The 56182-nt window shown below is 69.4% G+C and carries 53 protein-coding genes and 4 pseudogenes (1 of these 57 cut by a window edge); 34 read left to right on the top strand and 23 right to left on the bottom strand.

All coding sequences use genetic code 11. The features are described 5' to 3' along the window. On the top strand, positions 1 to 153 hold the final stretch of the coding sequence (locus ACFV2S_RS30350) for a MerR family transcriptional regulator (RefSeq protein WP_385565995.1). The gene continues 270 nt to the left of window position 1, outside the view; 153 of the gene's 423 nt are visible here — the last part of the coding sequence; its start codon lies off the left edge, out of view; its stop codon occupies positions 151 to 153. A 727-nt stretch (positions 154 to 880) separates the two neighbouring features. On the opposite strand, the gene ACFV2S_RS30345 is transcribed toward ACFV2S_RS30350, so the two are convergent. Then, a complete protein-coding gene (locus tag ACFV2S_RS30345) occupies positions 881 to 1405 on the bottom strand; it encodes a hypothetical protein (protein ID WP_385565992.1) in 525 nt (174 codons plus the stop codon). 236 nt (positions 1406 to 1641) lie between these two features. On the opposite strand from ACFV2S_RS30345, the gene ACFV2S_RS30340 reads away from it, so the two are divergent. Then, entirely contained in the window at positions 1642 to 2409 is a 768-nt protein-coding gene (locus ACFV2S_RS30340) for a hypothetical protein (protein WP_385565988.1), read from the top strand. Between the two features lie 359 nt (positions 2410 to 2768). On the opposite strand, the gene ACFV2S_RS30335 is transcribed toward ACFV2S_RS30340, so the two are convergent. Next, positions 2769 to 4571 (bottom strand): protein kinase, encoded by a 1803-nt coding sequence (locus ACFV2S_RS30335; RefSeq protein WP_385565984.1) that lies wholly within the window; start codon positions 4569 to 4571, stop codon positions 2769 to 2771. Positions 4572 to 5188: 617 nt separating this feature from the next. Here ACFV2S_RS30335 and ACFV2S_RS30330 point away from each other — a divergent pair. The 5 genes from ACFV2S_RS30330 to ACFV2S_RS30310 all read left to right on the top strand — a co-directional run bounded on the left by ACFV2S_RS30330 (position 5189) and on the right by ACFV2S_RS30310 (position 9768). Then, positions 5189 to 5836 (top strand): DUF6461 domain-containing protein, encoded by a 648-nt coding sequence (locus tag ACFV2S_RS30330; protein ID WP_385565980.1) that lies wholly within the window; start codon positions 5189 to 5191, stop codon positions 5834 to 5836. A gap of 399 nt (positions 5837 to 6235) precedes the next feature. After that, positions 6236 to 6673: a hypothetical protein gene (locus ACFV2S_RS30325; RefSeq protein ID WP_385565976.1), complete on the top strand. Its 438-nt coding sequence runs from the start codon at positions 6236 to 6238 to the stop codon at positions 6671 to 6673. A gap of 365 nt (positions 6674 to 7038) precedes the next feature. Beyond that, positions 7039 to 7908, top strand: coding sequence for an aminoglycoside phosphotransferase family protein (locus ACFV2S_RS30320; RefSeq protein WP_385565973.1), 870 nt, complete (start codon positions 7039 to 7041; stop codon positions 7906 to 7908). A 216-nt stretch (positions 7909 to 8124) separates the two neighbouring features. Beyond that, positions 8125 to 8622, top strand: coding sequence for a hypothetical protein (locus tag ACFV2S_RS30315; protein ID WP_385565970.1), 498 nt, complete (start codon positions 8125 to 8127; stop codon positions 8620 to 8622). A gap of 261 nt (positions 8623 to 8883) precedes the next feature. Then, entirely contained in the window at positions 8884 to 9768 is an 885-nt protein-coding gene (locus ACFV2S_RS30310) for an SMI1/KNR4 family protein (RefSeq protein ID WP_385565967.1), read from the top strand. Positions 9769 to 10629: 861 nt separating this feature from the next. On the opposite strand, the gene ACFV2S_RS30305 is transcribed toward ACFV2S_RS30310, so the two are convergent. From ACFV2S_RS30305 to ACFV2S_RS30295, 3 genes are all read right to left on the bottom strand, one after another. Next, positions 10630 to 11208, bottom strand: coding sequence for a hypothetical protein (locus tag ACFV2S_RS30305; protein WP_385565963.1), 579 nt, complete (start codon positions 11206 to 11208; stop codon positions 10630 to 10632). Between the two features lie 147 nt (positions 11209 to 11355). Then, a complete protein-coding gene (locus ACFV2S_RS30300) occupies positions 11356 to 12660 on the bottom strand; it encodes a hypothetical protein (protein WP_385565960.1) in 1305 nt (434 codons plus the stop codon). A 311-nt stretch (positions 12661 to 12971) separates the two neighbouring features. Further along, positions 12972 to 13292, bottom strand: coding sequence for a hypothetical protein (locus ACFV2S_RS30295; protein ID WP_385565956.1), 321 nt, complete (start codon positions 13290 to 13292; stop codon positions 12972 to 12974). A 510-nt stretch (positions 13293 to 13802) separates the two neighbouring features. Here ACFV2S_RS30295 and ACFV2S_RS30290 point away from each other — a divergent pair. Both ACFV2S_RS30290 and ACFV2S_RS30285 read left to right on the top strand, forming a co-directional pair. After that, entirely contained in the window at positions 13803 to 14507 is a 705-nt protein-coding gene (locus ACFV2S_RS30290) for an alpha/beta fold hydrolase (RefSeq protein WP_385565953.1), read from the top strand. 16 nt (positions 14508 to 14523) lie between these two features. Continuing rightward, entirely contained in the window at positions 14524 to 15198 is a 675-nt protein-coding gene (locus ACFV2S_RS30285) for a winged helix-turn-helix transcriptional regulator (RefSeq protein ID WP_385565949.1), read from the top strand. 951 nt (positions 15199 to 16149) lie between these two features. Here ACFV2S_RS30285 and ACFV2S_RS30280 read toward each other — a convergent pair. The 3 genes from ACFV2S_RS30280 to ACFV2S_RS30270 form a co-directional block, all read right to left on the bottom strand. Continuing rightward, positions 16150 to 16764, bottom strand: coding sequence for a YdeI family protein (locus ACFV2S_RS30280; protein ID WP_385565944.1), 615 nt, complete (start codon positions 16762 to 16764; stop codon positions 16150 to 16152). Positions 16765 to 16901: 137 nt separating this feature from the next. Next, positions 16902 to 17036 carry a hypothetical protein gene (locus ACFV2S_RS30275; RefSeq protein ID WP_385565940.1) on the bottom strand — a complete coding sequence of 45 codons (135 nt, stop codon included), beginning with the start codon at positions 17034 to 17036 and terminating at the stop codon, positions 16902 to 16904. A 318-nt stretch (positions 17037 to 17354) separates the two neighbouring features. Next, entirely contained in the window at positions 17355 to 17798 is a 444-nt protein-coding gene (locus tag ACFV2S_RS30270) for an NUDIX domain-containing protein (protein WP_385565936.1), read from the bottom strand. A 112-nt stretch (positions 17799 to 17910) separates the two neighbouring features. Between ACFV2S_RS30270 and ACFV2S_RS30265 the strand changes: the two genes are divergently transcribed. The 4 genes from ACFV2S_RS30265 (at position 17911) to ACFV2S_RS30250 (ending at position 20394) form a co-directional block, all read left to right on the top strand. Continuing rightward, positions 17911 to 18730 (top strand): IS5 family transposase gene (locus tag ACFV2S_RS30265; RefSeq protein WP_385565934.1). Its coding sequence is split into 2 segments (ribosomal slippage): positions 17911 to 18258 and positions 18260 to 18730, totalling 819 coding nucleotides; the frame shifts between segments, so codons are not numbered across the junction. 314 nt (positions 18731 to 19044) lie between these two features. After that, positions 19045 to 19284 carry a hypothetical protein gene (locus ACFV2S_RS30260; RefSeq protein WP_385565930.1) on the top strand — a complete coding sequence of 80 codons (240 nt, stop codon included), beginning with the start codon at positions 19045 to 19047 and terminating at the stop codon, positions 19282 to 19284. Then, positions 19284 to 19661, top strand: coding sequence for a fic family toxin-antitoxin system, toxin component (locus ACFV2S_RS30255; protein WP_385566064.1), 378 nt, complete (start codon positions 19284 to 19286; stop codon positions 19659 to 19661). The genes ACFV2S_RS30260 and ACFV2S_RS30255 overlap by 1 nt, the downstream gene beginning before the upstream one ends. Before the next feature lie 460 nt (positions 19662 to 20121). After that, entirely contained in the window at positions 20122 to 20394 is a 273-nt protein-coding gene (locus tag ACFV2S_RS30250) for a hypothetical protein (RefSeq protein ID WP_385565926.1), read from the top strand. Between the two features lie 6 nt (positions 20395 to 20400). Here the strand turns inward: ACFV2S_RS30250 and ACFV2S_RS30245 are convergent, their stop codons facing one another. Continuing rightward, entirely contained in the window at positions 20401 to 21795 is a 1395-nt protein-coding gene (locus ACFV2S_RS30245; RefSeq protein WP_385565922.1) for an MFS transporter, read from the bottom strand. Further along, positions 21792 to 23162 (bottom strand): NAD(P)-binding domain-containing protein, encoded by a 1371-nt coding sequence (locus ACFV2S_RS30240; RefSeq protein WP_385565918.1) that lies wholly within the window; start codon positions 23160 to 23162, stop codon positions 21792 to 21794. Before ACFV2S_RS30240 ends, ACFV2S_RS30245 begins: the two co-directional genes overlap by 4 nt. A 175-nt stretch (positions 23163 to 23337) precedes the next feature. Here ACFV2S_RS30240 and ACFV2S_RS30235 point away from each other — a divergent pair, with 175 nt between their 5' ends. From ACFV2S_RS30235 to ACFV2S_RS30225, 3 genes are all read left to right on the top strand, one after another. Beyond that, entirely contained in the window at positions 23338 to 23700 is a 363-nt protein-coding gene (locus ACFV2S_RS30235; protein ID WP_385565914.1) for an ArsR/SmtB family transcription factor, read from the top strand. Continuing rightward, a complete protein-coding gene (locus ACFV2S_RS30230; RefSeq protein ID WP_385565909.1) occupies positions 23697 to 24197 on the top strand; it encodes a GNAT family N-acetyltransferase in 501 nt (166 codons plus the stop codon). Before ACFV2S_RS30235 ends, ACFV2S_RS30230 begins: the two co-directional genes overlap by 4 nt. A gap of 174 nt (positions 24198 to 24371) precedes the next feature. Continuing rightward, on the top strand, positions 24372 to 25187 hold the full coding sequence (locus ACFV2S_RS30225; protein ID WP_385565905.1) for a sulfite exporter TauE/SafE family protein: 816 nt from the start codon (positions 24372 to 24374) through the stop codon (positions 25185 to 25187). An 814-nt stretch (positions 25188 to 26001) separates the two neighbouring features. On the opposite strand, the gene ACFV2S_RS30220 is transcribed toward ACFV2S_RS30225, so the two are convergent. The 4 genes from ACFV2S_RS30220 to ACFV2S_RS30205 all read right to left on the bottom strand — a co-directional run bounded on the left by ACFV2S_RS30220 (position 26002) and on the right by ACFV2S_RS30205 (position 29263). Then, positions 26002 to 26685, bottom strand: a complete 684-nt coding sequence (locus ACFV2S_RS30220; protein ID WP_385565901.1) for a hypothetical protein — start codon at positions 26683 to 26685, stop codon at positions 26002 to 26004. Between the two features lie 50 nt (positions 26686 to 26735). Next, entirely contained in the window at positions 26736 to 27794 is a 1059-nt protein-coding gene (locus ACFV2S_RS30215; protein WP_385565897.1) for an ArsO family NAD(P)H-dependent flavin-containing monooxygenase, read from the bottom strand. Between the two features lie 84 nt (positions 27795 to 27878). Further along, positions 27879 to 28964, bottom strand: coding sequence for an ACR3 family arsenite efflux transporter (arsB, locus tag ACFV2S_RS30210; RefSeq protein WP_385566059.1), 1086 nt, complete (start codon positions 28962 to 28964; stop codon positions 27879 to 27881). Then, entirely contained in the window at positions 28958 to 29263 is a 306-nt protein-coding gene (locus ACFV2S_RS30205; protein ID WP_385565892.1) for an ArsR/SmtB family transcription factor, read from the bottom strand. Before ACFV2S_RS30205 ends, arsB begins: the two co-directional genes overlap by 7 nt. Positions 29264 to 29346: 83 nt before the next feature. Here ACFV2S_RS30205 and ACFV2S_RS30200 point away from each other — a divergent pair, with 83 nt between their 5' ends. The 3 genes and pseudogenes from ACFV2S_RS30200 to ACFV2S_RS30190 form a co-directional block, all read left to right on the top strand. Beyond that, positions 29347 to 30009, top strand: coding sequence for a low molecular weight phosphatase family protein (locus ACFV2S_RS30200; RefSeq protein ID WP_385565888.1), 663 nt, complete (start codon positions 29347 to 29349; stop codon positions 30007 to 30009). 16 nt (positions 30010 to 30025) lie between these two features. After that, positions 30026 to 30445, top strand: coding sequence for an arsenate reductase ArsC (locus tag ACFV2S_RS30195; RefSeq protein WP_385565885.1), 420 nt, complete (start codon positions 30026 to 30028; stop codon positions 30443 to 30445). Positions 30446 to 30478: 33 nt separating this feature from the next. Then, positions 30479 to 30898: pseudogene (locus ACFV2S_RS30190) on the top strand (NAD(P)/FAD-dependent oxidoreductase); the annotation flags it as partial. Between the two features lie 113 nt (positions 30899 to 31011). Here ACFV2S_RS30190 and ACFV2S_RS30185 read toward each other — a convergent pair. The 3 genes from ACFV2S_RS30185 to ACFV2S_RS30175 all read right to left on the bottom strand — a co-directional run bounded on the left by ACFV2S_RS30185 (position 31012) and on the right by ACFV2S_RS30175 (position 32830). Next, on the bottom strand, positions 31012 to 31659 hold the full coding sequence (locus ACFV2S_RS30185) for a hypothetical protein (protein WP_385566074.1): 648 nt from the start codon (positions 31657 to 31659) through the stop codon (positions 31012 to 31014). Between the two features lie 50 nt (positions 31660 to 31709). Beyond that, the gene (locus ACFV2S_RS30180; RefSeq protein ID WP_385566055.1) at positions 31710 to 31814 is read right to left on the bottom strand and encodes a DUF6221 family protein; all 105 of its coding nucleotides are present in this window, start codon (positions 31812 to 31814) and stop codon (positions 31710 to 31712) included. A 186-nt stretch (positions 31815 to 32000) separates the two neighbouring features. Beyond that, a protein-coding gene (locus tag ACFV2S_RS30175) for an IS5 family transposase (RefSeq protein WP_385566052.1) occupies positions 32001 to 32830 on the bottom strand; the annotation gives its coding sequence in 2 pieces (ribosomal slippage) (positions 32001 to 32518 and positions 32518 to 32830; 831 coding nt in all). 899 nt (positions 32831 to 33729) lie between these two features. Here ACFV2S_RS30175 and ACFV2S_RS30170 point away from each other — a divergent pair. Then, positions 33730 to 34851, top strand: coding sequence for an IS630 family transposase (locus ACFV2S_RS30170; RefSeq protein ID WP_385565881.1), 1122 nt, complete (start codon positions 33730 to 33732; stop codon positions 34849 to 34851). A 2-nt stretch (positions 34852 to 34853) separates the two neighbouring features. Here the strand turns inward: ACFV2S_RS30170 and ACFV2S_RS30165 are convergent, their stop codons facing one another. Then, entirely contained in the window at positions 34854 to 35090 is a 237-nt protein-coding gene (locus ACFV2S_RS30165; RefSeq protein ID WP_385565878.1) for a hypothetical protein, read from the bottom strand. A gap of 544 nt (positions 35091 to 35634) precedes the next feature. Between ACFV2S_RS30165 and ACFV2S_RS30160 the strand changes: the two genes are divergently transcribed. From ACFV2S_RS30160 to tpg (ACFV2S_RS30135), 6 genes are all read left to right on the top strand, one after another. Then, complete coding sequence (locus ACFV2S_RS30160; protein WP_385565874.1) at positions 35635 to 35919, top strand: helix-turn-helix domain-containing protein; 285 nt, start codon at positions 35635 to 35637, stop codon at positions 35917 to 35919. Between the two features lie 313 nt (positions 35920 to 36232). After that, positions 36233 to 36433, top strand: coding sequence for a transposase (locus tag ACFV2S_RS30155; protein WP_385565871.1), 201 nt, complete (start codon positions 36233 to 36235; stop codon positions 36431 to 36433). 385 nt (positions 36434 to 36818) lie between these two features. Continuing rightward, a complete protein-coding gene (locus ACFV2S_RS30150) occupies positions 36819 to 37022 on the top strand; it encodes a hypothetical protein (RefSeq protein WP_385566071.1) in 204 nt (67 codons plus the stop codon). After that, the gene (locus ACFV2S_RS30145; RefSeq protein WP_385566047.1) at positions 36946 to 37734 is read left to right on the top strand and encodes a DUF6368 family protein; all 789 of its coding nucleotides are present in this window, start codon (positions 36946 to 36948) and stop codon (positions 37732 to 37734) included. Before ACFV2S_RS30150 ends, ACFV2S_RS30145 begins: the two co-directional genes overlap by 77 nt. A gap of 427 nt (positions 37735 to 38161) precedes the next feature. Beyond that, complete coding sequence (gene tap, locus ACFV2S_RS30140; protein ID WP_385565868.1) at positions 38162 to 40288, top strand: telomere-associated protein Tap; 2127 nt, start codon at positions 38162 to 38164, stop codon at positions 40286 to 40288. A 4-nt stretch (positions 40289 to 40292) separates the two neighbouring features. Continuing rightward, positions 40293 to 40850, top strand: a complete 558-nt coding sequence (gene tpg / locus ACFV2S_RS30135; RefSeq protein ID WP_385565864.1) for a telomere-protecting terminal protein Tpg — start codon at positions 40293 to 40295, stop codon at positions 40848 to 40850. Positions 40851 to 40905: 55 nt separating this feature from the next. Here the strand turns inward: tpg (ACFV2S_RS30135) and ACFV2S_RS30130 are convergent. Further along, positions 40906 to 41103, bottom strand: a pseudogene (locus tag ACFV2S_RS30130) (Helicase associated domain protein); the annotation flags it as partial. Positions 41104 to 41238: 135 nt separating this feature from the next. Continuing rightward, positions 41239 to 41820, bottom strand: a pseudogene (locus ACFV2S_RS30125) (helicase associated domain-containing protein); the annotation flags it as partial. A 311-nt stretch (positions 41821 to 42131) separates the two neighbouring features. Here ACFV2S_RS30125 and ACFV2S_RS30120 point away from each other — a divergent pair. From ACFV2S_RS30120 to ACFV2S_RS30105, 4 genes and pseudogenes are all read left to right on the top strand, one after another. Beyond that, positions 42132 to 43358 carry an AAA family ATPase gene (locus tag ACFV2S_RS30120; protein WP_385565860.1) on the top strand — a complete coding sequence of 409 codons (1227 nt, stop codon included), beginning with the start codon at positions 42132 to 42134 and terminating at the stop codon, positions 43356 to 43358. Positions 43359 to 43519: 161 nt separating this feature from the next. Further along, positions 43520 to 45026: pseudogene (locus ACFV2S_RS30115) on the top strand (Mu transposase C-terminal domain-containing protein); the annotation flags it as partial. A gap of 85 nt (positions 45027 to 45111) precedes the next feature. Further along, positions 45112 to 45855, top strand: a complete 744-nt coding sequence (locus ACFV2S_RS30110; RefSeq protein ID WP_359252775.1) for an ATP-binding protein — start codon at positions 45112 to 45114, stop codon at positions 45853 to 45855. A gap of 13 nt (positions 45856 to 45868) precedes the next feature. After that, on the top strand, positions 45869 to 46978 hold the full coding sequence (locus tag ACFV2S_RS30105) for a hypothetical protein (protein WP_385565854.1): 1110 nt from the start codon (positions 45869 to 45871) through the stop codon (positions 46976 to 46978). Positions 46979 to 47011: 33 nt separating this feature from the next. On the opposite strand, the gene tpg (ACFV2S_RS30100) is transcribed toward ACFV2S_RS30105, so the two are convergent. Next, positions 47012 to 47569 (bottom strand): telomere-protecting terminal protein Tpg, encoded by a 558-nt coding sequence (gene tpg / locus ACFV2S_RS30100; protein WP_027761667.1) that lies wholly within the window; start codon positions 47567 to 47569, stop codon positions 47012 to 47014. A gap of 488 nt (positions 47570 to 48057) precedes the next feature. Between tpg (ACFV2S_RS30100) and ACFV2S_RS30095 the strand changes: the two genes are divergently transcribed. The 4 genes from ACFV2S_RS30095 (at position 48058) to ACFV2S_RS30080 (ending at position 52521) form a co-directional block, all read left to right on the top strand. Next, the gene (locus ACFV2S_RS30095; RefSeq protein WP_385565847.1) at positions 48058 to 48651 is read left to right on the top strand and encodes a hypothetical protein; all 594 of its coding nucleotides are present in this window, start codon (positions 48058 to 48060) and stop codon (positions 48649 to 48651) included. 521 nt (positions 48652 to 49172) lie between these two features. Further along, positions 49173 to 50207, top strand: coding sequence for an ABC-three component system protein (locus ACFV2S_RS30090; protein WP_385565843.1), 1035 nt, complete (start codon positions 49173 to 49175; stop codon positions 50205 to 50207). Beyond that, positions 50204 to 50683, top strand: a complete 480-nt coding sequence (locus ACFV2S_RS30085) for an ABC-three component system middle component 2 (RefSeq protein WP_381677314.1) — start codon at positions 50204 to 50206, stop codon at positions 50681 to 50683. Before ACFV2S_RS30090 ends, ACFV2S_RS30085 begins: the two co-directional genes overlap by 4 nt. Continuing rightward, positions 50680 to 52521: a hypothetical protein gene (locus tag ACFV2S_RS30080; RefSeq protein WP_381677312.1), complete on the top strand. Its 1842-nt coding sequence runs from the start codon at positions 50680 to 50682 to the stop codon at positions 52519 to 52521. Before ACFV2S_RS30085 ends, ACFV2S_RS30080 begins: the two co-directional genes overlap by 4 nt. A gap of 39 nt (positions 52522 to 52560) precedes the next feature. Here ACFV2S_RS30080 and ACFV2S_RS30075 read toward each other — a convergent pair whose 3' ends face one another. Then, positions 52561 to 55224 carry a Helicase associated domain protein gene (locus ACFV2S_RS30075; protein ID WP_385565836.1) on the bottom strand — a complete coding sequence of 888 codons (2664 nt, stop codon included), beginning with the start codon at positions 55222 to 55224 and terminating at the stop codon, positions 52561 to 52563. 14 nt (positions 55225 to 55238) lie between these two features. Continuing rightward, positions 55239 to 55838, bottom strand: coding sequence for a hypothetical protein (locus ACFV2S_RS30070; RefSeq protein WP_385565832.1), 600 nt, complete (start codon positions 55836 to 55838; stop codon positions 55239 to 55241). Positions 55839 to 56182 lie beyond the last annotated feature (344 nt).

Here is a 56182-nt window from a genome sequence, read left to right as displayed (position 1 = left end):
CGGTTGCAGCTCCTCGATGCCCATCGGCAGCGCGTCGACGCGCAGATCGAGACGCTGCAGGAGTGCCGGTCCGTCATCACCTGGAAGGTCGCGGTCTACGCCGAACACCTCGCCCGCGGCGAGGCCGAGGGCCTCTGGGCTCCGACCACCTGAGCCCGACGGCGCACCCCCCTGTGCCCAGCGAGGTGCAGCACAGTGCTGACTGTCCTTCGCCCAGTCCCGAAGGCGAAGAGCGGCATCTCTGCGGGCGGCGGACTGCCCGCGTCGGACGTTCGCCGAGCCGTTCTCCCGACTGGCTGCCCCGTACACACGTTTCACGACTCGGCTCAACCGCGCCCTGGAGCGAGTGGGGCTCGATCTGGCCGGGCGGGCCGGCGCCCGGCTGGCAACTCAGCTGGCCGCCTGGTTGATCCGCCACCCTCGCGTGGAGATGATCTGCCAGGACCGGGCGGGCTCCTACGCCGAGGGCACCCGGCGCGACGCCCCCGGCGCTCGGCAGGTCCGCCGACCGGTTTCCTCCGTGGCAAGGCCTGGGCAGGGCACCTTGAGCCGGGCTCCGCCCGCCGCACGGCCGCGGGCGCCGTCGGCGCGGTAGGTGGCGGGCTGGTTCGCTCGCCACGCTGCGACCGTGAGCGAGGAAGGTCGGGCCGAGTAGAAGGAGGTCCTGGCCCGCTGTATCGAACTGGACACGGCCGCCGGGCACGTCCTCGACTGGAGCTCCGGCAGCTTCGAGGGGGGCCGTCAACCGCATCAAGAAGTTCAAGAGACAGCTCTACGGCCGAGCCGAATGTGAACTCCTCCGCAAGACGATCCTGCTTCAGTGACCCTCCTGGGTTGCGACCCCAGATGGTGCGCCGGAAACGTCTTCTGACCCCACTCCTCAGAAGTGCGGCCCGACAGTGAGGTGCGATGCCAAGGCGGAGGCTGCGATCTGCAGTTGCGTTTCCCATGCCGCCTCGTCGAGTCCTAGCGTGTACTCGATGCAGCACGCGCATGTCGGGAGTAGCGCTACGAAGGCTTGCTCCTCGGCGGTCCCTCCCTCCGTCTCCGACCACTTTTCCGATGCCAACTCGGCGAGATCCACCTCTCCGGCGGTGAACCGGGTGGCCAGCCTGTGTAGCGCGTATCGCCGGGCTAGGTGCTGATCGGGCAGAACGATCCCCAATTCTTCGAGAGCCAGCTCGAATGTGTCGCGGATGTCCCGGGGGTCCGCATGGCGCGGCAGGCCGGCGAGCTCGCACAGGGCCGGCGTGTCGATTCCCCTTGCGAGTGCCTGGGCAGCGGTCATCGGCAGGTCTTCCGGACACACCTGATCCGCCCGGTACAGCCACGCTGCCTCCACCAACGGCGGATAGGCGCTGCGGACAGGGTTGTCAGATTCGGATGTGCCGTCCATCGCTGCCATGGTTCATACGATGCCAGCACGGCTCGAGAGAGCGCCCCGAATTTTCGACTGTCCCGGCAAACCGCCCTGCGGACCGACCTAACTCCTGCTGTTGCCCCGCGACACTCCGCGACCGCTCCCCAAGATCTGGGCCAGAACGCCGTTCTCGTCAACAGAGCCACCCTTTGCAAGGCCTTTCGTGACTGACACTGGGAATGTCCCTGTCTTGACTCCGTCGTTGATTGGTAGCAGCTGCTGTGAGCACCGAAGATTCCAGGGCGCAGGTTCGGTACATATGGGAGTCCGTCAGGGTTGGTTCCCTGGGTGGTTCGCTGCTCGTCTGCGATGTCGAGGGTTTCTCTGACTGGGGCGGAGCGGTGTACGACGCCGACTTCGAACTGGATCCTGCCTGCGACTACGCCCGTGCCTGGTCGGCGATCCACCGGGACGACGATGACCTCGAGGCCGTGTTGGTGCGGTTCGGCAGCCATGGGGAGCATGCGGGCCTCATCTGGGAGATGGACGGCGACGGCATCGCGGAGATCGCCTGTGCCCGGAGCCGGAGGGGTGCTGCTGGCGGCGATGGCTTTCTGATCATGCGTTCGTGGATCCCCGCGGGCGGGACGGATGCGCCGCGTCGGCATGCTGCCCGGGCGGTGGGCGGGGAACTGGAGGTGGGGCGGCTGACGCTGCGTAGCGGGAAGGTCGTTGTCGTCGGGGCGGCGGTGAATGCTGACGAGACCGGCTCGTACGCGACAGCGCAGGAAAGAGAGGCTTCGATCCAGGCCCTGGCCCGGCTCAACCCACCTGTCCAGCTCCACCTGGACGGCCAGCGGGGTCTCGGTACGGTGCTGTGGGTCGAGCCCGGCACGTATCGCGTCACCTGTGGATGGCACGAAGGAACGCGAGGACGGTATATGTCCGAGGAAGAGATTCAGGGTCCGGCACGGTCCTACGCGGAAGACGACTGGAGCTGCCGCTGGGTCCGCTTCACCCGGTCTGGCGAGCCAACAGCGGCGGAGTAGAGGGACGGACGGCCGGACTTCCAGCCGCTCGTCCGTCCCCCGCTCCCCGCCCGGCCGGGAACCACCTTCTCTTCCGCGCCCGATCGGTCTGGACCCTGCTCGTGGGGTGACGGCCCGGACGAGAGCGACGCCCGGGGAGTCGCTGAATCCCTTGGTGGGGTTCAGCGCCTCGGAAGTGACGGCGGCTCCCGCCCCGTCGTTCACGCAACAGGTTCGGAGACAGGCGGACCGGCTGGTGTGGCGCATGGCCTTCAAACCGGCCTATGTCGGCCTGGCATCGTGCCAGCGGACCCTGTCCACGTGCACGGTACGAGCCCACTGCCTAGCCGCTGCTGCGCGTGAACACCACGGGCGCCAGGTCAGTCTTTCGCCTCGTTGGGCATCACCTTGGTGACTTTGCCCGCGGGGTCGGCTTCGATGCGGCCGCTCTGGCTGTAGGCGTTCGAGACGTAGACGGACATGTGTTTCGGGTCCCCGAAGGTGGGGTCGTCGCCTGTGACGAGCAGATACCGCGTCGAGATGTCCTTGACGTTCAGTTCCTTGTCCGCGCGTTTCAGCAGGGCGGGAAGGACGTCCCAGTCGAACTCGTCCATGCTGAACGGGCTGTCCATGGGGCCGACGCTGCCGCTGATGATCCCCTTCTCGGCTCCGTCGCCGGGGCGGTAGGTCCAGCTGTCGTAGCGGCTCTTGCTGCCCTTGACCATGACCTGGGCCGAGACGTGCTCGGGGTAGACGGAGAGGTCGCACACCTGGTCGGTGCCCGTGGCTGCCTTCAGTGCCTTCAGTGCCGTGCGGATGCCGTCCGGGGTCAGCAGGTTCTGCGCCGCCGGCTGTCCGAGGTCGTCACCTGTGTTCGCAGGCGTGTCTGGCGTTTTCGAGACGCTGGGTGTGTGGGTGCGGGAGCCGGACGTGGTCGGGCCGGGGGACTGGGCGCCCTGGTCCTTGGTGCCGCCGAGCCCGGGGACGAGATTCCAGGCGAGGAGGCCGGCCAGCACGGTTGCGGTGACGGAGGAGCCGATGGCGATCCCGCGGGTACGACGCCGGGCCTGTTCGGCGTCGTGCCCGCGCGCGTGCGGCCCGTGAGGAGCGGTCCGCGGCACGTCGTCCCACGGGTCCCGGCCCGGCGCGGGGTGGGCGGTGGGCCCGGCCGGATAGGACGTCGGAGCGGCGGTGGGGTGGGGCGTTCCGTCGGACGGCCACGGCGTCGCCGGGCCGAAGCCAGGCACGGGCGGGGTCGCCGATACGGGTGGGGTCGCCGTTGCGGGCGGGGCGAGGTGGTAGGAGGTGGACGTGTGGGTACCCGGGTCCGTGCCAAGGGGTGTCCCTTGGGCGGCCGTGGCGAGGAGCGCGTCGAGAGCGGCGGCGTCGGGCCGCGCGGTCGGGTCCTTGACGAGTACGGCGGACAGCGCTGCTGTGAGTACTCCCGCCCGTCGTGGCGGCGGCAGTGGCTCGCTGAGGACCGCTGCGAGTGTGGCCAGCGTGGATCCCCTGCGCAGCGGGTGCGCGCCTTCCACGGCGACGTACAGCAGCATCGCGAGTGACCACAGGTCGGACGCGGGGCCGCCCTCGTCGCCGGAGATCCGCTCGGGTGCCATGTAGTCGGGGGTTCCGATGATGGAGCCGGTCGCGGTCAGTGCGGTCGACTCGCGGATGGCGGCGATACCGAAGTCGGTGAGTACAGGACGGCCGTCGGGCCGCAGCAGTACGTTGGCCGGCTTCACGTCCCGGTGCTGGATGCCGACGTCGTGCGCGGCACGCAGCGCGGCGAGCAGTTCGCGTCCGAGCCTGGCCGCGGCGACGGGTTCCATCGGCCCGTTCGCCAGCTGGTCCGCGAGCGAGCCGCCGGTCACCAGTTCCATGACGAGCCAGGGGTAGGTGTCTTCGCCCGCGTCCACGATGTGGTGGATGGTCACGACACCGGGGTGGTCGACCCGGGCGAGCGCCTGCGCCTCGCGCAGCACCCGGTCGCGCAGCATACGAGCCGCCTGCGGGTCGTACTCGGCGAGCCCCGGGTCGGGCGGGCGCACCTCTTTCAGAGCCACGGCCCGGTTGAGCACGATGTCCCTCGCACGCCACACCGTGCCCATCCCGCCGCCGCCGAGCCGTGTCTGGAGCTCGAAGCGGCCGTCGATAACCCGTCTGCCGGGGTCCCCGTCGTTCATGGGCGGGAGCCTACGCGGCGCCGCTGACACGCTGCAGAGCGGGCGGCAGATGGCGCCCCCTTTGCTCTCCTGGACGACCCTGCCGGTCTTCGGGGGGTGTTTGCCGCGACCCTACGAGAGTCCGGTCCGGTCCGGCGCCGACGGGCCGGTCAACCTGGGCGCGGCGGTCGATTGGCCGCGACGATGCCAGAGGACCGAGAAATACCGCCGACCCGAAGAGAGCGCACTGGCGGCCACACGGCCCACAGGCACAGGACGCACCTCCAGCACGGCGAGGGACCCCAACCTTGTACGAGGGCACCCGTCGGCACGGCCGGGTCGCCGGTGCCGATTCCACCCACAGACAGGAAGCCCCCAGCGCGTGGCGCTCCTTCTACCTCCTGCCAAGGAGACCTCGGACCGGACCGGCAAGGCAGCGCTGGCTTTGTTGGTGTGATCCAAGAACGTCTGTTGCTCAGTGACGAGATCGCCTGATGCGACACGAGAGCGGTGTCGCTGAGTTCCGAGAACGCGTGGATGCTTGCTTCGGTGCCACTGGTGCGCTGCGCACAACGGCGACGTTCGAGCCGCGGGGACCGATGCGCGGGTTGTCAGAGGCAGCGGTCAGGATGGCGGTCATGACGGATGGAACGACCTGGCTTGCTGCTCCACAATCCATCGCCTTCGGGGGCTACCACGTGGTGCTCGCCCGCGGGCTGTCGCCGGAGGAGCTTGCCGACCGCCTTGCCGCGACCCTTCTGTACGAGGCCGAGCACATTGTCGTGGCGGTCGGGGAGCACACCGGAGACTCCCTTCTGGACCTCATGGACAACACCTATGGCGATTCCTTCGACGGCATCGGCCTGCGCCTCGGACGCGCTGGCGGTTGGACGTACGCGGTCGCGTATGGCGGCTGGCCAGGAGAGTTCGGGCCCCTGACGCCTGTCTCGCGCGACGGTGCGCATGTCTGCCTCCTGGAGTACGAGGAGGAGAACGGCAAGCCGGTCCCGCCGCAGTTCGAGTACTTCCACGACGGCCGCCTGCTGAGTGCCTGCAACCTGCACCTGGATGTCTCGTGGGGCTACCAGGGAGTCGACGGCGAGCCCGCGACGGCCGCCCGCCTGCAGCAGCTGCTGACCGCTGCCGGCCTCCCGGACCCGGAGCGGGACAAAAGGGAGGTGCACCGCACCGCACTGGGCATCGTCGAGGAGTTCTTCGGGCTCTCGTTGCCGAAAGGCCCGATCGTGAGCGGCACCCTGTCGGCGGTCCTGCTGGAACCGGCGTAGCCCAGAGCCACGTGAAAAGAAGCGACCAGGGGGGTGTTCTCGCTTCTCGCCGACATGTGACGGGCGGTCGACCCTCACGCGTTCCCAGAACACATCGACAACCGTTCCTGGTTTCCACCTACGCAGCCACAGCGCCGACTCGGTAGCACCGACACCTGTGCGGACGCGCAAAAAGACTCCCGTAAAACGGGCAGAGGACCCGGCGTGCGCAGCGGGTACGTGTGCCCAAACCAACGCCACCACCGGGAAGCCGCTGCGCGATCCCGAGGACGACGCGGCCTGCCGCAGCCTGTGACGAGCCAGGGCACCACGGTTCCACGCCGGCGCAGGAACCGACCGCTCGGTTCCGTGATCGTCTAGGCAGGGAGACCGGAGTCCTGCCGGCGGTAGGGTCCGGCTATGACCGCTGACTGGTACGTCCTCATCGAGGAGGACACCCGAACCACCGAACGGGCCGACGGTACGGACCTCAAGCTTCATCGGTGGATGCTCACAGGCACACACCTCATCGGCCCGGACCAGGCGGAGGCGGCCGCGGCCGCCGAGGACGCGGCACTCCATCACGTACCAGGCCTCATAGCCCGGCATGCCCGCCCGGGAGACGAACCTGCCCGTCATGCGCTGCTCACTCAGGACGGTGCGTGGATCGTGCTGGTGCAGCAGCGTCACCGCGCATGCCACATACGGGTGACCACGGCCCGGCTCCTGCACACGCGGGAAGAGAAGGAAGCGCCGCCGAAGAGCCTGAAGGACAAGTTCCGCAGCGCCATCGAGGGCCCAGCACCTACGCCGAAGCCGTGGACCTGGACGACCGACAGCAAGCCCCAGGGGACCTGACCACTGCGTACGTCCTCCAGAGCCTCGGCGCCGCGACAGTGGCCGCCCTGGCAATCTACGTCCCTTCACCAGCCCAGCAGGAGCGAGACAACCGGCGTCGGTGGAGTGCGAGGTGGGTCGGCTGGATGCACCACGCGTACTCACCGGCCTGCCCCGCACCGGTGCTGTGGAGAGCCTCGGTCACAACCCCCTTCGCACTGGGGCACGAGTATCCCGACCGAGCACCTCGACCGAGGCCGGCGGTGGGGTAAATCGGTCGACGGGCCGGTGTGCGGCGCAGTGTGATGGGCTGGACCGCTCGCCGTAGGGGACGGGCCGATTCGGGGAGTTGTTCCTTGGCTGTTCAGGGGAGTGCGGAGGCCTCCGTGGTGATCGATGCGGTGCTGGTCAGGCGACTGGTCGACACGCAGTTTCCACGGTGGGCCGGTCTGCCTCTGGAGCTGGTGGACCCTGCCGGCTCAGATCATGTGATCTACCGGCTGGGCGGCCAATTGTCCGTGCGCCTGCCCCGGCATGCGGGCGCGATCGGCCAGGCCCGGAAGGAGTCGGAGTGGCTGCCCCGCCTCGCCCCGCACCTGCCCCTGGCTGTACCGGTGGTGGTGGGGGTGGGGGAGCCCGGCTTCGGCTATCCGTGGCCCTGGGCGGTGTCCCGTTGGCTGGAGGGGACGGTGGCCACCGTTCAGGCACTGGCCGATTCGGCCGAGGCGGCCGTCGAACTGGCCGGGTTCCTGCGCGCTCTTCAGCGGTTCGAGCACAAGGAGTCTCCCGATCCGTGCGTCCGTGAGGATCTCGCAGTGCGTCCGCTGGTAGCACGGGATCGGGCGACGCGGACGGCCATCGCGGGGGACGACGGGGCGTTCGACGCCGCGGCGATGACCGAGCTGTGGGACGCGGCGGTCAGCGCCCCGGGATGGGAGGGGCCTGAGGTCTGGGTCCACGGCGACTTCCACACCGGAAACCTGCTGACCGTCGACGGCCGACTCAGCGCGGTCATCGACTTCGGCGGGCTGGGCATCGGCGACCCGGCCTGCGACCTGATGATCGCCTTCACTCTGATGTCGGCCGGGAGCCGGGCCACCTTCCGCGCCGCGCTGGGCGTGGACGACGCGACGTGGCTCCGGGGGCGCGGCTGGGCGCTCGCGACGGGCCTCAACGCCTACACCCACAACGCCGGCGTCAACCCGCATGTCACGGCGCAGACCACCCGCCAGATCACCGCGGCCCTCATCGGATAGAACCAGTCCAGCCACTCATGTGCGGAACTGGAGGGCAAGGGAGGCAGCATTGACGGCGCCGGGGAAGATGACCCCGCTTGTCACCGCGTGCCGGTGGCACCGTTCGGGCGAGGAATAGCCCGAAGGTCCCGGGTTGAAGAGCGGGCCCGCTGTGCCGGAACCCGGAATGGGTTCGCAAGGTTCTCAGAGGCGTCGCGCGGAACCGAGAATGGCGGGATGGCCAACGGCGAGGAACTGCTCTGGGACGCGGCGGACAAGGGGACGGCGTTCGTTCCGCGGCTGCGGCGTACGGCGGTGACGGCCGTCGGTGCGGGCCTGTTCGTCTTGGTGCTGTGGGCCTCTGCCGGGGCCACGTGGGCGGCTTGGGCGACTGCGGCGTACGTCCTCATGGAGATCGCGTACCGGCTGTGGGACCGGCACCGCCTGGTCGAGATCCACATCGTTGTCACAGAGACCGATGGCCTCACCAGGCTTCGTCTCCGGCAGGTCGGCGGACGGACTACCGAACACGACCCGCACCACGTGGCCCGGGTGCTCATCATCCGCGACAACGTCGTCGACACGGCGAAGCTGCGTCTGCGCCTGAACGGGAAGTTGGTCCTGTTCGGGCGCGCAGGCCGCCCTCCGGCCGTCACGGTGTGGCGCAAGGCGTGCCCGAGGGCTCACATCCAGGAAAGGAACGCCTGGTGGGGCATGCCGGGAGTTCCCGACTAGAACTTCGGTCGCCCCCGCCCTGGCGGCTGACGGCCCAGAGGAACACCACCGTTTCACAACTCCGGTTGCAGGTAAGGCCACATCACACGCGTCAGACTGAAGAATCGGCTGATGGCCGGACGCGTCGGCGTCCTACTCGTCCGCCACTGCGTGGCCCTGAGCGCCGACCTCGGCCACCGCGATGCGCACCGGCCGCTCGAGAAGTACCCCGGCCGGGAAGATCTTGCCCGGGTTTCTTGGGGTGGTGCATACGCTTCCCTCATGGCTGATTCAAAGGCAGGACCAGCCGACTGCGGTCGGCTGGTCGAGCTCGTGCTGCCGCCTGCCGAACCCGTGGACGCTCGCGGAGACTGGACCGCTGCGGAGATGACGATCGGCACGCGGCTTCCCGGTGATTACAGACGGCTTGTCGAGACCTACGGGTGGGGGGAGTTCTGTGATTTTCTCTACCTCCGGACACCGTTCGGTACGAGCGAGTACAACGGCATCGAGTGGCAGAGCGCACGCTTCACGGGATCACCCGAACGGGATCGCGATCGCTACCCGTATCCGCTGTACCCGGATCCTGGCGGGTTGCTCGTCTGGGGCACCACGATGGATGCCGACCGCCTCTGCTGGCTCACCCGTGGGTCCCCTGACGACTGGCCTGTCGTGGTGTGGAGCAACGAGGGCTGGTACGAAACCCATCCCATGGGAGCGGCAGCTTTCATCGAAGGCTGGGCAGGCAGCCATGTCAGGTCCCGTCTCCTCATGGATATGGAACCGGGCCTGGCGCCGTGGTTCAACGCCTTCCGCCCTCGCATCCATCGGTGCCTGCAACTATCCGAAGGCCTCCATGCCCACCCCGAGCGGCTGCGGCGACTGCGCGAGGCTTTGGCCCCCACCACTGACCGGGGATCATGGCGCTCCACAAACGACGAGACGGGACAGGACCACCTCGCTACGGTCGACACCGACTGGCTGCTCACGTACGACGCGTCTCGCCCCCACCAGATTCGCATCGGCTTCCCGCCCGAACACAGCGAACAGGTCTGGCAGCGTCTCTGCGCCGCTGCGCAGCTCATGGGGTGTGAGGTGCTCCAGATCACGAGTGCGGACGGAAGATGTCTACCGACGTGGGACACCGCCACGGACGAGGACGCGTAGCTCGCGGCCGTGGGGGAGAGGTGGCTTCGACCGCGAAGACAGCACCGGCCAGCGGCACTGGCTTGCGTGTGATGTCTCTGGGTGCACGGCGCGGATTCTTCATGCGGATGGGTGTGGTCGGCGCTCGGTGCCCGTCCCGCGGCTCCTCTGGTCGCCGTGGACCGCTCGGCCTGCGTGCCGGTGGACCTGCCGCCGTTGCATGTCCCGCTGTGGTTCGGGTCCGTTGCCGACGGAGCTTCCGAGGACGCTGCCGGGGGAGGGTTGAGGGGCCTGCGGCGACAGTGCTGGGTGTGTGGCTGGAGTCCGGTACGGCCGCGGCGGGCTCCCCTCAGATGACTCAGTTGCATCTGCTGGTGGCGGGGGTCCGGGCGCCGAGATGGGGTCGGCGGCCGGTAGCGCTCCTGCGGGTGGCCCGCCGTGCGGACCGAGCGGCGGCGGGGGCCTGGCAGATGGGCGGTGACGGCCGCTGAGCGGCCCGCGGACGCTGCCGCCGGTGCACCGGAGAGCCAATCGGTACGGGCGCTGCGGTTCTTCACCGTTCCCGTCTTCGAGACTGGCAGCGACGACAGCTGGATGGACGCGGCCGGTGCGCCGATGGAAGCGGCCGGACTGCAGGCCGCCTCGGGGCTCTCGCTCGACAGGGCCTGGTAGCGCACCCGGCCGGATCAGGAGAAGCATGTCTCATGCCGCGGACGCGGTGGAACACCTCGGCCCGCAATGCGCTGGGGCACTCGCCGCACCTCCACCGGACCATGCGGTGCGAACGGGCGGCGACCGCTGCGGCCTCCAGTCCGTCGTTTAAGGCACGGGTTCGGGTGGGGGGGGGGCGGACAAGGCTCCTGGTCCTCGGCCCGGGGCGGGTCAGGAGTAGGTCATGGGGCAGCCGTGCCGTAGGGAGTACTGCGCGGCGCGCAGGTAGAGAGCCACGTAGAAGGCCGCGTCCCGGTCCTCGGCCCACGGTCCTGGCCGTGCCCGGGCGGTCTGCTCCGCCGCGCCCTCCAGGAACCACAGACTCAGTGTGAGGTTCTCGCCCGCCGGTATCGCGTCCACGGGCAGTTCGACGGCGTCGGCGAGCCGCTCGGCCAGGGCGACCACGCGCGGGGCCCCGGCGACCACTGTCTCTTCGCCGGAGTACGCGGTGCCGACGGGGAGCACGATCTCTTCCTCCAACGCGAAGGGAACCAGCACACTCCAGTCGAGGAGGGCCGACAGCTCCGCGTCGGTCAGCCGCGTCCTGCACAGCGCCACGAAGCCGTCCATGGACGGGCTGACCTTCTCCTCGAACCAGCCCGGCGCCTCCCCTGCGACCTCCCGCAGCTCGTAAGGGGGCAGCCCGCGCCGCGCCAGCTCGGTGTTCAGTGCGGCGGCGACGTCCCCGTACCCGTCCTCCCCGGGTTGTGACCAGTCCTCGGCGGTGACACTCACCAGATAGATGCCCATGACCGCAACGTACCGGCCGCCACCGACAACGCCTGCCTCTCGTACGAGCGCGGCGGCCGTCCCACCCATGCAGCGCCGCCTGAAGCGTGCATCAGGGCAGAGCCGCCGACCGCTCGACCGCTCGACCGTCCGGCACCCAGCGCCCTGTCAGGCTTCGCCGCGTCGGGCCCAGGTCCCTCTTCCACCCGCCGTCATCAGCGTGTTGACGATGTGCGACCGGTTGCGGCCGCCCCGAAGCAGCCGCTCGGCCGCAAGGCCGAACGCCAGCGCAGGTCCCACGAGTCCAAGGGTCTCGCCGGTGCCGAGCGCCAGCCCCGCGCCGGCGAGCCCGAGGCCGGTCTCGGCCGCGGCCCAGGCGAGCCGCCCGGGCCGCTCTCCGGAGGCCGGCAGCTTCCGCCGTACCGCCCGGAGCAGTGCGGGGAGGGCGTCGTCGGCCGCCGCCGCGTCCCCGGCGCGCAGCGCCGCCTGGAAGGCGTCGCGCCGACGGGTCACGACCTCGTCCTGATGGATCTTCGCGATGTCCTGCCAGCCCAGTTCGGCGACCGCCGCCAGGTTGCCCGGGGCCATCCCGTGTTCCGCAGGGGCGGTGGCCCCGGGGCCGGCGGGCTCGAAGAGCGCGTCCGTCGGACGCCCGAGGTAGAGCCCGATGTCGGCCGCTTTCGGGAGCGACCGCGGGGACGCCCCGTCGGTGCCCAGCGTCCGCTGCACCGCTCCGTTCCAGGCCTGCGTCGCGGTGTTCCACATCGCCGTCCTGTGCGGCGGGTCCGTCGCGTCGAGCTGGGCGAAGAGCACGGCCCTGCGGTGCCGGTTCGACGGCTCCACGTGCTCGTCGAGATAGGCGAGGGTGCGTTCCACCGGGGCGTAGTCGTGGCCGGGGAGCCCCGGCAGCTCCGCCACCTCCTCCAACACGTCGCGGTACGAGCAGGGGCGCGTCACGGCGCTCGTGCCCAGCGGCACTCCTGCCTCGCGGGAGAAGTGATGCAGGGTCCAGGCCACAGCCTCCAGCCTGCGCCGGATCACCCCGCCTTCCTCGTACCGTGCGCCCAGCGCGGTACCCCGCGCGAACAGCGGCCCTGGATTGGCCTCCCCGCGCTCCAGAACGGCTTCGGACAGCCTGACCAGGGGCTCCGCCGTGTCGAACGAAGACGAGAGCCAGCCGGGCTCCAGCGCGCGGTGCAGGCCGGTGGTGACCAGGGCAAAGGGGTCACTGCCGCCCGGAGCGGCGGTGGTGCAGCGCAGGAAGGACGGGCAGCCGCGCACGAAGGACCGGAAGTCCTCCGTCTCGAACAGCGCCTGCACCGCATGGCTGTCGATGAGCTGCACGTCGCTCAGCACCACCGTGTGCCCCAACAGGGCCTGGATCTTGAGCATGACGGCCAGTGACGTGTCCTGCGGACTCCACCCGGACACGCGCAGGTGCTCACCGTCAAGCCAGTGGGCGTAGATCTCCATGGTTCTCCCCCTTTCCCCGCCGAGCGACGGGTTCCCCCTCGGCAACCCTACGGTGAACAAGCCAACTGCGCTAAGTGCCGGGCCGGTTGGTGCCCGGTTGCACTCCCCGCACTGCCGCGAACCGGGACCGCGATGGCACAGCCACGGCGCGGCGGAGATCCAGAGTGGCTTTGTCCACAAGAACGGGTTTCGGGCACAACCTCTGTGGAGCAGCGCTCTCCGCCGGCCGGGCCGCGCTCTGCATCACGCACCGTCTCGCCAACGCACGGGTCGCCGGTGCGACAGCTGAGCAGGACTTCGGGACAGATACCTCACGTCACTGCGCCGTCGGGTTCAGGGATGAGTCCTCTGTTCACGGCCCGGGGGTACAGCCGTTGGCGCCAGTCGTTGGGGTCGGCTCCGGGGGCCGTGGTCAGGACTGGGTTCGGACGCGTTCCGATCAGGTGCAGGAGCGTCCGGGCGACGTCGTGGCAGTCGTCGGTGCCGAAATGCGAGGCGAGGGTTCGGGCTCCTTCTCCGGTGACCGGCTGGGAGATCGCTTCGAGTTGCTGAAGGTGCCTGTCGATCTCCTCTTCGCTCCCGTCCCGGTCTGGGAGCGGGCCGGCGGCGAAGGCCTGCACTTCGGGGCGCATGGACGAATGATCTGCCGCCGTCGCTCCTGCGGGCACACCGTCTTGGCTGGTCAGGCTGCCGCCGCCTCAGCAAGCTCATGACCCGACGGCGGCCTCGCACGTCCTAATCAGAAAGTCTGCACTTCAAAATCAGGAAGTTGAGGCTAGGCTTGACGGGTCGCAAGGTGGGCAGGCCGCGAACTGGGGGAGGGGCGATGTCAGGGGTGAAGGTCGTGGGCACGGCCGCGTTCCTACCTGCCATAGGTCGACCCGTGCACGCCTCCGTGCGCGGCAGCAGCCACCCTGACCCCGGCTCAGCGGCCCTGCGGAGGACTGGCAGCCGCACCCGCCCACGCGACGGCACTGCGGCAGGCCGCCGGCCGACGGGGCGCTTCCGCCAGGCCCTCGCCACGCGCCCGGGACCTTCTCCGGACGACCGGCAACTGCCCTGCGGACCCGTACCAGTTCGCCGACCGCCGCCTGCCTCCACTCCACCACTTCACTACTTCACTACTTCGAGAAGGAGCAGCGATGACCACGTACGTACTCGTCCACGGCGCCTGGCACGGCCCCTGGGCCTGGGACCGGGTCGCGCCCCTGCTGCGCGCAGCTGGTGCCCGTACGCTGACCCCCGACCTCCGCTCGTCCGACGACCACGGGCTCCACCACGACGCCGTTACGGTCGCCGCCGCCCTCGACACCGTCCCAGAGGATGAGGAGCTCGTCCTCGTCGGCCACAGCTACTCCGGTCTCGTCGTGCGGGAGGCCGCGGATCTGCGGCCCGGGGCGGTCGACCACCTCGTCCTCGTGGACGGCTGGGCCGGACCCGACGGGGCCGGCATGTTCACCCTGGCGCCCGATGCGTTTGTCGCTGCCGTCCGCGCGGCGGCTTCGAGTTCCGCAGACGGACGGCAGATACCGGCACCGCCCCCGGCCGCTTTCGGGGTCGTCGATGCCGCCGACGCGGCTTGGCTCGCCGAGCGCCTGGTCCCACAGGCACTGCGTACGTTCACCGAAGCCACGCGACTGACCGGCGCCGTCGACAAGGTTGCCGGCTCTGCCATCCACTGTCGGCCCGCGACCTACCCGTTCGAACGCTTCGGCGCCGACCTCGGGTACCGGACTCGCGCCCTCGACGGCCCGCACGATGTGATGCTGACCGACCCCGAGCCTCTCGCCCGCCTGCTCCTGGACGTGTCAGGGCGTCCCATGCCGCTTCAAGAACAGGAAGGGTGAAGTCTAGAGTGAGGGAGTGGAGCAGCGAACGTACAACCAGTTCTGCGCGACCGCGCGCACCCTCGACCTCGTCGGTGAGCGCTGGACCATGCTGCTCATCCGGGAGTTGCTGACCGGTCCCAAGCGGTACGGCGATCTCCAGGCCAGCCTGCGCGGACTCGGCACCGGGCTGCTCGCCGCCCGGCTGAAGCACCTGGAACGTGAGGGGCTCGCCCGCAAGGTCGTCCTGCCTCCGCCCGCTCGTGTCCCCGCGTACGCGCTGACCGAGGCGGGAGAGGAGCTCGGCCCCGCCGTCCTGGCGCTGGCCCAGTGGGGACTGAAATGGGCCATGGACGAGCGCCGCGCGGGCGAGACCTTTCACGCCGACTGGGCCGTCCTGGGCATGCGGGCCTGCTTCGTCCCGGACGCTGCTGCGGGGCTGCGCGCGGTGTACGAGTTCCACGTCGGGGAGGACGTGCTGCACGCACGCGTCGACGACGGCACGCTCGAGACGGTTCACGGGCCGGCGCAGCGCCCCGACGCGACGATCACGATCACCGAGGACGAACTCGCAGCGGTCACCAGCCGCAGGCAGACCCTCTCGGGCGCGATCACGGCAGGTACCGCAACAGTCACGGGCGACCGCGAGGCCTTGCGCCGACTGCCGGACCTCTTTCGGCTACCGCCCCAGAGTCGCCGCGTCGAGGGCTGAGCTGCAGACGACGGCATCAGGGCGCCCACGCCTTGCCGCGGCCTCACCCGCCCGGCGACGACCGTCCTGTGCGCGGACTGCCGGCTCCTGTAGGTGTCTTGCCGAGCATGTGTTGCGCCAGAAAAAGCAAGGGGTCCCGAGCGTCACGGGTCTCGATAACAACCGGAGAGCACGCCGACTCGGTTTCCCAACGCACATCTTCATGATCAACGGGACGCTGGGACGATAAAATGAAACCGTCCTGGATTCGGTTCAGGCGCTGCTGGTCCTGATTTCCTCGGACGGTGCCGCTGTGGCAAGTTCTCGTCGAGGCGCATCGCGTGGAGTTGACCTTCTGGATCCGTCGCCACACGGCTCAGATTGAAGAGGATGCCGAGCAAGCGACTCTCCCAGGTGCCACCCCCGGGCGAGTACGAACTCACGCCCCTCGGAGGGTCCCTGAGCGACACCGTTACGCATGTCGTGCAAGGGGTCCAGGACCACCAGACCGAGATCGTCCGCAACCACGACGTGTACGACGTCGGAGATTCCGCGGCACGGTGCACTTGGGCCCGGCGCCACGCCGTCTTGGCGGACCGCTCGTTCCGTCGGTCACCTCCGCCGACATGCTGTCGCAGGAGCGCGCCATGCTTAGGTCGCCTCGGCGTCGGCCTGGGACAGCAGCGCGGTGAAGACGTTCTCCCTGGTGCCGTGGGAGGGGCGTACTTCCGCAGCCGGTTGTGGGCGCCCCTCCACGAGCCGAAGTGCTTGGGCAGGCCCATCTATGGTGTCCCGGTACTTGAACGCGATCGCGTCGATCACCTGTCGGTGATCACGTCACCGCCCACCCCGCCGAGGTGTCCGATCCGGCAGCAGCGGCTCGATTATCGCCACTGAGCATCAGTCAACGAAAAACATCAACCAGTGATCGGATGATCCGATGGAACCACCCTGGTTCCGGCGGGCGCCCGGTCACGATGTCGGCGGGTTCGCCGGCTTGGCTCGCTGCGGGTGGACTGTCTCGTACCGGGCCAGCATCGCTACGCACTCGGCGATCTTCCGGGCGCGTGTCTCGGCCCGTTTGGCGGTATTCACCCGGTGGATGAGGGCGAAGCGGTTGGATTTGGTGAGCACCTCCAGCATCGCCTGCGCCGCTGGGTTGGCGGCGATCGCAGCTTGCAGGTCGTCCGGCAACTCCGCTTCCGAAGATGGCGCATAGGCGGCCGTCCACCGGCCGTCGGCCTTCGCGGCGTCCACCGCGGCGCGGCCGGCAGGCAGCATCAGGCCGGCCGCCTCCAACCGGGCCACGTTGGCGACGTTGCGTTGGGACCAGACGCTGCGGGGCCCGCGTGGGGTGAGCCGCCTCCAGGAACTCTCCTCGTCGCGCTTGCGGGCCTGGCCGTCGATCCAACCGAAGCACAGCGCCTCGTCGACCGCCTGCTGCCAGGTCAGCGTCGTGACGGAGCCGCCCTTCCTGGTCAGAGCGAGCCACACGCCAGGCGAGGTGGTGTGGTTGTTCAGCAACCACGAGCGCAGCGCAGCGCTGTCGGCAACGATCAACTCATCCAGTTCGGTTCCGGTCACCACCACAGGTTAGTGCCGCAATCCGGTGCTGCGATCTGGCGCGGTGGCTCGCCGAGCCCGCAGCGTCGGTGCTGACCGGCTCGCCCTCACCGACCGCCGGGCAAACGGCTACCCGCACATCGTCCCCGGCGCCGTCCGCATCAGTGGCTCCACGGATACCGCTCCGGCCGGTCCGCGTGCAGCTTCGCCGCGACGCGCTCCAGGCCCTCCGCATACGCCTCCTCCATCGTCCGATGATGGAAAGTGATGCAGGTCGACACCCCGTGCTGCGCCATCGAATGCAGAATAGCCGCCTGCAGCACACCGAGGCGCTCCCCGCGCACCTTCTCGCTGTGCTACTCCTCGCCGATCAGCTGCTCGGGCGATACCACCGGATCCTGGAGCTCCAGGTCTCGTCATTCATCGAGGCCGCCATCTCCCACGGCTGCGGATCGCGCACCCCCTCGGCGACCTCACGGCTCCGAGTCTCGAGGTCCAGCTGTCCGGCTGCGCTGCCGGCGGGTCTGAGGCAAGAGGCGAGCCTGTCCGTCTAACCCGTCTCCCCGGTTCGCCTGCCCGGGCCGCCCCCCTGCTCACGCGAGGCCGTTCTCCAGTTACAGGGGCCGTCCCCGCTCCCGAGCGCGTGCACACGCTTGCACCCGGCGCGCGAGCACCGGCACGAGTAGCTCGCCTACCGAGCCGACGTCCACGAACGCGTATCGCCGCAGGTCTTCGGCCTGGAGCCGGATCGAGCAGATCTGCCCGGGCGTGAGCCGGCCACCGTCGAAAACCAGCACCACACCCTCGCTGCACCCGGTCCGTGTGGCAGTCCAGTCGACGCCCAGCAATGCCCCTGGTGCGACGTCGAGACCGAGTTCCTCAAGCACCTTGCGCCGTGCGCCGGCCCGAGAGGACTCCTTGGCCTCCGCTGCGCCTTCGGGGATCAAAGCAAACCCCGCCAGAATTATTGATTGCGACTGTCGCTCTCCGAACGCTATTTTTTTCACATGGTCAGAGCTATCCTCGACAACGCCGGAAACTCGAATACCAAGGCGCACTATGAGTTCCTGCTCGCTGAAGGTATGCCGGTAACAGAGGGTGTGGATGGAGTTTCTGAGTTTCGTGCACTAAGACCGTGTCCTACGTGGTGAGGCGATCGTTGAGTCCGTCATGGGGCGGGGTACGTGGAGTTGGGTTGTTCCGGACGGGTTATGGGAGATCGCGGAGCCGCTGATCCCGCCGTCGAAGGTGCGGCCGCAGGGTGGTGGGACGCAAGACACGCCTGATGAGACGGTGTTCGCCGCGATCATCTACGTCCTGGTCAGTGGGTGCGCCTGGAGGGCCCTGCCACCCTGCTTCGGGGTATCAAAGTCGACCGCGCACCGTCGGTTCCTGATCTGGTCCAGGGTCGGAGTCTGGGGCCGGCTACACGAGGAGATCCTGCACCGCCTCGACGATGCCGGCCTGCTCGACCTCTCCCGAGCGGTCCTCGACTCCGCCCACGTCCGCGCAAAAAAGGGGGGGCGAACTCACAGGTCCGAGCCCCGTGGACCGGGGAAAGCCGGGTTCCAAGATGCACGTCCTGTCGGACGCGAACGGACTGCCCCTCGTCGTCGGCGTCTCGGCCGCCAACACCCATGACAGCCAGGGCCTGAAGCCCATGATCGCGGGCCTCCAAACGAAACACGACCCTCAGCGAGGCCGGAACTTCAAACCCCGGCGCCTGCATGCCGATAAGGCCTACGACATACCTGAACTGCGGAAAGGGCTCCGCGGAAGAGGCATCGGCGTCCGCATCGTTCGCAAGGGAATCGAGTCGTCAGAACGGCTCGGACGCCGCCGTTGGGTGATCGAGCGGACTATGTCCTGGCTCACCGGCTACCGCCGGCTCAACCACCGCTACGAACGCCACCCCCGCAACTACCTGGCTTTCCTCGGCCTCGCCGCCACCCTCTGCTGCTACAAGCGACTTCTCCGCCTCACCACGTAGGACACGGTCTTAACGCGGAGAGCACGTAGAAGCTCCCTGCCGGCTCCCCGCTCGCGTGGGGATGGTCTCGAGCTGGGGACCGGCGGCGGTTGCGCCCGGCGCCGCTCCCTGCACCCGCGGGGGTGGTCGCCACGCCGACGACAAGGGCTACATGATCGAGCCCTTGTCGGTCACGCGCGCGGGATGGCTCCCTGACGACTCAGCGGAGTCCACCACCCAGACCTGCTCCTCGTAGCCAGCGTGGATCGTCTGTCTGGTCGTCTGCGGCGTGACTGGGCTCGGCAGGTTTGGTAACGGGTGTTACCATGTGTGGTATGGCGAAGACGCAGTTGGGTGCGCGGGTGGATGAGGATGTTGCGGAGCTTGCGAGGAGGCGTGCTGCTGATCTGGGGCTGAGCGTGGGGGATTACCTAGCGCGGCTGGTGCAGGACGATGCCAGTGGTCTGCGGGCCCGGGCGGTGGACGCGGCTGCCCGGTTCCTGGCTGAACATCAGGCGGTCTTCGATGAGGCCGAGCGGGATCAGGTGGTTTCTGGGGGAACGCGCGCGGCATGATGGAGCTGCACATCGATGTTCCCTGGATTCTGCAGGTCGCCGAGGCGGCGGGTGCGGATGACCCGGCCCCTGACGACTACGGCGTCCCGGTGTCGGCTGTCGCCCGTCACCGTGCTGAATTGTTCGAGCAGCCCGTCTACGACGGTGCCTACGCGAAAGCCGCGGCTCTGGTGCACACGCTGGGCCGGTGCCGGTGGCTGGAGCGATCCAATCTTGCCGTGGCCGCCGCCTCTGGCGTGATGTATCTCGAAGCCGTCGGTATCTCCGTCAAGCCCACACGAGAGAACGCCATCGCCCTAAAGGACCTGCTCCTCGACCCCGAATGCACCTGCGGCCGCATCGCAGCCCTCCTGCGCAGATGGCCCACCACCACCTGACACCCACCGGTCACCACGCCGACCACTGCGGCAGTCATCGCCAAGTGGTTCAGATGGTGCCGTCGTTGCGGTAGAACTGCTGGTCACCGGCTCTGAACCCGCACACGCGGGGATGGTCCCCACGTGCGCGTACGCCGAGGGAAGGACGCTGTCTGCTCCCTGCACGCGCGGGGGCGGTCCCAACCTGACGGCCTGCGGAGGTTGAGGCCTCTCATCTCCTCGCATTCCCCGAGGGCCTTCGCATGGGGACGGGTCGGCTGGCCGCTGGCCGCCGTTGGCCCTGCGAGTTGCGGGGGAGTGGCTTGGTTGTGTGCGGGGTGCTTCGTCTGTTTTGGTGAAAGAGGTCTGGCGTGGGTTGTGTGTGAGGTAGAACTGCAGGTCACGAAGGCTGCTCCCCGCATGCGTGGGGATGCTTCTGCGGCGGGCGGTCCTCGACCAGGCGCCGCCGGCTGCTCCCCGCATGCGTGGGGATGCTTCCGACCGCTGGCACCCCGAGGTGTCCGATGCCGATTGCTCCCCGCGTCCGCGGGGCCCGAGCACGGTGGAGACCGCCGACGACTGTCATTTCTACAGCACCCCCGGCGGCAGCTGCGTCTTCCGGCGCGACACCCGGCCCGACGGCATGGCGCTGCTGGCGGCGAGCGGAGAGTTCGGCAAGACCAGAGTCGACTGCCTGCGTCAGGCCCTCACCGATGCACTCGGCACCGTGCCACCCGGGTCCGCCTCGACCTGACCGCCGTCACCTTCGGTGACACCGCCCTCCTCCACGCCCTGTCCGCAGAGCCTGGGGGTCAGCCGAGGATGCCGAGGTCGCTGTCCGGACGGCAGATCGCGCAGGCCCGTATCCCCTCGCCCAGTACGCGGCGGCCTCGTCACGGGTGAGCGGGTCCACGTTTTTGGATCGAGGGTTTCGCCGTCGAGGCCGGGGGGCTGCGCCTGCAGCGACGGTTGCGGCCATCAGGCCGAGCGCGGAGAGCAGTCCGAAGAGCTGTGGGGTTCCGCCGAGCGGTGGGGCGAGGAGGGCGGCTGCGAAGGGGGCGAGGGCTGCGGCGGTCATGGCGGGTGCGCTGAGGATTGCGGAGAGGCGGCCGTAGTGGGTGGTGCCCCAGCGGTCGGTGATGGCGGTGGCCTGGAGGAGAGTGAGGTTGCCCCGGACCACGCCTGCCCCAACCGACACCGCGACCAGCAGGCTGTACGGCCCGGGGACGGCGGCGAGGGCTGCGGTGATCAGGGCACCAAGGACGATGAGGACGGCGGTGCGGGTGGTGGTCCCGGTGCGGCTTGCGAGGCCGGAGTAGAGGGTGCGGCCGAGGGTCTGGCCGGCGCCGCCGAGGCCGAGGGCCCAGGCCGCCTGGCTGGTGGTGTAGCCGCGTTCGATCACGAGCGGGACGAGGGCGACGACAACGGCGTACATCGCGAACGCCGAGAGCGTGAACGCGAGCGCGAGCAGCAGGAACGGACGGCTGCGCACCACCTCTTGCGGCGTCGAGGTCACATCGATGATCGCTGGCGCGGCCGGCGGCCAGGGAGCGCGGAGAGCCCACGCGTGCGCCGGAATGGTGATGGCGGCCAGGAGCGCGGCGAGGACGAGGTAGGTGGTGCGCCAGGTGAAGTGGTCGGCGAGGGCGGCGGTGAAGGGCGCGAAGACGGTGGAGGCGAGGCCGCCGGCGAGCGTGACGATGGTCAGGGCGCGGACGTGGCCGGGGGCGAACCAGCGGGTGATGGCGGCGAACGCGGGCTGGTAGAACGTCGCGGCCATGGCGAAGCCGGCCAGCAGCCAGCCCGCGAAGAACACCGGCAGGTTGGGCGCCAGGGCCACGACCACGAGACTCGTAGCGCCTGCGGCGGAGCCGGCGGTCATGACGGCGCGGGGACCGCGGTGGTCGATGATCCGGCCGACTCGGATCCCGGCGACGCCGGAGACGATGAGGGCGAGTGAGAACGCGGCCATGGTGGCGGTGGTGGACCAGCCGGTGGCGGCGGTGATCTCAGGGTTGAGGACGGGGAAGGCGTAGTAGACGATTCCCCAGCTGGTGATCTGCGTGGCGCACAGTGCGGGTAGCGCGCCGCGGGGCCGCGACCGGACCCCCGTCCCGGTCGCGGCCCCGTCTGTACGGGTGTTGAGGTCGGTCACGAGCCGCAGGAGGGCGCCGGGGCAGAGGTTCCGAGCTGGATCAGCGTCGGCGTGGGTGCGCAGCAACCGCCGTCGGCGGCCTCGCTGGTCTCGGGCTGGTCGAAGAGGCCTGCGCCGCCGCACACTCCGGTCTCGGGCAGGACGAGTTCGACACGTTCGGCCGCTTCGTGGTCGCCCGCGATCGCGGCGGCGACGGAGCGGACCTGCTCGTAGCCGGTGAGGGCGAGGAAGGTGGGCGCGCGCCCGTAGGACTTCATCCCGACGACGTAGACACCCTCCTCCGGGTGGGACAGCTCCTTCACGCCGTGCGGGTAGACGGTGCCGCAGGAGTGCTGGTTCGGGTCGATCAGCGGCGCCAGTGCGACCGGGGCCTGGAGGCGTTCGTCCAGGCCGAGGCGGAGCTCGTCGAGGAAGGTCAGGTCGGGGCGGAAGCCGGTGAGGACGATGACCTCGTCCACGAGGTCGAGCCGGCGGCCGTCCTCGGCCACGAGGACGAGCTGCTCGCCGACGCGCTCGAAGGCGTCCGTACGGAAGCCGGTGACGGCGTCGGCGTGCCCTTCGTCGACGGCGGCCTTGGCAGCGAGGCCGAGGGCACCGCGGGCGGGGAGCTGGTCGGCGGTGCCGCCGCCGAAGGTGGAGCCGGAGATGCCCCGGCGAAGGATCCAGGTGGCGTGCGTGCCGGCGCCGTCCTCGGACTTCGCGAGGTCGGCGAGCAGGGCGAGCGCGGTGAAGGCGGAGGCGCCGGAGCCGATGACGGCGGTCCGCTTCCCGGCGTAGCGTCGGCGGGCGGCCGGGTCCTTGAGGTCGGGGACGCGGTAGGAGATGCGGTCGGCGGCCGCGCGCTCGCCGCACGCGGCAAGTCCGTCGCCGCCGGCGGGACTGGGGACGGACCAGGTGCCGGAGGCGTCGATGACGGCTCGGGCGAGGATCCGCTCCTCACGCCCGTCCGTGTAGGTGACGTGGACGGTGAAGGGCTGGGCCTCGCGGTCGGCGTCGACGATCCGGTCGCGGCCGACGCGGGAGACGCCGGTGACCCGGGCACCGGTGCGGACCTTGTCGCCGAGGACGTCGGCGAGCGGCTGCAGGTACCGCTCGGCCCAGTCGCCGCCGGTCGGGTAGGTCTTCGCGTCGGGCTTCACCCACCCGGTGGGAGCCAGGAGCTTCTCGGCGGCCGGGTCGGTGACCTCACCCCAGGTGGAGAAGAGCCGAACGTGCGACCACTCGCGCACTGCCGCACCCGCCTGCGCACCGGCCTCCAGGACCAGCGGCTCGATGCCCCGGTCGGCGAGGTGGGAGGCGGCGGCCAGTCCGGCCGGACCGGCCCCGATGACCACGACGGGCAGCTGCTCGGTGGCGGTGGCGTTCATGACGAGTCCCCTTTGTTTCGACGTTCATCGATCTCCTGCCCCTTCAGCATGCCCCTTGCATCGACGAGCGTCAACATAGACATTCATCGAATCCCGAGCTTCGCCCGTGAGGCGGGCACCCGTGTCCGGGCGGAGACCTCTGGGGGGCTGCTTCGAGATGTGTCAACATAGACGTATGTCGAATGTGAAGGTGCTGCCGCTGCTGGAGTCCGCTGTCGAGCCGTGCTGCCCGCCGCTGACGGAGCGGCCGCTGACGGCCGAGGAGGCCGAGCGGACCGCGGTCATGTTCAAGGCGCTGGGTGATCCCGTGCGCCTGCGGCTGTTCTCAGCCGTGGCGTCACACGAAGGCGGCGAGGCGTGCGTGTGCGACATCTCCGACGTCGGCGTCTCCCAGCCCACGGTCTCCCACCACCTGAAGAAGCTGAAGGAGGCCGGCCTCCTGTCCTCCGAGCGGCGTGGCACGTGGGTGTACTACCGCGTGGAGCCCGCCGTCCTGGCCGCCATGGGCGCGCTCCTCACCCGGGCGGCCGCCGCGTGAGCTCCTCAACCCTGGTGGTGCCGCTCACGGCCGCGCACGCCGGCGAGGTGATCGCGATCTACCAGGCCGGGATCGACGAGGGCAACGCCACCTTCGAGACCGTCGCACCGGTGTGGGAGCAATTCGACGCGGTGAAGCTGCCCGGGCACCGTTTCGCTGCAGTGGACGAGGGTGGCCGTGTGCTCGGCTGGGTCGCGGCGTCGAGGGTGTCCGACCGGGGCGCGTACGCAGGCGTGGTCGAGCACTCCGTGTACGTCCATCCCGGCGCGCGCGGCCGCGGTGTCGCCTCCATGCTGTTGAAGGCGTTGGCCGAGTCGACGGAGGCGGCGGGGATCTGGACGATCCAGTCCGGCATCTTCCCCGAGAACACCGCCAGTCTCGCCGTCCATGAGCGGGCCGGGTTCCGTGTCATCGGCACCCGAGAACGCATCGGCCGCCACCACGGAGTGTGGCGCGACGTGGTGCTCGTCGAGCGCCGCAGTACGGCCGTGGTGTGACCAGTTGGCTTTGTCCACGGCAAAGTTTCGACGGCGCAGGGCAGCAGAGCGGGTGGGCTGTCGCAGCCGGTTCTCGGAGGTCCGGACGAATCCGGACCGGCCGTTCCGTCCCTTGCCCCGAAGGTAGAAGCTCGCTGTAGCAGGGCAGGCTTGTGACCGGCGAGGATGCCCGTCATGATCACTGACCAGACCCTCAATCCCCTCCGGCCGACGCTTTCAGCACCAGTGGTGTTCGGAGCGGGGGCGGCCATCGGTGTTCTGGGCGGGATGATCGGGCTGGGCGGCGCCGAATTCCGCCTCCCACTGCTGATCGGCGTCTTCGGGTTCGCCGCGCTCTCGGCCGTGATCCTGAACAAGGCGATGAGCCTGGTCGTGGTCCTGGTCGCGCTTCCCGCCCGGCTGGCCGCGGTGCCGGCAGCCGAGGTCGCCGCCCGGTGGCCGGTCGCGGTCAACCTGCTGGCCGGCAGCCTGCTGGGCGCCTGGGCCGGAGCGTCCTGGGTGGTCCGTATGCGCAGCACCACCCTCTACAAGGTGCTCGCCGCCCTGATGGTCCTCATGGCCGCTGCCCTGGTGGTCACGCACACCACCACCCTGAACACCCTCGCGCTGCCCTGGTGGGCTCAGGTCCCAGCCGGCGTCGCGGCTGGATTCGGCATCGGTGTCGTCGCCGCGATCATGGGCGTTGCCGGGGGCGAGCTGCTCATCCCGACGATCGTGCTGTTGTTCGGTGAGGACATCAAGATCGCCGGAAGCCTGTCCCTTCTGGTTTCCCTGCCGACCATGCTCGTGGCGTTCGCCCGCTACAGCCGCGACGGCAGCTTCGCCGTCCTCGGCGCCAATCTCCGATTCACTGCGGTCATGGCTGCCGGCTCGGTCGCTGGGGCAGTGCTCGGCGGGCTCCTTCTCGGCGTGTTCCCGGACATGGTCCTCATCCCCGCACTGGCCGTGATCCTCCTCGTCTCCGCAGTCAAGCTCGCCCGTCACGACTGAGCAGCCGTGGGTGCCTCCCGACCTCGTGACCACCGAGTTCGGCCTGATCCCGGCACCTCCCAGACCTCGTGAACAGCGGACTTCACAACTCAACTCGTGGACAAAGCCAACCAGTCTCGGACCTCGGGGCGCTGGCCACACGGCCGCGTGCTGGACGTTTGCGGCGGTTCATTCCTCCGTGACGACCGAGCCGTCTGAGGCGGAGCGGTTCCACAGTTCGCCGTAGTTCTGCAGGTCTTCCTCGGGCAGGTCCAGGTCGCCGTGGACACCGATGGTGGTGGTGTCCCAGGGCCGCAGGCTGTCGTGGCGGGGGGTGAGCAGGACGCCGAGTACGGAGGGGCTGTTCAGTCTTGCCGGTGCGGGAGGTCACCTCCTGGTGGCGCAGCTGCACGTAGGCGGTGAATGCGGCCTGGACGTCGTCGTCGAATCGGGTGGCGGCGCCGACGATGAGCTGCCGGGTCCCGTCCGCGTCGAGCCGTCGTCTGAAACGCCACTTCGTCTGTCCGTCGGGGACGTGAGGGACGTCGCGGAGCATGTCCTGCAGCAGGTGGCCCCAGTCGGTGCGGGCTTCGACCGGCAGTTGGTCGAGGTCGGAGAGCATGGTGTGGCGGTTGGACTCGGTGAGAGGACTGCCGAGCGGGGTGAGAGCGATGTCCTCCAGCATGAAGCGGATCATGAGGTGGGCGCGGGTCCCGTCGTCGCCGGCAGGCGCCTGAGCCAGCTGCGGGGTGGAGTACAGCACGCAGTCTTCTCCGACGAGGCCGGTGTCGATCTCGTCGGGCGGGGCGGCGGCGTCGGCAGCGGCGAGTTCGTACTAGCGCACCGGCTCATCACCGAGCGGGACGGCCGGTTGTTCCGCAGCACGGAAGAGGTGGTCGAGCACGGCAGTGGTCGAGCGCAGCTGCCCGAACAGAAAGTCCCAGTCGCGGCGGGTCAGGGCGATGGCGGGCATGCCGACCGGCTGCCAGGTGGCGATGGTCCCTTCCGGCACGTGGGGGTGGTCCAGCAGGAACACGGCGATCCACTCGTAGTCGTTGCCGTCGACGCGCATGCGGCGGCCCCGGCCGTTGACCATGTCGGCGGGCAGCATGCGCAGCTGCCGCACGCTGCCCTTGGCCTGGCTCATCGCCTTGGCCGCGACCTTCTGCACCCAGCCGACCTCCTTGGCGTCGGGCTTCGGATGGATCGTGCGGGCCTTGAACTGCACCGCCGCGCCGCGCCGGCCGGCGATCAGCAGCCGGTCACCCTGTTCTCGCGAGCCTGAGCCTTTTGCCGCGTGCGCGGCTTGCTGAAAGACGAAGTCCGGCAGACCCCAGGCGGCGGCCGCGGTGGGGGCGGCTTCCTCGGCGGCCTTGCCGTGCTCGACGTGGATCGGCAGCGGCAGAGCCTGGGGTATGCGCCGCATGTGCGGGCCGTTCGGTGTTTCGACGATCAGTGTCAGAGCCGTGGCGTCCTCGTCGTCGATGAGGCACAGGGCCGGTGAGGGTGCTTCGGTCATGCTGGCCGTTTCACGGCACGCGGTCGGCCCGACGCCGGGATTCTCCGTTGTCAGGACAGGAGCTGTGCGATCTGGCGGACGGCTTCGCGGGCGGGGCGGCCGACGCCGATGAGGGTCGCGGACGCGGGGCCGGTCCAGTCGCCATAGCCGAGCAGGTGGAGGCGGGGCTCGTCGAGGGCCTGGGTGCCGGTGGTGGGGATGTGGCCGCGGGGCCCGCGCAGGCCGAGCGGGGCGAGGTGGGACAGGGCGGGGCGGAATCCGGTGCACCAGACGACCGCGTCGGCGTCGGTGCGGGTGCCGTCCGCCCACTGCACGCCGGTGTGGGTGAGGCGGGTGAACATGGGCTGAGCCTTGAGGAGGCCGGCGTCACGGGCCGCGCGGACCGGTGGGACGGCGACGATGTCGCCGAGCGAGGCGACGCCGCCGGTGTCGGTGCGGCCTTCGTCCAGGGCGCGGCGGCGGGCGGTCGCCACGTCGAAGAGAGCACGGCCGTCGATGTCGTCGGCGAGGTAGCGGGGTTCGCGCAGGGTCACCCAGGTCAGGGTGGTGTCGCGGGCGAGGTCGGCGGCGATCTGCGCGCCGGAGTTCCCGCCGCCGACCACCACGACGCGTTGTCCGGCGAAGTCCGCGGGGCGCTGGTACTCGACGGTGTGGAGTTGGGCCCCCTCGAACTCGGTGCGTCCGGGGACGGCAGGGATGAAGGGCCGCGACCAGGTGCCGGTCGCGCTGATGACCGCGCGGGCCCGCCAGGCTCCGGCGTTCGTGTTCACGCGCAGGAACGCGCCGTCGCGGTGAACGGCCGCGACGCGGACGGGGCGGCGGACGGGGAGGTCGTAACGCTGCTCGTAGTCGGCGAGGTACGCGACCACGTGCGCGGCATCCGGATACGTCTCGCCTGGTTGTGGGGGCATGAGCCGGCCTGGGAGGGAGGAGTGCGCGGCCGGGGAGAACAGGTGGAGGGAGTCCCAGGTGTGCTGCCACGCTCCGCCCGGGGCGGGGGCGGCGTCGAGGATGACGAAGGCGAGGCCCGCGCGGCGCAGGTGGTAGCCGGCGGCGAGCCCGGCCTGGCCGCCGCCGATGACGACCACGTCAACGGTCTCGTAGGTCATGGGCGGGGCATTCCTTCTCAGGGAGAGTGGCGTCCCGCCCTGCGGGCGCGGGGCGGGACACCGGGCGGCGGCGTGGGCGGGACGCTACTGCTGGGCAGGGCTGAACTGCCTGCGCCAGGCCAGCGAGACGTAGACCAGGGCGACCAGGACGGGGACCTCGATGAGGGGGCCGACGACGCCGGAGAGGGCCTGGCCGGAGGTGACGCCGAAGGTGGCGATGGCCACGGCGATGGCCAGCTCGAAGTTGTTGCCGGCGGCGGTGAAGGCCAGGGTCGCGGTGCGGTCGTAGTTCAGGCCGATCGCCTTGCCGAGGGCGAAAGTGCCGAACCACGTCACGGCGAAGTACACCAGCAGCGGCAGCGCGATCCGCGCGACATCGAGCGGCTGGGAGGTGATGGTCTTGCCCTGCAGGGCGAAGAGGATGACGATCGTGAACAGCAGGCCGTAGAGCGCCCAGGGGCCGATCTTGGGCAGGAACTTCGTCTCGTAGGCTTCGCGGCCCATCCTCTTCTCGCCGATCCGGCGGGTCAGGAACCCGGCCAGCAGCGGGACGCCGAGGAAGATGACGACGTTCAGCGCGATCTTCCACATGGAGATGTCGAGGGTCTCGCCGTCGCCGAGGCCGAGCCAGCCGGGCAGCAGGTCGAGGTAGAACCAGCCGAGCAGGCCGAACGCGAGCACCTGGAAGACGCTGTTGAGGGCGACCAGGACGGCGGCGGCCTCACGGTCGCCGCAGGCCAGGTCGTTCCAGATGATGACCATGGCGATGCAGCGGGCGAGTCCGACGATGATCAGGCCGGTGCGGTACTCGGGCAGGTCCGGCAGGAAGATCCACGCCAAGGCGAACATGATCGCCGGCCCGAGGACCCAGTTGATCACCAACGACGACACCATGAGCTTCTTGTCACCAGTGACGGCGTCGAGACGGTCATAGCGGACCTTCGCCAGGACCGGGTACATCATGATCAGCAGGCCGACGGCAATGGGCAGCGAGATGCCGCCGATCTCGACCTTGGCGAGGGCGTCGTTCAGGCCGGGGATCAGGCGCCCGAGGCCGAGGCCGAGGGCCATGGCGAGCAGGATCCAGACGGCGAGGAAGCGGTCGAGGGTCGACAGCTTCGCGACGACCGACCGGTCTTCGGCAGCCGCGGGGGCGTTGGTGGTCAACAGGACCTCTTGGAGTCGGCATTGGCGCGGGCGGTGGCGGCCAGTTCGGCGAACTGGCCCGCCAGGGTCTCGATGACCTCGGGCCTGAGCCGGTAGTAGGTGAAGCGGCCACAGGGTTCGGTGTCGACGACCCCGGCCTCGCGCAGCACCTTCAGATGGTTGGAGAGGTTGGTCTGCTTGGCGCCGGTCTCCTCCACCAGGTGGGTGGTGCACAGCGTCTCGCGGGCGAGCAGAGTCACGATCCGCAGCCGCAGGGGGTCGCCCAGCACCCGGATCAGATCAGTGTCGACTGACGTCATCATGGACTGATACTGTCACATCACCATCTGCTGATACCAGCTGGGGCTGATTCATTCTTAGAGCCTGCCGGAAAGGGGGTTCCGTCATGACCGCTTCCTCGCACCCGGTCCTCCCCGACGAACGCCTCGCGGCCGGCGCCGCCCGCCTCGCCATACGGCACCGGGGACGGTTCTCGCCGGAGACTGTGCAGCGCCTGCTCGTCGACTCCTACACCCGGCTCGCCGTGCATGCCCACGTCCGCACCCATCTCGTGGTGCTCGCGGAACGGTTCGCCGCCGAGAGCCTGGACGCCCTCGCGCACGCCACGAACCCGGCCGCGGGCAGCGGCCGGCCACGAGTGCTGTTCGTCTGCAGCCACAGCGCGGGCCGCTCCCAGATGGCAGTGGCCCTGCTCGCACACCGGGCAGGGGACGACGTGGCCGTCTCCTCCGCCGGCACACACCCCGCCAGCGCTGTCGACCCCCAGGTTCTGCAGGTCCTCACCGAATCCGGTGGTCCGCTCGACGAGGTCTACCCCAAGCCGCTGACCGACGAGGTCGTGCAAGGCGCCGACATCGTCAACACCATGGGTTGCGGCGACGGCTGCCCCGTTCTTCCCGGCCACCGCTACCTGGACTGGCCCGTCCCCGAGCCCGACGGAGCCCCGATCGCCGTCGTCCGCGACATTCGCGACGCCATCGACACCCACATCACCGCGCTCCTCACAGAGCTCGGCGCCGGACCCATCCGCTCACCCGCAGTTGCCTGAACCCCAAGGAAGAACGATGTCCTCCACGCCTGCCGCGTCCGTCCTGTTCGTCTGCGTCCACAACGCCGGCCGCTCCCAGATGGCCGCCGGATTCCTGCGCCACCTCGCGGGCGACCGGGTCGAGGTACGCTCCGCCGGCTCCCTGCCCGGCGACCAGATCAACCCCTCGGCCGTCGCCGCCATGGCCGAGCTGGGCATCGACATCTCCGACCAGAAGCCGAAGGTCCTCACCACCGAGGCCGCTCAGGCATCCGACTACATCATCACCATGGGCTGCGGCGACGCCTGCCCGTACTTCCCCGGCAAGACCTACCTCGACTGGGCACTCGAAGACCCCGCCGGCCAGGGCGTCGAGGCCGTTCGCCCCATCCGCGACGAGATCAAGGCCCTCATCGAGGACCTGATCGCCGACATCGACGCCAAGGAGCAGAGCTGACACCGTGACCGACGCGACCCCGCCGACAACGGCATGGGCGACGCCGTCATCATCGGCTCCGGCCCCGCCGGGTACACCGCCGCCCTATACACCGCCCGCGCCCAGCTGAAGCCACTCCTCTTCGGCAGCTCGATCTTCGTCGGCGGATCACTCACCACCACCACCGAGGTCGAGAACATCCCCGGCTTCCCCACCGGCATCGACGGCCCCGACCTCATGGACAGCATGCGGGCCCAGGCCGAACGCTTCGGTGCCGAGATGATCGACGACGACATCGTGGCCGTCGACCTCACCGGCGACATCAAGCTCCTCACCGACAGTGAGGGAACGGTCCACCGTGCGAGGACGGTGATCATCACGACCGGCTCCGGCTACCGCAAGCTCGGCCTGCCGAACGAAGACGAACTCTCCGGCCGCGGCGTCTCCTGGTGCGCCACCTGCGACGGCTTCTTCTGCTCGGGGCTATTGACCCGGGAAGGCTCCTGCCATCAGCAGGAGGTGTGGTGGACGCCTGTGCGGGTACCCAGACTGACTCAGTACGCCAGTGCCCTGCCGGGCATTGACCATCACCCCAGCGATCCCAGAGCATCCTGCCCCATTTGGAGAGCGACCTGTCCGGCGATCGTGCCCGCAGCATTGGTCAGTCCGTCGACGATGCGGCTCGTTAGCGCTTGCAGTCGGCCTGGCTCGGGGGAGGCGGACGTGGCTGCGGCATGCAGTTCCTCGGCCGCCCGCTCCAACTCGATCCACTCGGATTCTTCCAGCCCGAGCGTCGCGCTCACCTGTCCGAGGTATCCCGCGAGCCGGATAAACGCGCTCGGTTCAATGCCAGCGTTGTTGTTCTGGGTGAAGTTCTGCTGCTCGCCCACAATGACCCCCTGCGCGTTCGGCAGGTATGTGTTACGGACGTTCCCGCCGCTGTGCTGCGGGTTGGTGAAGTCGGCCACGGTCTTCCCAGTCTCCACGCATGCGATGCCACGGGCCGTGATCCTTGGGGTCAAGACATCTCCGCCGAAAGATCTCCTTGCCCTGACCATGGACTGATCACGCAGGTACGAAAACGCCCGTCCCGTCTCGTCGCTCGTCAAAGCGTCTCCGTAGAAGTGCAATTGAGGGTCGTTGATCATCTCGGCGAGGGAACGAACCTGCTCCTCTTCATGGTCGTAGAGCCATTGAAGGATCACGTTCCGTGCATGGGCGTTGCGCTCCACCACACACGGCAGCTCCCGTGTCCTCGGGGCCTAGGGCCTGTCTCTTTGAAGGGCTATGGGCGCCATTCCTGCTGGTAGGCGGGGTGCTCGGCGTATGACTGGCTAAGGACTCGCAGCGCGTATGCCAGCCCGGTCGAGCGGGAGTCGGAGGGGTCCATAGCTTTGTAGTCGTGCGCCAGTTGCTCGATCAGGTCGAGCATGGGGAGATGGCTGTCGAGAAGAGCCTCGCCGCCCAGGGTGCCGGCCACGTAGGCATAGGCGTGGTTATCGTCCATGACGCGTGCGACGAGGAACTCCACAAGATCGTCCATGCGGCCATCTTCGCGGGCGAGGTGCTTCGGCGGTCAAGCGGCGGTCCAGATGAGGATCGCGGCGAGGTGGAGTGCGGCCTGGTAGGCGATGGCGAGCTTGTCCGTTCGCATGGCCAGGCCGCGCCACTGCTTGAGTCGGTTGATGCACCGCTCGACGGCGTTGCGCTGCTTGTAGGCCTCGGCGTCGAAGGCTGGTGGGCGGCCTCCACCGCTTCCTCGCCGCAGCCGGTGGCCGACCTGGTCGGACGGCTGGGGGATGACAGCGCGGATTCCGCGTCGGCGGAGGTGATTGCGGATCGCGCGGGATGAATACGCGCGGTCCGCCAGGACGGCATCGGGTCGGGTCCTCGGTCGTCCGAGTCCGCTTCGCGGAACACGAATGCCTGCCATGACGGTCTCGAAGGCCGGGGCGTCGCCCGCCTGGCCTGCGGTGATACGGAGGGCCAGGGGCCGTGCACGGGTGTCGCTGGCGAGATGGACCTTCGTGCTCAGGCCGCCGCGGGAGCGTCCGAGGGCATGGTCGTCGGGTTCGGCCCGGCCCGGCGCCCCTTTTTCCTGGCACCGGCAGCGTGCTGATGAGCCCGGCAGACGGTGGAGTCCACCGAGACGGTCCAGCCGATGTCGGCATCAGCGTCGGCCGCTGCCAGAACTGCGGCGAGGATGCGTTCCCAGGTTCCATCTACGGCCCACCTGATCAGCCGTTTGTGAGCAGTCTGGAACGAGCCGAGCTCGTTCGGCAGGTCTCGCCAGGGAGAGCCAGTGCGGTACTTCCACGCGATGGCTTCCAAGGTCCGGCGGTGATCGGCCCATCGCCGACCGCGGACCGGGTCGGCCGGCATCAGCGGCTCGATTCGGTCCCACATCGCATCAGTGATCACTAATCGGACGGACACATCCGATCAACTGACCAACTGATCAAAGAGACACGCTCTAGTCGCCGCTGCGGAGATGATTCCGACCACGGTTGTGGCTAAGTCCAGTCCGTCGCTCACTGCGTTCCCCCTGCGTAGTGGTTGCCACTCATTGTGGCGGCGGACAGGCTGGCGGGCGACGCCTCGGATAGACGGAGACGCAACCGCAACCCGCCGCAGAGCTGCGCGCCGTCGCCAGTGAGCAGCTCGCGAAGGGCCTGTCCCACTCGGCGTCCGCACTCTTCCGTATGGGCCGCCGCGCCACACGCCATGGCACTGGCAGCGGCCTGCCAGCACCGCGCCTCGGACCCTGCCGGCGCAGGGACTGCGCCGGCGCAGGTGGATTCTGGAGGTAGGACAGGGGGCGTCCTGGAGGCGGTGATGGCGAGCGAGCTGACCACCGTTCGGGCCCGCGCGTTGACGGCGGGCCTGCGCGCGGCGATGGATGACGTCCGCCGCTCGACGGGGGTGCTCGCCGCCCGGGTCGGGAAGCGCACACCGCCCGCGTTTGGGTCCCGCCCAGCTACGCCTCGCCCCGCACCACCGGAGGCGTCATTCGCCACGCGCTGCCCTACACCACCCCCAGTACCTGGTGCCGGTGCGCACGGCAGACCTGCGGCGGCATCGTCCCCACCGCGTACTGCAGCGACCACGGCACCGCCGTGGAACCCGCCATGGAGTGGCACCCCGCCGACGGCATCCGCTGCACCGCACTCCGCCACGCACACACGGCCGGTCCCGCGCCCACGGGGGCATAGCCGAACCGGGCTAGTGCTGTGACCGCATAGGTTCGCCGGGTTGCTCGTTGTGCTGGTTGGAAGTGAGGACTTCCAACCAGCAGGGGAGGCGGGATGGCACCACCGGTTAGGGTCCGTCGGCTGACGGAGCAGGAAGGGCAGAAGCTTCAGCAGACCGTGCGACGGGGCAGTACGAGCTCGGTGCGGTTTCGGCGGGCGATGATGCTGCTCGCTTCGGCCGGTGGCAGCACGGTCCCGGTGATCGAGCGTCTGGTCCAGGCGGACGAGGACACGGTCCGTGATGTGATCCATCGCTTCAACGAGGTCGGGCTCGCATGCCTCAACCCTCAGTGGGCGGGAGGCCGTCCCCGCCTGCTGAGCAGTGACGACGAGGACTTCGTCATTCAGACGGCCACCACCCGCCCCACCATGCTGGGCAAACCCTTCACCCGCTGGTCTGTCCACAAACTGGTCGATCACCTGCGTCGGAACATCGCCCGGCCCGTCCGGATCGGCCGCGAGGCCCTGCAGTGCTCACTGGCCCGGCGCGGGATCACCTTCCAGCGGACGGAGACCTGGAAGGAGTCCCCGGACCCGCCGTTCGACGCCAAGCTGGAGCGGATCGAGTACGCGGTCAACGAGCGGCCGGGCCGCACCTTCGCCTTCGACGAGTTCGGGCTGCTGGGCATCTGCCCCACCGCCGGCTCATGCTGGGCCGAACATAGCCGCCCCGAGCGGCTGCCGGCCACCTACCGCCGCACGCACGGCATCACCTACTTCCACGGCTGCTACTCGGTTGGCGACGACACGTTGTGGGGGATCAACCGGCGCCGCAAGGGCATCGACCACACCTGGGCCGCCCTGCGATCGATCCGTGCTGCCCGCCCGGACGGCGGGCCGATCTACGTGATCCTGGACAACCTCTCCGCCCACCTGAACTGGAAGATCCGCAGGTGGGCGGCCCGGAACAAGGTCGAGTTGTGTTTCACCCCGACCTACGCGTCCTGGGCCAACCCCATTGAGACCCACTTTGGACCGCTGCGGCAGTTCACGCTGGCCAACTCGAACCATCCGAACCACACCGTCCAGACCCGGGTCCTGCACGCCTACCTGCGCTGGCGGAATGACAACGCCCGCCACCGCGACGTCCTGGCCGCCCAACGCCGCGAACGTGCACGCGTCCGCAGCGAACGAGGTCTCCGCTGGGGCGGCAGACCTTTACCAGCGGCGGCCTGACGTCATCGCCCCGACCACAGGAACTGCTCGTCCGATTCCTCACGCCGCTCCAGCACTCCTGCGGCGACCAGCTGAAGAAGCACCTCATGGAGGGCGTTCCCCAACGGGTTGTCCGTCCAGAACACCGACTTGACCTGCGTGAACGTCGCAGACTCCTCAAAGATCCCCAACGAGCGGCCCACCGCGAAGGCGGCACCGTCCCAATCAGTCCATGCAGCCAGGCCCTCGGAAAGATCCACGAGCCGATCCTGCCATCACAAGATCAGACCCGGTGAACCTTTCCGGTCACAGCACTAGAGCCCGTTGTCCGCTTCTGGAACGGTTGCCGCGGCTGCGGTGAGGAGGCGTTCCCAGGTGCGGGGTGTGCCTCCGTGCTGTTCGGCGAGCGTGGCGGCGGTCCGGCTCTTGGGCGCACCGCCGGCTGCGGTGAGGGCTCCGCGGGCGGTTTCGAGGCGGGGGTCGCCTTCGTAGGCGTGCTGTTTGCGGGGGCCTTGGGGTTCACCGGTGCGTCGTTCGCCGCCCTTGCCTTGGCCGGGGGTGTTGTCGCGGCGGGCGAGGACTTCGTGCCGGGGCCAGAGCCGCGATCCGTGGGCTGGTCCGTTACCCCGGCGTGGAGATCATCTGCCGGGACCGGGCGGGCGCCTACGCCGAGGGCGCCCGGCGCGGTGCCCCCGACGCTTTGCAGGCCGTTGACCGGTTCCATCTGTGGCAGGCCTCGGCCGAGCCGTGGAGACCTGCGTCGCCGCCCACCGCGACTGCCTGCGCAATCCTTCACCCAGCGGCATGTTGCCGGAGGCCACCCGAACGGCTGCCGGCCGGCCGCAGAGCGACTCGGCGCCCGCCGGTCGGCGAGCCGAGCGGAAGAAGGCAGCACATGCCCTGGTCCACGAGCTCCTTGCCCAGGGGTACTCACGCCGGGAGATCGCCCGGCTCCTGGGCTGGGGCCTCAACACCGTGCTCCGGTACGCGAACGACGCACGCTGGCAGGACACCATCCGCGAAATCCGGCCCCGACCCAGCAGGCTGGACCCCTACAAGCCCTCCTTGGAGCGGCGATTCGCCGAGTGATGCACCAGCGTCACCCGACTACACGGCGAGCTGGTTGCCGAGCACGCCCCGGTCACCTACGGCATGGTCCGTGCCCACGTTGCCACTTTGCGCGGGCTCCATCCGGGGCACCGCCCCGGCCGCCGGCAGTGCGGCAGGTGGCCGGCTGGATCACCCGTCACCCCGCGACCCTGACCGAGGAAGACCGGGCCGGCCTGAAGGAGGTCCTCCTGGCACACTGCCCCGAACTGGACAGGGCTGCCAGACACGTCCGCGACTTCGGCGAGATACTCACCGACGCCTCGGCTCCACACTCCCCACCTGGATCGACGCCGTGGACGCCAGCCAGCTACCCGGGCTCACCAGCTTTGCACTCCACCTGCTCCGGGACCTCGACGCCGTGACTGCCGGGCTCACTCTCGACTGGAGCTCCGGCAGCATTGAGGGTGCTGTCAACCGCATCAAGAAGATCAAGCGGCAGCTCTACGGCCGGGCCGGATTCGAACTACTCCGCAAGATGATCCTGCTCCAGTAGCACTCCGAGCCCCAAGCCTCCCAGAACTGAGTTCTGGGAACGCTCCTCCAGCGTTTCGGGACAGGCTCGCGGTTGATGTGCTCTGGGAGGTGAAATGGGGGCGCTTGGCGTCACAGGCGGGTATTAGAACTGGGGTGCGCGGTGGGGACGATACTCAAGAGCATGAGCCGCGTGCGGTGGCACGAGCTGACGCACGCGTACGGATCAGCGGAAGAGGTTCCGGGCCGACTGTCACGGGTGGCGTGGGGCGACGCATTGACGAGCGCTTCAGCGTTGAGTGCTTGGACTATGGCTCGGTGAGCTGTCTGTTTTCGACGCGACTGCCGAGGCGGTCCCGTTTCTGTGGGATCTCGCGGTAACTGACTCTGTCGCCAGCCGCTCCGGTGTGATCCAGCTGCTCCTGACGATCCTCGAACAGGCCAATCCTCCACGGCTCGACGTTCAATACGCGGCTCACCGAGCTGTGCTCGACGGCAGGAGCCTGGCAGACAGGTTGGCCGGTGACGGGGACGATGCCGTGCAGGCACTGGCTCAGGACTTGGTGGCCGCGATCGACAAGCACGTCTGCGAGGCCTGCCGTCCCACCTGACAACAGGCCCGCTGTCGCTGTCCCGGCGATCGTCCACCGGCCAGCAGGTCCGCGTCCCGAAATCGATCGGATGTCTCTCCGTGGACCTGGTAGAACCAGGTCCAGACGGCACTGGGCCGCGCATTTGGGGGGCATCATGGCGGGACCCGCAGTGGGACTGTGGCTCTTCGAGCACCGCAGCTTTGAAGAGATACGCGACGGTGTGATCCCGTGGCTGGAGACGTTCTGCGGACCGGTCGAAACCGAGGCTGACGGAGACTTGGCCTTCCGAGTCCGAGAGTCTGCAGTCCTCGGTCTGCACCCCCTCGACACGGCCGAGGCGGGCATGTTCTTCCTCTCCGAGGACGACTGCATACCGGCAGACGATGAGGACTACTCCGACTTCTCGCTGCCGCCGGTTCAGGGCCTCATACTCGCCGCCGGCTGTTCGGGGCAGGTGAACCACATTCTGCTTGGACACCTCGCCCTTGCCGTCGCCCAACGGCTCCACGCGACGATCGACTTCGACGGCGTCCTTGGATACACCCCTGGCGATCGGGCCGAAGAAGCTGCGGACTTGGCCCGAGCACGGGCGCTGGTGGCAACGCTCCCTGGCACCGTCAGGGAAGTCTCCTACGACACGGGCGGCGGCGGCCGCTGGATCCGGCATGTCGGCGATCTGCAGTTCCTCAGGGCCTGGCTGCAGCACCCAGACTTCCGCCTCGTCAAGTAAGCCCAGGTGGTCGGCGTCTCGGTGACGGGCCCGGGTTCGTGCCCCTCCCTTGTAAGCGAACGATCCCGTCACCCTCCGCGACCGCTCCCCAAGATCTGTGCCAGAACCTCGTTCTCACCTATAAGCGCCGCTCCGCCCCGTCCGCTCCTTCCCGGGCGGGGCGGAGCCCGTTCGTCCGGCAGGGAGGCACACGGGGCCTCGCGCTCTGTCCTGCACCGCCCTCTACCTCCTAGAGGGCAACATCCTGCGCGGCGATCTGACGGCCGAACAGGCCATGCGAACCCTTGATCATTCGGAGGATGATCGCCCCTCAGATCGCCACACGGCACCACCGTCCCTCGTCCCGAAATTGCCCCGATAGGGTTAAAGGTATGGGGTAAATTCTTGGGTAACTCGCGCTAGGGTGGAGGTAAGAAAGGGGGCCGAGATGGCATCCGAGGAAGAGCTGTTCGCGAACATCGACGCGTTGCTGGAGGAAGAGCCACAGCTTCCGCCCCCGGCGGAGCGGGCCCGCCTGCGTGAGGCCGCCGGCATCACCCAGGCCCGCCTCGCCCAAGCCCTGAAGTCGACCGTGCAGACGGTCAAGAACTACGAGAACGGCAGGAGCGAGCCGAAGTCACCGCGCCTGGAGGCCTACCAACGGCTGCTGAAGGCGTGGGCGGCGAAGTACCCCGCCCACGGAGCTCCCGCCCTCCCGGCGCCCCCGGCCGCGCCGCAGCCCGCCATGGTCCCCAATACGTTCGCAGGCCCTGCCACGCCCGAGCCCGCCAGGACGGCCGCCCCGGCACAGGCCCCCGCCGCCCCGGTCTCGTCCGCCCGCCCGGCCGGACAGACGGCGTCGTCGTCGTCGCGTCGCCCGGCCGCGAAGAAAGCCGCCGCGCCCCCGACCGACCCGCGCTTCCCGCACGGCCCGCTCGCCGTCCTGGACGGCGACGGCTCCGCGTACGCCACAGGCGGCATCGTCCTGGACTGCCCGGCGACGACCGTGCCGGATCTGGTGGAGTGGACCCTCAAGGAGTCCGGTCTCGGTGCCGCCAAGCTCAACCGGTACGGCAAGGATTCCGACCCGCTGATCGTCCTCACCGCGACGGCCGCCGTGAAGCTCGGGCTGCCGGAGCGCCTGGAGGGCCATGAGCAGCGCCGCTCGCTGCGCCTTTCGGAGGACCACCCTGTGGTCAGGCAGGTGGCGAAGGCGAAGTGGCAGTTGACGCAGCGCGGGTTCGGCCCGTGGGCCCGGATCTACCGCAAGGCCCAGGGCCGCGAGCGGCAGTGCGTGCAGCTGGCCATCCTGTCGTGGGACGCCCTCGATGAGCGGTCCTGGCCCGGCGTCGCGGAGATGGAGTCGGCCGACATCGCCCGCCTCCTCGGCGTCTACGCCCAGCGCGTCATCACCCCGCGCGGCTCCACCGCCGTCTCCGGCCTGGAACTGATGACCGCCATGCGGCCGCCGACGAAGGCCGTACAGGACCCGTCCACCGGCAACTGGGTCTCCGGCTACAACCCGGGCTCCTTGGGTACCGAGCCGATGGACCCGGCGCCTCCGGAGGCCACCCCGGAACACCCCGTCGTCGTCAACAGTGGCTGGACCGGCGGGTTCCTCAACGAGGAGGCGTACCAGTGGGTCCGCTCGGTGGACACCCTCTCCGATGAGGAGTGCACCCTGCCGTGGGCGGTCGGCCTCGACCTGAACACGGCGTTCCTCGCCGCCGCGGCCCGCCTGGTCGTCGGCCTCTCCGCCCCCGACCACTTCCACGCCCCCACATTCAACCCGAAGATCCCCGGCTCGTGGCTGGCCGACCTGTCCCACATCGACCTAGACCCGCGCCTGCCCTCCCCGTTCACCCCCGACGGCTCCCGCCCGACCGGCCCGGCCTGGTACCAGACCCACACCCTCGCCTACGCCCAGGAGCTCGGCCACGACGTGCACCCGATCGAGGCGTACCTGCGCCGCGAGACCGGCGCCTACCTCGACCCGTGGCACGACCGGCTCAAGAACGCCTACGTCGACACCCTCGCCGACCTCGGCGTCACCCGGGACCTGACCGACGCGGAGTTCCTCGCCGCGATGGAGCACCACAAGCAGCGGGACCCGGCGCTCGCCGCCGTCCTCGCGGCGATCAAGGCAACGGTCAAGGGCGGTGTCGGCAAGCTCCGCGAGCGCCCCCAGGGCAAGCACTACAAGCAGGGCGAGACATGGCCGGCCCTGTCCCGGCCGACCTGGCGCCCCGACATCCGGGCCGCCGTCATCAGCAAGGCCCGCGTCAACATGCACCGCAAGCTGAACAACATGGCAAAGCTGACCGGCCTGTACCCGCTCGCCGTGCTCTCCGACTGCGTCGTCTACCCGAGCCCGGGGACATCGCCGCTCGACTTCCTGCCCTACGCCGCCTCCGGCAAGCCGCAACCGGGCGGGTTCCGCCTTGGGCCCACCCCGGGTCTGGCGAAGCTGGAGGGCGTCCAGTCGATGCTGTGGGCGGTCGACCTGATGGAGAAGGGGCTGAACCCGGCCCGCCACATCAAGGGCGGCGACGCCGTCCTGGACGAAGGGGAATAGCGCCGTGGGGGAGATCGAGGACGCGATCGAGCGCGCCGACCGCGAGGCGTTCACCAAGGACCCGCCCAAGACGCTCAAGGGCCAGATCGGGTTCCTGCTCAAGCAGTTCGGCAGCGCGAAAGCCGTCGCGGCGGAACTCGGCGTCACCGCCGACTCCGTCAACCGCTACCGGCGCGGCGCCCGCAAGCACCCCCGCGCCGACATCGCCGCGAAGATCGACAACACGGTCAAAGCCCGATGGCAGCCGCTGGTACGCAGACGCCGGCAGAAGCAGGCCGCCGCCACCGGCGGAATCACGGTGGAGACCCGCGCCCGGTTCGGCTACACCGCCGCCGTCGGCACCACCGACGACGGACGGTTCCGCAGGCTCACCGTCCACCTCCCCGCGACGTACGCGCAACGCCTGTTCGACGCCCGCACCTCCGGCGCCAGCGATCAGGAGATGCGCGGAATCATCGCCGAAGGGTTCAAAGAGGTGTATTTCCAGGACGGCGGCGGACGGGCTACAGGACTGTCGGACGTCGAGATCACCGACATCGACTATCTGGATCTCGACTACTGAACCCGCTCAGGAACCCCGGGCCGCACTGCGTGCCCGGGGTTCCTGCATCAGATCGTCAGGCTGTCGCCCAGGCCAGCCCGAGCGCGGCGAGTGCGGCGAGCTTGTCCGTCGTGAGCTTCGCCCGGCGGCTCTTGGTGTTGCTGAGAAACGCCCCGAGCCGGACCTCGCTGCCGTCCTTCAGCCGTTCGACGTGGCCCCTGGAGACCGTCACAGAGCCCTCCCGGGCTTTGTATTGCGCCAGGGCCGCCACGCCCCGCTCGAAGGCGCTCACGGGTGCCGCGGGCGCCTCCGCCTCGGCAGGTTCTTCGAGCTCCGGGGCGTGGGGGATGACGCCGATGGTCTCCAGGCGTTCGCGTTGCCCGTCCGTCAGGGCCGTCCAGACCTCGGGCTTGCGCTGCCGGGTGAGCCACTTGCCGATGTCCATGCCGTGCACGGTGACCCCGGGTTCGATGTAGCCGAGGATGGTCTCCTCGGCGAGCATCTCGCGGACCACGGCGTAGTGCCGCTGCCACTCGGGCGGCCACGCCGGGTTCCAGTCCTCGTCCACGGCCTCCAGCGCCGTCTTCCACTCGGGGTGACCCTCCAGCGCACCGGGCCGGCGGAGGTTGGACAACCACTGTCCCACCGGCCGGTCCAACATCGTCGCGGACCGGGGTGCGCACAGCGTCCAGTGCTCCTCGTAGTACGCCTTGGCGGCCTCCAGGTTCTCCTGGAACCGCTCGTCCGCCAGCGACCAGACCATGCCCAGCTTCTCCAGCCGCCGGGCGCGCAGGCCGCCCATCTGCCCCGCCCCGTACGCCCGCCGCTGCTCCGCGACCCACTGCCCCAGCGGGTAGGCGCCCTCCTTGTACCCGTACGGAACCCGGGCGTGAGCTTCACGTTCGGTGAACTTCTTCAGCGCCGCCCAGCCGCGAGCCCAGTCTTGCTTCTCCGTGTCGATCACGTTGAAGCTGACCCAGTCCGCGACCATCACCGTGCGATGTGCCGGGTTGGTGTCAGTGGAGTGGCGTCAGTGACGGTGTGTCAGACCGGTGCGTTGTCGCCGGTCGGGTGTGAGGAAGGGCATGGTCACTGTCGTGGGGCGGTGCATACGACGGCCACGGCTGTCATGGGGTGGTACACCACCCTCCGCTCCACTGTCTTGGGAACGGTACTTCTGATCCTTCCGAGGGCTGCGTGGCTGCACCGTGGTGGGTGTCGGTGGCCGTGGTGGAAGGGTGCGGGGTGGGCGAGCCGGGTGTGTGGGGTGAGGTTACGGCAGGGCTGAGGGTGTCCAGGCCGGTGCTGGTGGCGCGGCTGTTGGAGCTCGATGCGGCCGGGGTGTTGACCACGGCGCATGTGCGTGCGGGTGCGCAGGTCGGTGGGGTGACTGCGCGGACGGTGTGGCGGTGGCTGGAGGCGGCGCGGACCGAGGGGCGTGTGGAACGCAGGCCTCGGGCCCGGCTGGAGTTGTCCGACCATGCGTGGGAGGTGCTGGCGCGGGCGGGCGGGAACGTGGCGGTGCTGCACCGGCATCTGAAGCAGGCCGGGGGTGAGGTGCCGTCGCTGGCGTCGTTGTACCGGGTGGTGCACCGGGACCTTGAGGCCGGCAGGGTTTTGCCGGACCGCGCGATGGTGCGGCGGGATCGGGAGGAGCAGCAGACGAGGAAGGCGCTGGCTGACCTCGCTCTGGCCCGGCCGCGCGAGGGCGGCGCGGCGAAGGGGGCAGCGGGCCGGCCGCCGCACCCTGCGCCGGCGGCGGGCGCGGGCGTGCCGCCGGGGGAGCGCGGCGCGCTGGAGGGGGTGGCGTTGCCGGCGGGCGCACAGCTGGTGCGGACGTCGTCGGTTCGGGCGGTGGCCGAGGCGGTCGGGCAGGCGATGGCGGTTCAGAGCGCGGTGTGTGTGTTCGGCGACCCGGGCCGAGGCAAGACCGTCGCCGTGCGGATGGCGCTCCACGCAGTGCCTCCTGGTTGGAAGGTGACGTGGGTGCCGGTGCCGGTGCGCCCGTCGGTGGCCGGCATGCGGCGGGCGGTGTTCGACGCTCTGGCACTGCCGGGCCGCTTTCCGCACACCTCTGCGCTGGCCGACGCCGCGGTGGCGGGAGCTCTGGGCGAGGCTCGGGTGCTGGTGGTCGATGAGGCTCAGCGCCTGCCCATGCCGTGCCTGGAGTACCTGCAGAGCCTGTGGGACCACCCCGACACGCGGATCACGCTGGTGCTCTGCGGGGCGGGCAGCGAGCGGTCGTTGGCCCGGCTGCCGCATCTGGCATCGCGGATCGGTGCGTGGCAGGAGGTTCCACGCCTAGCCGGAGCGGAAGCAGAGGCCGTGATGACCGGCTTCCATCCACTGTGGCGCACCGTCCCGGCCCCGGACCTGAGATGGATCGACCAGTCGTGCGCCCACGGCACATTCCGCACGTGGGCTGCCTTGACCGCGCACCTGCAGAACGCGCTGCTCACCACCGCTGACGCAGCCATCGACCGGACCTTGCTGAGGCGGCTGTTCCAGCGGGTCGCGCCGCCGCTGTGACGGGAGCGCTCATGCAGGGGGAGGGCGATTGCCTGCTGCCGGCCACGGCACGCACACGATGTCCCGCCCGGGTGAGGGGAGCTGGCATGGAGGACGGTGACGCGGTCCGCGCAGGCGGCGGGTTGCCTGCGGCGTCGAGGATGGCACTGCGCGGTCCGGCTGTGCGGCGGCTGCTCGCACTGCGGGCAGGGAAGATGCTGACAGCAGGGCACGTGCGGGTGGCCGCGGATGCGCTGGGGGTGTCGGAGCGCACGGTGTGGCGCTGGCTGGCCGCCGCTCAGAGCGATCAGACCGCGGCCGCCTACCCCGGTGCCCGATCTCGAGCCGACGCCAGGTTCACGATCACGCCCGAAGTCCGCGGCCTGCTCGCACTGTGGAAAGGGAACGTGCGGGCAGTTCATCGCGAGCTGGTCCTGCGTGCCGCTCGGCAGTCCCCGCCTGCGGACGCACCGTCGCTGACGACGCTGCATCGGGCGATCCGCCGGGACCTGTCGCCGGGGGAGCGGGCTGGGCTTGCGGGTGGTGAGCGGGCGGCGCGTAAGCATGATGTGTTCCTGGCCCGGCCACGCGGCTGGCGCAACCACGTGTGGGAGACCGACCACATGCAGGCCCCCGTGCTCGTCGATGTCGACGGCACCGCCCGCAGACCGTGGATCACCTGGTTCACCGACTGCGCCACCAACGCGATCACCGGCGTCGCCGTCACCCCGATACATCCCTCCCGGGAGTCGGTGCTGGCCGCGCTGCGCTCCGCGGTCTTGCGGGAGGACCCCTACGGCCCGTTCGGCGGTCTGCCCGAGAAAGTGCGTGTCGATCGCGGCAAGGACTTTCTGTCCCGGACGGTGACCGCCGCGTTCGATCTGCTGGACGTGACGGTGGAGGACCTGCCCGCCTACACCCCGCACCTCAAGGGCACTGTGGAGGGCCTGAACCGGGCGGTGGAGAGCATGTTCCTGGCCGCGCTGCCCGGCTACGCCCGCCAGCCGCGCCCGGGTAAACGCCCGTCCCGGCCGAAGGACGAGGTGCTGCTCGGCTTCGAGGACTTCACCGCCCGTCTGCTCGCCTGGACGCTGTTGTGGAACACCGAACACCAGCCCGCGCCGTTGCGGGGCAGGACCCCGCTTGAGGCGTGGCAGGACGATCCCACCCCGCTACGGGACGTGGCCGCGGCGGATTTGTGGACGTTCACCCTGGAGGACGCCGGCACCCGCACGTTGACGACCCGCGGTATCCGCTTCAGGAAACGTGACTATGTGGGGCCGTGGATGACCGGTCAGTCCGGGATCCAGGTCCGAGTCCGCTTCATGCCCCACCACGACCACCGCATCGAGGTCTACCACGCGGCCACCGGCCGCTACCTCGGTCCCGCGGACCTGGCCGACCAGGCGACCGAGGAACAGGTCAGCGCTGTACGGCGGGCACGGGCCGCCCGCGCCCGCCGCCTGAAGAAGGACCTGGAGGGTTCACAGCGCGAGCGCTACGCAGCCGTGAACCAGCCCGAGGCCCCCCAGCGGCTCGGCACCCTGACCACCGCGCAGGCCGAGGCCGAGCTCGCCCAGGCCGCCGGCACCGACCTGTCCGATCTGGCGATGCCGGACCTCATCCCGCCCGCCGCGCCCCCAGCCGACTGGCGCACCCCGCCATCCCTCGTCACCCGGACCGCGCCCGGCCGGCCTGCTCCCGTCCCATCCGAACCTGCCCCCGGGCGTGTGCCCGGATCGACCGCTCAGACCACTGAAGACGGAGACGCCTCGTGACCGCGGCCACCTACCAGTACGTCGACCTCCCCGACGCCTCCGTGGTCACCACCCGCGCCCTGCTCACCGCGCGGGAGAACATCGGCGATACGGTCGCCGCCCGCGCGATGATGTGCATCCACGGCGGCGCCGGCTTCGGCAAGACGCTCGCCGTCAACACCTGCTTGCGTGAACTCGAACCCGGCGAGGACGTCCGCAAGATCACCTTCCGGGCCCGTCCCACCGCCCGAGCGGTGCGCTACGAGCTGTTCACCGCGCTCGACCTGGCCGGCGAGCCGCCGCGCCACCCCAGCGAATTCGACCGTCTGCTGAAGACCGCTCTGGCCGAGCGCCCCCGCACCTTCCTCGTCGACGAAGCACAGTGGCTCAACGGGGAGGCGTTCGAGTACTTCCGCTACCTGTGGGACGAGCCCTCCACCCAGCTGGCGATCATCTTCGTCGGCGGGGAGGGCTGCCACACCGTGCTGCGCCGCGAACCGATGCTCTCTTCCCGCATCTTCATCTGGCAGCACTTCACCCGCCTCACCCCCGACGAGGTCCTCGACGTCATCCCTCTGTTCCACCCCATCTGGGCCGATGCCGATCCCGACGACATCACCTTCGCCGACAGCCACGCCGCACACGGCAACTTCCGCGCCTGGGCCCAGCTGACCGCGCACACCCGCACCGCCCTGGCACGCACCGGCCGTCCCCGCGTGGATCAGGAACTGCTGCGCTGGGCCTTCAGCCGCCTTGGCTGACCACCACACCGCCATGCCTTCCGCCGCGCGGTCGCCGTCTGTCATCGTGGTCATCGACCGCGATGACGACGTCATCCACACCCACACCGCCCTGGCCGCCCACCATCCGCCGTCCGGCCGGATCACTCTGCACCCCGGCCCAGGCACCACCAGCGAGACCGGCCTCGCCCACGACCTTCTCGCCGCCCTGGGCAAACCGCCCCTGCTCACCGGGCGCTTCCCCGCCGGGCGTCAGCCCGCCTGGGAAGCCGCTGCCGCCTGGATGACCGCCCTGCCCGTCACCCGGCTGACCGTCCTGCGTGCCCACCGCCTCACCACCCGCCGCACAATTCGCCTCCTGGAGCTGCGTGCCCTCACCGGTATCCACCTGACCCTGGTCTGCCACCGCCCCCACCTTCCCGCCGCCCTGCACCAGGCCCTGCAGACGGCCGACTACTCCCTCACCACCGACCTCGACGCAGCCCGCCGCCACTACCACGGCACACCGGTCACCGAACCCCCACTCGCAGACGAGCCCGCCGGGCCGACCGGTCCGTGGCTCACCCTGCCCGCACTGGAACGCCTCATCTCCTACGACAGCCCTCGCCCCTGCGCTGACCCGTGCACGCCACCGTTGATCGCCTGGCGGCACCGCCCACCGCCCGCTCCTCTCACCGCGCACACCGCCCAGCGAGTCGCCCACCGACTGCACGCGGCGACCGCACATCCGCGCCTGGCCGCGGCCGTCGCCGCCGCGCTGTTCACCGGCGCCTCCCTCCAGCAACTCGCCACCGCACGCCCCCGCGACTACGACACGGCCGCGGCCACGCTCGCCCTGCACGACCGCGCCCGCTACACCGACGGCTGCGCCGCCCACCCCGTACCGCCCTGGGCCGGCGTTTTCCTGCGGGCCGCCGTCTGCTTCACCCGGCTCGTCTCCGGCGAGGACCAGGAACTGCTCGCCGCACCAGGTGACCGTGCGCACCTGCTGCGCGTGGCGGAGACGGCCAAGCTGCGCCCGCCCCAGCCGCCCGCGGCCCGCCGCCAAGGCCCGGTTGGCCGTGTGGAGTGGGACTGGCGCGAGCGGCAGGAAGCCGAGCAGTACGAAGCCATGCCGGCCAGTCGCAGGCCCTCGCGACGCTGAACCCCCTGACGCATTTCGCTCGAAGGGGCAGGCTCAACCGATCGAGAAGTCTGCGAACTCGATGTCGCTGAAAGCGATGTGCAGACCGTGGGCCCGGCGGCCCCATTCGCGGAAGTAGGCGTGTCCCAGCGCGCGGGCGAGGATCACCGTCTGCTGCTGCTCGCCCGCGCCGGCGTCCCGGGCGGCGAACAGCTCCCGGGCTACCTCTCCCGGCAGGTCCTGGGTGATCCACCGCACCCGGGGGTCGTCAGAGGAGCCTGCAGGAGCCGCGAATCCGAATCGCGCCCTGGTATGGAAGACGAAGCCCTCCGCCTCTGCCTGGGCGCGTCGACGGGCCCGTATTCGGGGCTGCCACCGGGCCAGGACCGCTTCCTCGATCGCCTGCACCTGCAGCGGACCCGGCGGACGACGCGCTCCTGGCTTCTTCGTCACCCACCGCTGCACGGTGCGCTGCGACACCTCCAGCACAGTGGCGACCTGCCGAGTGGAACCACCGTGTGATGCCAGCAGAAACCGCAGGCGGGCCTCGGTGCTTGCAGGAACGGGCCGGGTGCGTAACGCGCGCTCCAACCCCTGCTCGATCTGTCCCACATCCGCCTCTCGAAGCGGCCAGCCGCCAGGGCCGGCATCTGCAGTCCGCCGTGTCAGTTCTCCCACGTCGCCTGCTCCTGCCTGCCCGTTCTTGCATTCTCGGGACAGCACTGGCTGCCGCAAGATATGAGCCCTTGGACGAGCACCAGCGACAAGCCGACGGCACGGGTCACGACGGAGTCGCCAGCGTCCCGGTGCTGTCCTTCGGCACGCACATGAGCCATCGATCCGTACGCGGACAGCGCCACCGCCCTGGTCGCCCGCATCTCCGGCGAGGGCGAAGAGCTGGCGGCCGAGCCGGTATCCTGCCCGCGGGGCTGACGCCCTGGGCTTCGCCGACGCCCACACCGCATCCGGACACCCACACTGCCCGGACCACTGGTGGAAGGTCTTCCGGGATCGACGGACCGCTTGACGAGCACCTTGAGGATCCATCGAGCCGGGGTTGCCGTGCGGGGGCGAGGACCCGGTGCCGAGAGGACCCGTCCATGACCAAGCGCACCACCGAGCAGCAGCGCGCCCGCGAGCTCCAGCGCACCGCACGCGAGCAGGGCACAGACCTCGGCTACCACGAAGCCCTCAACTGGGTACGTGATGCCGCCGAGTCGCAGGCCAAGTTTCCGGGCAAAATCGCCGTCCCTGTGCCGCACGATCACTGCGTCATGCTCTTCGAGGCGGACACGGACCCCGAGTACATCCGCAACGCGATCACGCCGCTTTCCGCAGCCGAAGTCGAGCTCCGTAACGAACTCCTCCAGCGGAGGAACGCTCTGATGGACGACCACTCCAAGGCGGAGATCATTGCCATGATCCTCAGGAGGTGGCGCTATCCGGGCGAGAATCTCGCACGCTGGACCAAGCAGGAGCTCGCCAACGAGCTGGTGGACGGCGAGGACGGCCGCGAGCGCTACGAGGCGTACGGGCGGGTGGCACTGCACAACGGAAAGCCAATGCCCGGCTCACGCTCCCTCTGCGGAGGCGCCGGCTGCTCCGGCCACGACAGTGCGACGCCCTGGCCGGAAACCCGCGCGCGCTTCCGCGCCCAAGGGCCCTGCGTCGACGCACAGAGCGCCCCTCGGTGACCGGCGTCGTCTTGGCGGAGGCCCGGATGACCATCCCGCGCCGCCGGTAGCCGGCCCTTGGGTATCCGCTGCAACATCCGAAGCGTGTTGCGCCCCTGACCTGAACAAACGCCGACCAACGGTCGGGCTGGGCGCGTGCGACGTCCTCGACACCACCCTCGTCCAGCCGGCCTCGTCGCGGAGATCAGCGCTCACATGTCCGTCGACACCGCGGCAGGGTCTACCTGTATCCGACCCTGCGCCTGGACGTGGCTGCCGGGTTCGGCGCGGCCCGGCCGCGGCCGCAGGGTGATCGACTACACCAACTCCAAGGGGTGAGGCTGCCCAGGCGCCTTCCTGACGGACCATGCGAGGTGATATCACTACCGTGAGTGATCTTGCGTGACAGTAGGGGCCGGGGGTGGGCTGTGGCAGGGAGGCTTGAGCCGGGAAGGGATGGAGCCCGGCCGGTATTCGAGGGCTTTCCGGAGCCCAAATCGCCAGAGGTCGTCGTGCTTGCGCCGCCGACCCAGAGCGCTCCCTTGCCCACGCCTCAGGTGTACCTGCAATACATCTACGACGCTGACGACTGGGAGGACTTCACCGTCGAGTGGGTCCACCAGTTCGGTACGTGGTCTGGTCGTCCCTACGTCCGAGTTCAGCGGATGGGTGGGGCCGGCGACCGCGGAGCGGACGTCGCAGCCTGTCTCTCCGAGCAAGGCACCGCAGGCGAGTGGCACTGCTACCAGTGCAAGCACTACCTCAAGCCGCTCGGGCAATCAGACGCCTTCCCAGAGATGGTGAAGATCTTCGTCGCGAAGATCCTCGGCACGTACGAGCTGCCCACGCGCTATGTCTTCGTCGCACCAAAGATTGGCACGGGACTCGAACGACTCCTGCTCAACCCGCCCCAGCTGAAGGACGAGTTCTTCGCGGCGTGGGACGACAAGGACTCCAAGCTCGGGACCAAGCCCAAGCTCACCCCGGAGATGCGTACAGCTGTGGGCGCACTGGCGCAGGCGACGGACTTCTCAATGTTCGAAGCCCGGAACCTCGAAGAGATTCTCGAACTGCACGCTGCGACCCCCCACCACGTTAGGCGCTTCCCACAACCGCTTAAGCAGCGCCCTGCCGCCGATCCGGCCCCACCTGACCAGGCACCACACGAAGCCGTCTACGTCCGCAAGCTGCTGGACGCCTACAACGCGAAGCACGGCCTCGCCTTGGAGACGCTGCAACAGGCCCGCGACCATGCGAAAGTCAGCGGCCATCTCTTCCGCCAGCGTGCCGCCTTCTTCCACGCCGAGTCGCTGTGGCGTTTCGCGCAGGAGAGTGTCCCGGAAGCGACCTACACCGCGATCGAGACCGACCTGTACGACGCCGTGATCGAGATCGAAGACCGCGACCATGCCAGCGGCTACGCACGGCTGGAAGCCGTACTGGACGCGGCTGTCGCCCACACACCGAACCCGGCGAACATCCTCGCCCCCGTGGTGAAGGTCATCGACCTCAAGGGCATGTGCCATCGTCTGGCCAACGACGACCGGCTGACCTGGTGCAAAGAGGAGACCTCGTGACCCCCCTCAACGGCCCCGTGGAGGCCGGGATGCGCGCTCTGGTCCTCCTGGCAGAGACCTTCCCCCGCCGCCTGGACGTCGCCCAGCTCGTCTACCTGGACCACGCCATGCTCCACAGCGGCGACCTCGACCACGGCCCCGCCAGTCTCCACCCCGACCTCCCCGCCGGCCCCGGCGAGCTCGGCCTGCGCCGACGCCTCATCGAACAGGGCCTCATGGTCCTGCTACGCGCCGGCCTCGCCGACATGACGACCACCGACCACGGCTTCATGTACGGGGCCACAGACGAGGCAGCGAGCTTCCTCAACGCCCTGGAAGCTCCCTATGTCGGGCAGCTCATCGAACGGGCTGACTGGCTCACCAGCACCTACATGCATGAAGGAACGGACGTCCGCGAGGGCATGAAGCAGATCACCCAGCGCTGGTCTGACCGTATCCACGTGAGCCCCGGCGACCTGGGAGAGGACGTCCTGTGATCAGACTGACGCTCGTCCACCTGACCTTCCTCGGCATGGACAAGCCTCCGGCGGCAGTGGAATTCAGTCCCGGCCTGACGGTCATCTACGGAGCCTCGGACACGGGCAAGTCCTACGTCGAAGAGGCCGTGGACTACATGCTGGGCGCCAGCGAACTCAAGTCGATCCCGGAGGACGACGGCTACACCCGCATTCTCCTCGGCCTACGGGTGAGCGACGGTCGCAGCCTCACTCTGTCCCGCGCGATCGGCGGCGACACCATCGAGGTGTTCAACCACGATCTCCGAGAGATGCCATCGGAGCCAGCGGACGAGACTCTCAAGTTCAAGCACAACGCCAAGTCGAAGAAAAACATCTCCCGCTACCTGCTGACCGTCCTGGGAATCGACGGCCAGCGGATCCTCCAGAGCGGCCGCGGCAACGTGCTGCCGCTGAACTTTCGGGACCTCGCGCGCCTGGCCGTCGTCAACGACACACGCATGGCAGATCAGCACTCTCCGGTACTGGGCACCCGGAATCCCCTGAACGAAACCAGGGAGAAGTCGGTCTTCAAACTCCTCCTCAGCGGAGAGGAAGAGCCGGAACGCCCTGCAGCGCCAAGCAATCTGGAGAAGCAGTTCGGCAAGGGGAAGATCGCGGTCATCGACCACCTGATCGACGAGAACCGCGGAAAGCTCACGATGGAGGCAAACCAGTCGCAACTGCGGGAGCAACTCGACCGCCTGCAGGCGGCCCTCGGCGAGGTGACCACCGCCGCCGTCGAACTTGCTGAAATCCGCACCAGCCTTCTCCGTGACCGCCGGGGCCTGGAAGAAATCAACCTCGCGGCCCAGCAGCGGGGCGACGAGGTCGAGCAGCTGCTCGCACGATTCGCTCTGCTGAAAGAGCAGTACGAGTCAGACTTGGCCCGGCTCCAGATGGTCGGTGAAGCCGGAACCCTACTGGGCTACTTCCAGACCGGGACCTGCGTCTTCTGCGGCGCCGAGCCCCAACACCAGCACCCGGAGCACCACCTCGCCGAGAGCACCCAGCTGGCAGCGTCTGTATCTGCCGAGACGCGTAAGACAACAGACCTGCTCAGCGACCTGCTCCTCATGATCGAGGACTTGGAAGAGCAGGCAGCGGACATTGAATCGGCCCGCGCTGCCCGACACGAAGAGCTCACACACAACGCTGCGGAGCTCCGCGCACTCGATCAACGGATGCAACCGGTCGACACGGACGCCACCGAACTACTGAACGCCCGCTCACGGGTCGAAAACGAGCTGGCCCTGCACGCTCAGATCGAGCAGCTCGAAGACCTCAAGGCATCGCTGTCCACCGTGGCTCCCGCTCCGCCGACTGCCCGTCCCGACGGCATCCCCGCCGCCGACGTCGCCGACTTCGAGCGCATGATCCATGAGACCTTGGAAGCCTGGCATGTTCCGGGGAGCAACCGCGTCCGCTACGACCCAACGACTGCCGAGCTCTCCGTTGACGGACAGCCGCGAAAGAGCCGCGGCAGGGGCATGCGGTCCATCCTCCACGCCGCCTTCGCCGTATCACTCGCGCGCCGGAACACAGCCCGCGACCTGATCCACCCGGGCTTCGTCGTGCTCGACACTCCGGTCCTCACCTACCGCCGGCCCGAAGACCCGCACGAAGACCGTCCCGAGCTGATGACCGCCGACGTCGCCGAGAACTTCTACCGCGACCTCCTGGAGAATCCGCCGGGCCAGGTCATCGTGATCGAGAACCCGACACCGCCAGCGAGCATCAGAGGGCGTGCCACCGTCCACGCATTCAGCGTGGACGGTTCGGAACGCCAAGGATTCTTCCCACCCCGAGAAAGGCAGTGAGCACCAGCCGCCCACCACGGACAGCCGGACGTGCCTCGGTCAAGCCCAGTCCACCCCCAGCTTCGTGAGGGCGGCGAGCTGGTCGGCGGTGAGTTTGTCGCGTCGGCTTTTGGTGTTGGAGACCCACACACCCAGCTTCACGACGACCGGCTCCGCCGCGCCCTCGACCGCGATCTCCTCCCCGTGGGCGCGCGGTACCGGCCGGTCCGCGCCTTCCCGCTCCACCCACTGCGCAAGGGCTGCCAGGCCCCGCTGGAACGCCTGCTGCGCCTTGCTCGGCCCCTTCGCCGCACGGCTGGCCGCCGGGGCCGGTGGCGGCGCCTGGGCGGGTTCCACGCCCAGCGCGGTCAGCCGCGCCTGCTGCTCGGGCAACAGGCGCGCCCAGGTAGCCGGCTGCTTCTGCTGCTGGAGCCACCGGCCGATGTCGTCGCCGTCCATGAGGACGCCTGGGGCGATGTCGGGCAGCTGGCCGTCAGCGTCGACCAGGTCCGCCAGGACGCGCTGGTGCCTCTGCCAGTCCAGCGGCCAGGGGCAGTTCCAGTCCTTGTCGATCGCGGCGAGCTGCGCGGCCCGGGTCGTCGCAGTGTCCTCGTCCTTCCCCAGCCCGCTCTTCGCGCCCTTCCTGCGGAGGTTGGCCATGTACTGGCCGACGGGCACCATCTCGTCGTCCTCGCCCCACACGGCGTCCTGCCGGGGCGCGAGGTGCCCGGTGGCCCGCCGGTACGAGCGGAGCACGGCGAGCTTGGCCTCCCACGCCTCCTCGCCGGGCTCCCACACCATCCCGGCCTCTGGGGCGTCCAGGAGGACCTTGCGCCGGTCCTCGAGTTCGCCGGCGCGCAGGGCCTTGCGCTGCTGGTGCACCCACCGCCCGAGGGGGAAGTTCTTCGTGACGCCGACCTCGACCTCGACGTCGTAGGGGACGGCGTGGACGCCGGTGATCTCGTTCTCCGCCCTCCACCGGATCAGGGCCTGGTAGCCCTCCAGCCACACCAGGGACTCCGGCCGGTAGACCCGGGTGCGCAGGAACGCGGCGATCGTGGCGGCGTCGCGAGGGCTGGAGAAGTGGAGCAGCGCCGACTCGGCTGCGGCGTCGGTGCCGTCCTCCTGGTCCTCGCCCTCGCCGCCGGTGCCGACGATCTGCCCGTCCTCGTCGCGGCGCAGGTGGGTCTTGCGCTTCCCGCTGGTGAGGGCGCGGGAGGCGAGCTGCTCGACCAGGCGCTCATCATGACTGCGCAGGCCCTGGAGGACGGCCACCAAGCCGGCATACGACGCGGAGGCGACCATGTCGGTGGGGTCCTCGCTCGGGTCCAGGAAGACCGGCACGATGATCCGGGCGATCTTCGTGGACCCGTCCTTGTTGAGCCGGAGCGCGCGGCCGATGTTCTGGACGATCTCCACCTGCGAGCCGCGGGTGTCGGCGAAGCAGATGGCTTCCACCCCGCGCTCGCCGGTGATGTCGACGCCCTCGCCCAGGACGCGTACGGACGCGAGGAACGCCCGGTGCACGCGCCGATTGTCGGCGTCGATGCCGTTGGCGAACTGCCGCAGGACCTCCCGGCGCTCGGTGACGAGGTGGTCCCCGCACAGCCACGCCGCCCACACCCGGTCCGGCGGCACGTGGCGCCCGGTCTCCAGCTCGTAGAACTCGGCCTCGATCGAGGACTTCGGCAGCTTCTCCGCGGCCGCCAGATCGGCGTCGGAGGCGTCGGTGACGTACAGCTCCGCCGCCGTCTCCGGCAGCTTCTCCGCGAACGCGGCCGCCTCCTCCACCTTCTGGTGGAACGTCATGACCGTACGCAAGTTGTACGCCGCGGCGTGCTCCAAGAGCGCGGCCTGCAGCAGCGCCAGGCGCCGGCCCCGCTGCGCGTCCTCGGACTCCCCGAGGACAGGGGAGGGGTCGCGGATCTCCAGGACGTCGATCTCGAAGCCAGCGAGGATGCCCCGCTCGATAGCCTCCGAGAGTCCGAGCTCGGCGAGCCACGCGCCGTAGGTTCCGTCCGGGTCGTCGGCCATGCTTGCGAGCTCGGCCTCCGGGCCGTCGGCCTTCTGCGGCCTGGCCGCGGCCAGGATCCGGGGGGTCGCGGTGAGGTAGAGCCGGAAGTCCGCCGGGATACGGGCGTTGTCGTGGATCGCAGCCCAGGGTCGTCCGAGGTGGCCGGCGGTGCCGTGGGCCTCGTCGACGATGGCGAGGTCGAAGCCCGCCATCTGCTGCCCGTAGAGCCGCTCCCCGCCCGCCAGAGCGGCCTCCAGCGGCCCGCGGACCTTCCGCTGGCCCTCGGGTGCGTCGATGTCCTCGCGGTTCACCAGGGAGGCGTACGTGGCGAACACGACGACCGGCCCCGAGGAGGCCCACAGCGCGAGCTGGATCGGGTTGGTGGTGGTCCGCACCCCCAGCCCACTCAGCACCGGGTCGTTCTCCAGCGAGCACACGGCGATCATCGGGGCTCGGTGGCCCACCAGGCGCCATGCCTGGGCGGTTTGCGCGAGGAGGTCCAGGGTGGGCACGGTGACGAGGATCCGGCCGTCTGCGAAGGACTCCAGCGCGCACGCGGCGGCCGTGATCGTCTTGCCCGAGCCGGTCGCTGACACGATGGTGCCCCGGGCGCCCTGCGAGGGTACAGGTGACCTTGCAGGGAATCCCACCCACTTCCGGAACGCCGACTTCTGGTCGACCTGATGTTCCTTGAGATTAATGATCTGCATCGCCGTAGTTCCCCCTAGCTCTTCTGGCCGACCCAGTACAAGGCAGTGTCTACATCGCGTGCGGTCCAATCATCCGCGCGGCCTCCGCTTTGCGTGAGGAGAGTTTCGATGATGTCCATGTATCGGCCATAGCGGCCAGACTTCTTCGTGAGGGTGATCCCGAAGAGATTGAGGGCCCGCTGGACGCGCTGGTCGTAGACCGCCATCCGCTTGGGGGCGGCCGCCGTCAGAACGGCCGACGCGAGGGCATCACCCGTAACGAACCCTGGCAGCTCCGCGATGGCACCGCGCCCTGCCTGAGCCGCCTCACCGCGAGAGAGATTGAGGTCCTGGACGGATGTGAGGGCTCGTTCCGTCACAGCTCGAACATGACTGTCTGGCAGCGACATGAGGTCCGTTACCCAACGGGTCTGAGCAGAGATTCGTTTCCACACGACCAGGGCAGCGATGTCTGTCTTGCCGAGGCACCCCGCACGCTCGACGCGCTGCGCAACGTCCCAGAAGGCCTCGTCATAATGAGGCGAGATGGCCGACAGATATTCGGTCTGTGCCGGGATGAGAACGTCCCACGCTGGGTGGCAGACCGAAGTGGCCTCTTCTTCATCCGTGGGCATTCATTCTCTCCTGCGAGGCGGTTGGGGGGGTGTCTCGTGTTTCCGCTAACGGTACATGCTGCATCAAACCGATGCACCCGCTACACTAGAACCCGACACGAACGAGCGACCCTCGCTCCCCTCCTAGTTGGAGCCCCCGGATCCGCGCCCGACAAGCCTCTTCGCCACCTGTGCTGTTGCTAGCTGGGGCCGCGAAGCGGGCCCTGGGCCTGGAGGCGAAGTCGGAAGGACTCGGGGTGGGAGCGAAGCGGACACCCCAACGGGCCGAAGGCCCGGACCCCGTGAAACGGGGTCACCTCCCGCGCGAAGCGCGGGAGCCTCCTGGCCCAGTCTCTTATAAACAA

This window comes from Streptomyces sp. NPDC059695, from assembly GCF_042733785.1.
Lineage (GTDB): Bacteria > Actinomycetota > Actinomycetes > Streptomycetales > Streptomycetaceae > Streptomyces.
This window is presented reverse-complemented; position numbering and strand designations above follow the sequence as displayed.

What these genes read in the sequence shown, in the direction of transcription:
- ACFV2S_RS30345 (WP_385565992.1), bottom strand. Translation starts at nt 1,405, where the DNA reads ATGGCAGCGATGGACGGCACATCCGAATCTGACAACCCTGTCCGCAGC.
- ACFV2S_RS30335 (WP_385565984.1), bottom strand. Translation starts at nt 4,571, where the DNA reads ATGAACGACGGGGACCCCGGCAGACGGGTTATCGACGGCCGCTTCGAG.
- ACFV2S_RS30330 (WP_385565980.1), top strand. Translation starts at nt 5,189, where the DNA reads ATGACGGATGGAACGACCTGGCTTGCTGCTCCACAATCCATCGCCTTC.
- ACFV2S_RS30325 (WP_385565976.1), top strand. Translation starts at nt 6,236, where the DNA reads ATGACCGCTGACTGGTACGTCCTCATCGAGGAGGACACCCGAACCACC.
- ACFV2S_RS30315 (WP_385565970.1), top strand. Translation starts at nt 8,125, where the DNA reads ATGGCCAACGGCGAGGAACTGCTCTGGGACGCGGCGGACAAGGGGACG.
- ACFV2S_RS30310 (WP_385565967.1), top strand. Translation starts at nt 8,884, where the DNA reads ATGGCTGATTCAAAGGCAGGACCAGCCGACTGCGGTCGGCTGGTCGAG.
- ACFV2S_RS30305 (WP_385565963.1), bottom strand. Translation starts at nt 11,208, where the DNA reads ATGGGCATCTATCTGGTGAGTGTCACCGCCGAGGACTGGTCACAACCC.
- ACFV2S_RS30300 (WP_385565960.1), bottom strand. Translation starts at nt 12,660, where the DNA reads ATGGAGATCTACGCCCACTGGCTTGACGGTGAGCACCTGCGCGTGTCC.
- ACFV2S_RS30295 (WP_385565956.1), bottom strand. Translation starts at nt 13,292, where the DNA reads ATGCGCCCCGAAGTGCAGGCCTTCGCCGCCGGCCCGCTCCCAGACCGG.
- ACFV2S_RS30290 (WP_385565953.1), top strand. Translation starts at nt 13,803, where the DNA reads ATGACCACGTACGTACTCGTCCACGGCGCCTGGCACGGCCCCTGGGCC.
- ACFV2S_RS30275 (WP_385565940.1), bottom strand. Translation starts at nt 17,036, where the DNA reads ATGGCGCAGCACGGGGTGTCGACCTGCATCACTTTCCATCATCGGACG.
- ACFV2S_RS30260 (WP_385565930.1), top strand. Translation starts at nt 19,045, where the DNA reads ATGGCGAAGACGCAGTTGGGTGCGCGGGTGGATGAGGATGTTGCGGAG.
- ACFV2S_RS30255 (WP_385566064.1), top strand. Translation starts at nt 19,284, where the DNA reads ATGGAGCTGCACATCGATGTTCCCTGGATTCTGCAGGTCGCCGAGGCG.
- ACFV2S_RS30250 (WP_385565926.1), top strand. Translation starts at nt 20,122, where the DNA reads ATGCGTGGGGATGCTTCCGACCGCTGGCACCCCGAGGTGTCCGATGCC.
- ACFV2S_RS30240 (WP_385565918.1), bottom strand. Translation starts at nt 23,162, where the DNA reads ATGAACGCCACCGCCACCGAGCAGCTGCCCGTCGTGGTCATCGGGGCC.
- ACFV2S_RS30235 (WP_385565914.1), top strand. Translation starts at nt 23,338, where the DNA reads ATGTCGAATGTGAAGGTGCTGCCGCTGCTGGAGTCCGCTGTCGAGCCG.
- ACFV2S_RS30225 (WP_385565905.1), top strand. Translation starts at nt 24,372, where the DNA reads ATGATCACTGACCAGACCCTCAATCCCCTCCGGCCGACGCTTTCAGCA.
- ACFV2S_RS30220 (WP_385565901.1), bottom strand. Translation starts at nt 26,685, where the DNA reads ATGACCGAAGCACCCTCACCGGCCCTGTGCCTCATCGACGACGAGGAC.
- ACFV2S_RS30215 (WP_385565897.1), bottom strand. Translation starts at nt 27,794, where the DNA reads ATGACCTACGAGACCGTTGACGTGGTCGTCATCGGCGGCGGCCAGGCC.
- ACFV2S_RS30205 (WP_385565892.1), bottom strand. Translation starts at nt 29,263, where the DNA reads ATGATGACGTCAGTCGACACTGATCTGATCCGGGTGCTGGGCGACCCC.
- ACFV2S_RS30200 (WP_385565888.1), top strand. Translation starts at nt 29,347, where the DNA reads ATGACCGCTTCCTCGCACCCGGTCCTCCCCGACGAACGCCTCGCGGCC.
- ACFV2S_RS30195 (WP_385565885.1), top strand. Translation starts at nt 30,026, where the DNA reads ATGTCCTCCACGCCTGCCGCGTCCGTCCTGTTCGTCTGCGTCCACAAC.
- ACFV2S_RS30180 (WP_385566055.1), bottom strand. Translation starts at nt 31,814, where the DNA reads ATGGACCCCTCCGACTCCCGCTCGACCGGGCTGGCATACGCGCTGCGA.
- ACFV2S_RS30170 (WP_385565881.1), top strand. Translation starts at nt 33,730, where the DNA reads ATGGCACCACCGGTTAGGGTCCGTCGGCTGACGGAGCAGGAAGGGCAG.
- ACFV2S_RS30160 (WP_385565874.1), top strand. Translation starts at nt 35,635, where the DNA reads ATGTTGCCGGAGGCCACCCGAACGGCTGCCGGCCGGCCGCAGAGCGAC.
- ACFV2S_RS30145 (WP_385566047.1), top strand. Translation starts at nt 36,946, where the DNA reads ATGCCGTGCAGGCACTGGCTCAGGACTTGGTGGCCGCGATCGACAAGC.
- tap (WP_385565868.1), top strand. Translation starts at nt 38,162, where the DNA reads ATGGCATCCGAGGAAGAGCTGTTCGCGAACATCGACGCGTTGCTGGAG.
- ACFV2S_RS30105 (WP_385565854.1), top strand. Translation starts at nt 45,869, where the DNA reads ATGCCTTCCGCCGCGCGGTCGCCGTCTGTCATCGTGGTCATCGACCGC.
- ACFV2S_RS30095 (WP_385565847.1), top strand. Translation starts at nt 48,058, where the DNA reads ATGACCAAGCGCACCACCGAGCAGCAGCGCGCCCGCGAGCTCCAGCGC.
- ACFV2S_RS30075 (WP_385565836.1), bottom strand. Translation starts at nt 55,224, where the DNA reads ATGCAGATCATTAATCTCAAGGAACATCAGGTCGACCAGAAGTCGGCG.
- ACFV2S_RS30070 (WP_385565832.1), bottom strand. Translation starts at nt 55,838, where the DNA reads ATGCCCACGGATGAAGAAGAGGCCACTTCGGTCTGCCACCCAGCGTGG.